Source organism: Haladaptatus sp. T7 (genome assembly GCF_026008575.1).
GTDB lineage: Archaea > Halobacteriota > Halobacteria > Halobacteriales > Haladaptataceae > Haladaptatus > Haladaptatus paucihalophilus.
The window spans coordinates 63,406-119,098 of record NZ_BROP01000007.1; the positions used below are offsets into that span (position 1 = coordinate 63,406).

The 55,693-nt window shown below is 64.3% G+C and carries 56 protein-coding genes and 1 pseudogene (2 of these 57 running past the window's edge); 31 read left to right on the forward strand and 26 right to left on the reverse strand.

The features are described from left to right. Positions 1–665, reverse strand: the start of a protein-coding gene (locus tag OPC11_RS17550) for an AMP-binding protein (RefSeq protein WP_264782779.1). It extends 979 nt beyond the left edge of the window; 665 of the gene's 1,644 nt are visible here — the first part of the coding sequence; the start codon lies at positions 663–665; its stop codon lies off the left edge, out of view. A 181-nt stretch (positions 666–846) separates the two neighbouring features. Between OPC11_RS17550 and OPC11_RS17555 the strand changes: the two genes are divergently transcribed. Further along, positions 847–1,284 carry a hypothetical protein gene (locus OPC11_RS17555; RefSeq protein WP_264782780.1) on the forward strand — a complete coding sequence of 146 codons (438 nt, stop codon included), beginning with the start codon at positions 847–849 and terminating at the stop codon, positions 1,282–1,284. On the opposite strand, the gene OPC11_RS17560 is transcribed toward OPC11_RS17555, so the two are convergent. Beyond that, complete coding sequence (locus tag OPC11_RS17560; protein ID WP_264782781.1) at positions 1,245–1,457, reverse strand: hypothetical protein; 213 nt, start codon at positions 1,455–1,457, stop codon at positions 1,245–1,247. The two genes, OPC11_RS17555 and OPC11_RS17560, sit on opposite strands and share 40 nt — an antisense overlap. 133 nt (positions 1,458–1,590) lie before the next feature. Here OPC11_RS17560 and OPC11_RS17565 point away from each other — a divergent pair, with 133 nt between their 5' ends. The 4 genes from OPC11_RS17565 to OPC11_RS17580 all read left to right on the forward strand — a co-directional run bounded on the left by OPC11_RS17565 (position 1,591) and on the right by OPC11_RS17580 (position 6,378). After that, positions 1,591–4,107, forward strand: coding sequence for a PAS domain S-box protein (locus tag OPC11_RS17565; protein ID WP_264782782.1), 2,517 nt, complete (start codon positions 1,591–1,593; stop codon positions 4,105–4,107). Positions 4,108–4,164: 57 nt separating this feature from the next. Continuing rightward, positions 4,165–4,569, forward strand: coding sequence for a hypothetical protein (locus OPC11_RS17570; RefSeq protein WP_264782783.1), 405 nt, complete (start codon positions 4,165–4,167; stop codon positions 4,567–4,569). Positions 4,570–4,797: 228 nt separating this feature from the next. Continuing rightward, positions 4,798–5,958 carry a glutathione-independent formaldehyde dehydrogenase gene (locus OPC11_RS17575; RefSeq protein WP_264782933.1) on the forward strand — a complete coding sequence of 387 codons (1,161 nt, stop codon included), beginning with the start codon at positions 4,798–4,800 and terminating at the stop codon, positions 5,956–5,958. Positions 5,959–6,120: 162 nt separating this feature from the next. Beyond that, positions 6,121–6,378: a hypothetical protein gene (locus OPC11_RS17580; RefSeq protein ID WP_264782784.1), complete on the forward strand. Its 258-nt coding sequence runs from the start codon at positions 6,121–6,123 to the stop codon at positions 6,376–6,378. Between the two features lies 1 nt (position 6,379). On the opposite strand, the gene OPC11_RS17585 is transcribed toward OPC11_RS17580, so the two are convergent. From OPC11_RS17585 to OPC11_RS17595, 3 genes are all read right to left on the reverse strand, one after another. After that, a complete protein-coding gene (locus OPC11_RS17585) occupies positions 6,380–6,658 on the reverse strand; it encodes a DUF6360 family protein (protein WP_007981977.1) in 279 nt (92 codons plus the stop codon). A gap of 80 nt (positions 6,659–6,738) precedes the next feature. After that, positions 6,739–8,517, reverse strand: a complete 1,779-nt coding sequence (locus OPC11_RS17590) for a ferredoxin--nitrite reductase (protein ID WP_264782785.1) — start codon at positions 8,515–8,517, stop codon at positions 6,739–6,741. 106 nt (positions 8,518–8,623) lie between these two features. Continuing rightward, positions 8,624–8,944 carry a hypothetical protein gene (locus OPC11_RS17595; protein WP_007981973.1) on the reverse strand — a complete coding sequence of 107 codons (321 nt, stop codon included), beginning with the start codon at positions 8,942–8,944 and terminating at the stop codon, positions 8,624–8,626. Between the two features lie 474 nt (positions 8,945–9,418). Here OPC11_RS17595 and OPC11_RS22100 point away from each other — a divergent pair. The 4 genes and pseudogenes from OPC11_RS22100 to OPC11_RS17610 all read left to right on the forward strand — a co-directional run. Then, positions 9,419–10,210: pseudogene (locus OPC11_RS22100) on the forward strand (CbiX/SirB N-terminal domain-containing protein); the annotation flags it as partial. Between the two features lie 57 nt (positions 10,211–10,267). Beyond that, positions 10,268–10,945 (forward strand): DR2241 family protein, encoded by a 678-nt coding sequence (locus OPC11_RS22105; RefSeq protein WP_232423839.1) that lies wholly within the window; start codon positions 10,268–10,270, stop codon positions 10,943–10,945. Further along, positions 10,942–11,775: a uroporphyrinogen-III C-methyltransferase gene (cobA, locus tag OPC11_RS17605; RefSeq protein WP_007981965.1), complete on the forward strand. Its 834-nt coding sequence runs from the start codon at positions 10,942–10,944 to the stop codon at positions 11,773–11,775. The genes OPC11_RS22105 and cobA overlap by 4 nt, the downstream gene beginning before the upstream one ends. Continuing rightward, positions 11,775–12,803, forward strand: coding sequence for an anthranilate phosphoribosyltransferase (locus OPC11_RS17610; protein ID WP_264782787.1), 1,029 nt, complete (start codon positions 11,775–11,777; stop codon positions 12,801–12,803). The genes cobA and OPC11_RS17610 overlap by 1 nt, the downstream gene beginning before the upstream one ends. 2 nt (positions 12,804–12,805) lie before the next feature. Here OPC11_RS17610 and OPC11_RS17615 read toward each other — a convergent pair whose 3' ends face one another. The 3 genes from OPC11_RS17615 to OPC11_RS17625 form a co-directional block, all read right to left on the reverse strand. Then, positions 12,806–13,471: a bifunctional precorrin-2 dehydrogenase/sirohydrochlorin ferrochelatase gene (locus OPC11_RS17615; RefSeq protein ID WP_264782788.1), complete on the reverse strand. Its 666-nt coding sequence runs from the start codon at positions 13,469–13,471 to the stop codon at positions 12,806–12,808. After that, entirely contained in the window at positions 13,468–14,346 is an 879-nt protein-coding gene (locus OPC11_RS17620) for a DUF3891 family protein (protein WP_264782789.1), read from the reverse strand. Before OPC11_RS17620 ends, OPC11_RS17615 begins: the two co-directional genes overlap by 4 nt. 137 nt (positions 14,347–14,483) lie before the next feature. Next, complete coding sequence (locus tag OPC11_RS17625) at positions 14,484–14,954, reverse strand: cupin domain-containing protein (protein ID WP_007981957.1); 471 nt, start codon at positions 14,952–14,954, stop codon at positions 14,484–14,486. 215 nt (positions 14,955–15,169) lie between these two features. Between OPC11_RS17625 and OPC11_RS17630 the strand changes: the two genes are divergently transcribed. After that, a complete protein-coding gene (locus tag OPC11_RS17630) occupies positions 15,170–15,436 on the forward strand; it encodes a hypothetical protein (protein WP_264782790.1) in 267 nt (88 codons plus the stop codon). Positions 15,437–15,456: 20 nt separating this feature from the next. On the opposite strand, the gene OPC11_RS17635 is transcribed toward OPC11_RS17630, so the two are convergent. After that, positions 15,457–15,762: a cupin domain-containing protein gene (locus OPC11_RS17635; protein WP_264782791.1), complete on the reverse strand. Its 306-nt coding sequence runs from the start codon at positions 15,760–15,762 to the stop codon at positions 15,457–15,459. 99 nt (positions 15,763–15,861) lie between these two features. Here OPC11_RS17635 and OPC11_RS17640 point away from each other — a divergent pair, with 99 nt between their 5' ends. Beyond that, entirely contained in the window at positions 15,862–16,245 is a 384-nt protein-coding gene (locus OPC11_RS17640) for a hypothetical protein (RefSeq protein ID WP_007981952.1), read from the forward strand. A 92-nt stretch (positions 16,246–16,337) separates the two neighbouring features. Here the strand turns inward: OPC11_RS17640 and OPC11_RS17645 are convergent, their stop codons facing one another. Further along, a complete protein-coding gene (locus OPC11_RS17645) occupies positions 16,338–18,041 on the reverse strand; it encodes a right-handed parallel beta-helix repeat-containing protein (protein ID WP_264782792.1) in 1,704 nt (567 codons plus the stop codon). A gap of 247 nt (positions 18,042–18,288) precedes the next feature. On the opposite strand from OPC11_RS17645, the gene OPC11_RS17650 reads away from it, so the two are divergent. Next, positions 18,289–19,473: a polysaccharide deacetylase family protein gene (locus OPC11_RS17650; protein ID WP_264782793.1), complete on the forward strand. Its 1,185-nt coding sequence runs from the start codon at positions 18,289–18,291 to the stop codon at positions 19,471–19,473. A 94-nt stretch (positions 19,474–19,567) separates the two neighbouring features. After that, the gene (locus OPC11_RS17655; protein WP_264782794.1) at positions 19,568–20,497 is read left to right on the forward strand and encodes a DMT family transporter; all 930 of its coding nucleotides are present in this window, start codon (positions 19,568–19,570) and stop codon (positions 20,495–20,497) included. Between the two features lie 575 nt (positions 20,498–21,072). Here the strand turns inward: OPC11_RS17655 and OPC11_RS17660 are convergent. Both OPC11_RS17660 and OPC11_RS17665 read right to left on the reverse strand, forming a co-directional pair. After that, positions 21,073–22,092, reverse strand: a complete 1,020-nt coding sequence (locus OPC11_RS17660; RefSeq protein WP_264782795.1) for a DHH family phosphoesterase — start codon at positions 22,090–22,092, stop codon at positions 21,073–21,075. 75 nt (positions 22,093–22,167) lie between these two features. Continuing rightward, on the reverse strand, positions 22,168–22,617 hold the full coding sequence (locus tag OPC11_RS17665) for an ester cyclase (RefSeq protein ID WP_007981942.1): 450 nt from the start codon (positions 22,615–22,617) through the stop codon (positions 22,168–22,170). 254 nt (positions 22,618–22,871) lie between these two features. Here OPC11_RS17665 and OPC11_RS17670 point away from each other — a divergent pair, with 254 nt between their 5' ends. From OPC11_RS17670 to OPC11_RS17710, 9 genes are all read left to right on the forward strand, one after another. Beyond that, positions 22,872–24,287: a diaminobutyrate--2-oxoglutarate transaminase gene (locus tag OPC11_RS17670; protein WP_264782796.1), complete on the forward strand. Its 1,416-nt coding sequence runs from the start codon at positions 22,872–22,874 to the stop codon at positions 24,285–24,287. Beyond that, on the forward strand, positions 24,284–25,804 hold the full coding sequence (locus tag OPC11_RS17675) for an aspartate aminotransferase family protein (protein WP_264782797.1): 1,521 nt from the start codon (positions 24,284–24,286) through the stop codon (positions 25,802–25,804). Before OPC11_RS17670 ends, OPC11_RS17675 begins: the two co-directional genes overlap by 4 nt. After that, positions 25,801–27,591 carry an IucA/IucC family protein gene (locus OPC11_RS17680; RefSeq protein WP_264782798.1) on the forward strand — a complete coding sequence of 597 codons (1,791 nt, stop codon included), beginning with the start codon at positions 25,801–25,803 and terminating at the stop codon, positions 27,589–27,591. Before OPC11_RS17675 ends, OPC11_RS17680 begins: the two co-directional genes overlap by 4 nt. Beyond that, entirely contained in the window at positions 27,588–28,181 is a 594-nt protein-coding gene (locus OPC11_RS17685; RefSeq protein WP_264782799.1) for a GNAT family N-acetyltransferase, read from the forward strand. Before OPC11_RS17680 ends, OPC11_RS17685 begins: the two co-directional genes overlap by 4 nt. After that, positions 28,178–29,560, forward strand: a complete 1,383-nt coding sequence (locus OPC11_RS17690; protein WP_264782800.1) for a lysine N(6)-hydroxylase/L-ornithine N(5)-oxygenase family protein — start codon at positions 28,178–28,180, stop codon at positions 29,558–29,560. The genes OPC11_RS17685 and OPC11_RS17690 overlap by 4 nt, the downstream gene beginning before the upstream one ends. Positions 29,561–29,562: 2 nt before the next feature. Then, entirely contained in the window at positions 29,563–31,401 is a 1,839-nt protein-coding gene (locus OPC11_RS17695; protein WP_264782801.1) for an IucA/IucC family siderophore biosynthesis protein, read from the forward strand. Positions 31,402–31,631: 230 nt separating this feature from the next. Further along, complete coding sequence (locus tag OPC11_RS17700) at positions 31,632–32,726, forward strand: extracellular solute-binding protein (RefSeq protein ID WP_264782802.1); 1,095 nt, start codon at positions 31,632–31,634, stop codon at positions 32,724–32,726. A 52-nt stretch (positions 32,727–32,778) separates the two neighbouring features. Next, positions 32,779–33,768 (forward strand): ABC transporter permease, encoded by a 990-nt coding sequence (locus OPC11_RS17705; RefSeq protein ID WP_264782803.1) that lies wholly within the window; start codon positions 32,779–32,781, stop codon positions 33,766–33,768. Beyond that, a complete protein-coding gene (locus tag OPC11_RS17710) occupies positions 33,765–34,742 on the forward strand; it encodes an ABC transporter ATP-binding protein (RefSeq protein ID WP_264782804.1) in 978 nt (325 codons plus the stop codon). Before OPC11_RS17705 ends, OPC11_RS17710 begins: the two co-directional genes overlap by 4 nt. 233 nt (positions 34,743–34,975) lie before the next feature. Here the strand turns inward: OPC11_RS17710 and OPC11_RS17715 are convergent, their stop codons facing one another. Continuing rightward, on the reverse strand, positions 34,976–35,794 hold the full coding sequence (locus OPC11_RS17715; RefSeq protein ID WP_264782805.1) for a hypothetical protein: 819 nt from the start codon (positions 35,792–35,794) through the stop codon (positions 34,976–34,978). A gap of 49 nt (positions 35,795–35,843) precedes the next feature. Next, positions 35,844–36,509, reverse strand: coding sequence for a sugar phosphate isomerase/epimerase (locus OPC11_RS17720; RefSeq protein ID WP_264782806.1), 666 nt, complete (start codon positions 36,507–36,509; stop codon positions 35,844–35,846). A 116-nt stretch (positions 36,510–36,625) separates the two neighbouring features. Here OPC11_RS17720 and OPC11_RS17725 point away from each other — a divergent pair, with 116 nt between their 5' ends. Continuing rightward, entirely contained in the window at positions 36,626–37,663 is a 1,038-nt protein-coding gene (locus OPC11_RS17725) for an asparaginase (RefSeq protein WP_264782807.1), read from the forward strand. 29 nt (positions 37,664–37,692) lie between these two features. On the opposite strand, the gene OPC11_RS17730 is transcribed toward OPC11_RS17725, so the two are convergent. Beyond that, positions 37,693–38,292 carry a DUF2269 family protein gene (locus OPC11_RS17730; RefSeq protein ID WP_007981916.1) on the reverse strand — a complete coding sequence of 200 codons (600 nt, stop codon included), beginning with the start codon at positions 38,290–38,292 and terminating at the stop codon, positions 37,693–37,695. 475 nt (positions 38,293–38,767) lie between these two features. Here OPC11_RS17730 and OPC11_RS17735 point away from each other — a divergent pair, with 475 nt between their 5' ends. From OPC11_RS17735 to OPC11_RS17745, 3 genes are read left to right on the forward strand one after another with little or no spacing between them, the layout of a single operon-like run. Beyond that, a complete protein-coding gene (locus OPC11_RS17735; protein ID WP_007981912.1) occupies positions 38,768–39,142 on the forward strand; it encodes a cytochrome c maturation protein CcmE in 375 nt (124 codons plus the stop codon). A gap of 44 nt (positions 39,143–39,186) precedes the next feature. Continuing rightward, complete coding sequence (locus tag OPC11_RS17740; RefSeq protein WP_007981910.1) at positions 39,187–39,891, forward strand: ABC transporter ATP-binding protein; 705 nt, start codon at positions 39,187–39,189, stop codon at positions 39,889–39,891. 1 nt (position 39,892) lies between these two features. Further along, positions 39,893–40,567, forward strand: coding sequence for a heme exporter protein CcmB (locus tag OPC11_RS17745; RefSeq protein WP_007981908.1), 675 nt, complete (start codon positions 39,893–39,895; stop codon positions 40,565–40,567). Positions 40,568–40,590: 23 nt separating this feature from the next. Here OPC11_RS17745 and OPC11_RS17750 read toward each other — a convergent pair whose 3' ends face one another. From OPC11_RS17750 to OPC11_RS17760, 3 genes are read right to left on the reverse strand one after another with little or no spacing between them, the layout of a single operon-like run. Next, a complete protein-coding gene (locus OPC11_RS17750) occupies positions 40,591–41,781 on the reverse strand; it encodes a hypothetical protein (RefSeq protein ID WP_264782808.1) in 1,191 nt (396 codons plus the stop codon). Positions 41,782–41,799: 18 nt separating this feature from the next. Continuing rightward, a complete protein-coding gene (gene ccsA / locus OPC11_RS17755) occupies positions 41,800–44,187 on the reverse strand; it encodes a cytochrome c biogenesis protein CcsA (RefSeq protein WP_264782809.1) in 2,388 nt (795 codons plus the stop codon). Further along, positions 44,184–44,654: a thioredoxin family protein gene (locus OPC11_RS17760; protein ID WP_264782810.1), complete on the reverse strand. Its 471-nt coding sequence runs from the start codon at positions 44,652–44,654 to the stop codon at positions 44,184–44,186. Before OPC11_RS17760 ends, ccsA (OPC11_RS17755) begins: the two co-directional genes overlap by 4 nt. A gap of 288 nt (positions 44,655–44,942) precedes the next feature. Between OPC11_RS17760 and OPC11_RS17765 the strand changes: the two genes are divergently transcribed. The 4 genes from OPC11_RS17765 to OPC11_RS17780 all read left to right on the forward strand — a co-directional run bounded on the left by OPC11_RS17765 (position 44,943) and on the right by OPC11_RS17780 (position 47,820). After that, positions 44,943–46,181, forward strand: a complete 1,239-nt coding sequence (locus tag OPC11_RS17765; RefSeq protein WP_264782811.1) for a c-type cytochrome — start codon at positions 44,943–44,945, stop codon at positions 46,179–46,181. 49 nt (positions 46,182–46,230) lie between these two features. Continuing rightward, positions 46,231–46,914 (forward strand): cytochrome c biogenesis CcdA family protein, encoded by a 684-nt coding sequence (locus OPC11_RS17770; RefSeq protein ID WP_007981899.1) that lies wholly within the window; start codon positions 46,231–46,233, stop codon positions 46,912–46,914. Between the two features lie 64 nt (positions 46,915–46,978). Further along, positions 46,979–47,701, forward strand: a complete 723-nt coding sequence (gene ccsA / locus OPC11_RS17775; RefSeq protein ID WP_232423815.1) for a cytochrome c biogenesis protein CcsA — start codon at positions 46,979–46,981, stop codon at positions 47,699–47,701. 2 nt (positions 47,702–47,703) lie between these two features. After that, the gene (locus OPC11_RS17780; protein WP_007981894.1) at positions 47,704–47,820 is read left to right on the forward strand and encodes a CcmD family protein; all 117 of its coding nucleotides are present in this window, start codon (positions 47,704–47,706) and stop codon (positions 47,818–47,820) included. Positions 47,821–47,850: 30 nt separating this feature from the next. On the opposite strand, the gene OPC11_RS17785 is transcribed toward OPC11_RS17780, so the two are convergent. Beyond that, complete coding sequence (locus tag OPC11_RS17785) at positions 47,851–48,933, reverse strand: FAD-dependent oxidoreductase (RefSeq protein WP_264782812.1); 1,083 nt, start codon at positions 48,931–48,933, stop codon at positions 47,851–47,853. A gap of 164 nt (positions 48,934–49,097) precedes the next feature. Between OPC11_RS17785 and OPC11_RS17790 the strand changes: the two genes are divergently transcribed. Continuing rightward, positions 49,098–49,334, forward strand: coding sequence for a hypothetical protein (locus tag OPC11_RS17790; protein ID WP_007981890.1), 237 nt, complete (start codon positions 49,098–49,100; stop codon positions 49,332–49,334). 39 nt (positions 49,335–49,373) lie between these two features. Here OPC11_RS17790 and OPC11_RS17795 read toward each other — a convergent pair whose 3' ends face one another. The 7 genes from OPC11_RS17795 to OPC11_RS17825 all read right to left on the reverse strand — a co-directional run. Further along, entirely contained in the window at positions 49,374–49,547 is a 174-nt protein-coding gene (locus OPC11_RS17795) for a hypothetical protein (protein ID WP_007981888.1), read from the reverse strand. A gap of 112 nt (positions 49,548–49,659) precedes the next feature. Further along, the gene (locus OPC11_RS17800) at positions 49,660–50,751 is read right to left on the reverse strand and encodes a Gfo/Idh/MocA family oxidoreductase (protein ID WP_264782813.1); all 1,092 of its coding nucleotides are present in this window, start codon (positions 50,749–50,751) and stop codon (positions 49,660–49,662) included. Positions 50,752–50,832: 81 nt separating this feature from the next. Further along, entirely contained in the window at positions 50,833–52,320 is a 1,488-nt protein-coding gene (locus OPC11_RS17805; protein ID WP_264782814.1) for a formate/nitrite transporter family protein, read from the reverse strand. 188 nt (positions 52,321–52,508) lie between these two features. Beyond that, positions 52,509–54,134, reverse strand: coding sequence for an NAD-binding protein (locus tag OPC11_RS17810; protein ID WP_264782815.1), 1,626 nt, complete (start codon positions 54,132–54,134; stop codon positions 52,509–52,511). 84 nt (positions 54,135–54,218) lie between these two features. Continuing rightward, a complete protein-coding gene (locus tag OPC11_RS17815; protein ID WP_264782816.1) occupies positions 54,219–54,740 on the reverse strand; it encodes a hypothetical protein in 522 nt (173 codons plus the stop codon). Next, positions 54,737–55,183, reverse strand: coding sequence for a hypothetical protein (locus tag OPC11_RS17820; protein ID WP_264782817.1), 447 nt, complete (start codon positions 55,181–55,183; stop codon positions 54,737–54,739). The genes OPC11_RS17815 and OPC11_RS17820 overlap by 4 nt, the downstream gene beginning before the upstream one ends. Then, positions 55,176–55,693 carry the 3' portion of a hypothetical protein gene (locus tag OPC11_RS17825; protein WP_264782818.1) on the reverse strand. Its footprint extends 145 nt past the window's final position, so 518 of the gene's 663 nt are visible here — the last part of the coding sequence; the start codon falls outside the window, past its right edge; its stop codon occupies positions 55,176–55,178. Before OPC11_RS17825 ends, OPC11_RS17820 begins: the two co-directional genes overlap by 8 nt.

Here is a 55,693-nt window from a genome sequence, read left to right on the forward strand (position 1 = left end):
ACCCAGCGGTGTTTGTGGAGGACGCCTTTCGCCAGTCCCGTCGTTCCGCTCGTGTAGTACAGCAGCGCGTTGTCCTCGCCGCCCGTCTCGGCCGTCTCGTACTCTTTTTCGGCATCCTCCATCGCGGCGCGATAGCTGACGTCGCCGCGTCGAATCCCCGTCCCGTCGTCGCTGATGACGATGACGTGTTCGACCGAAGGGGCGTCTTCGAGCGCCTTCTCGATGGTGTCCCGGTTCGACGCCGTGGTGATGACCGCTTTCGCGTCGCAGTCGTCCAGTCGGTAGGCGATGCCGTCCGGGCCGAAGCGCTCGTTGACGCCGCCCCAGACGCCGCCCGCTTTGAGCGTCCCGATGAGCGCGACGTAGTGCTCCGGGATTCGCGGCAGGTAGGAGAACACCCGGTCGCCGGAGTCGATGCAGTCGGAGAGAACGTTCGCAAAGCGGTTGGACTCCTCGGCCAGTTCCCAGAAGGTGAGCGTTTCCCGCTCGCCGTTCTTGCCCGCGTAGTACAGCGCGACTTTCCCACGGTCATCCGCGTGTCGGTCACAAACCTCGTGGGCGATGTTCAGTCGCTCGGGTGCATCCCAATCGGCTTCCGCGAAAATGTCGTCCCACTCGAACCTCTCTCGTTCACTGTCGTAATCGTGAAGATTGTGACCGTTCATCACGGGGAACGTCGTAGACTGAACGTATAATTATTATCTAACGATGCAATCACTTCCGGCTGCGGTTCGTTTCGAGGACACCAGTCGGCGAGCGGTCGCAGAACGGAGAGCCGCCCCGTCTAAAAATGGGTGAAAGCGAAACCAGAGATGGAATGACGATACTGGTGGATAGCATACGTCGATGGAGGACGACGAGCCCCTGCCGGATGTTTCGTCGGTGTCACCACCCAACGACCGTCGGAGCGACTCCCATCGCTCTCCGCTCGTCGTCGATACCGCGGAGTCCCTCGCCCGTCTCTTTTCGGTGCTCGCGGACGCGGAACCCCGACACATCATCTACGTCCTCTTTCACCACGACGAGACTACGATTGCGCTCCCGAGACTCGTGCGCTCGGTCGCCACGATTTCGGACGTAGACGACCGGACCCGACTGCGCGAACGGATGGTTCGAATGCACCTCCCGCGACTCGGGTTCGTCGGAATCGTCGATTACGACCTCACCGGTGACCCTCACGTCTGGCTCTCCACGAACACGGACATCGTGGACAAGGAGCTGCTCTACGACGTCGTAAAGCGGAGTTACCGGTACGAGCGGAGAGGTGCCGAAGCCGAATCATAGATGACGGCCGTTCGAGCATCCGAAGACGGTTCGCGGCATCGCTCCCCATTCGACCGAACGGAGCGTCGAACCCAACAGAGCGTCGAACCCGTTTCCGTCGCACCGAGCGTGTGCCCGTCGGCTTCGAGGGCGAACTCCTCGACCGGGACCGTGACTTCGACGAACGTGTTCATGGAAGGTAACGGCAACCGACGTCCCAGTGTGTTCTACCAGTATATACAAGCGGTTTAAATACTCCATCCCCTGCCCATCGTTCGGACGTCGGGCAAAAGCCTCTTACTCATCGACTGCGTGATTCTCCCAACCATGACCGAACCGCTTTCGAACGAAAATCCCTCCACGCGGTCCTCGCTCGCCGAGACGGAAACCGAAGCGGAGACCGCCTTTTTCAAGCACATCGTCCGGGATGCGCTCGATGCGGTGGTGACGATTTCCGAGAACGGAACCATCGTATTCGCGAACGAGGTGGCGGGACGACTCTTCGGTTACGACCAAGACGAGTTGCTCGACGAGTCGATACGGAGTCTCTTCCCGGAGCGATATCAAGAGGCGTATCTCCACCAGTTTCGACTGCAGGTCGAGAACGCGGACTCGACGGTCGAACACAGCGGTCTCGAACGAACCGCAATCCGTCGAAACGGAGAGGAGTTTCCGGTTTCCTTTTCGCTCCGGGAACACCGGTATCACGACCGGCGACTGTTCACCGCCACGATTCGAGACATCTCCGAACGGAAACGACGGCAACGGGAACTGGAAACCGTCACCGAAAAGTATCGAACGCTGGTCGATACCGCGCCCGATGCTATCTTTCTCGCCGACGCGGAAACGGGGACGATTCTGGAAGCGAACCGGGCGGCGTCCGAACTCCTCGACCGGCCGATAGAGGAAATCGAGGGGATGCACCAGTCCGAACTCCACCCCGAGGACGACCGCGACCGATACGAACGGCTGTTCGATCGACCGCGCGAAAGCGACGCGTCCGTTCCGGACAGCCACGGCCTTTCGGTGGTCGATTCGAACGGGAATCGCATCCCCGTGTCCATCAACTCGAACTCGACCGAACTGAACGGGCGACGAGTGATTCAAGGCATCTTCCACGACATCAGCGACAGGAAGCGGCGCGAGGAGGCCCTGAACAGGTTACACGCGACGACGCACGAGATGCTCGAAACGTCGTGCCCCGAAACCATCTGTCAGCGTGCGGTGGAAACCGCGGCCGACGTGCTCGACCTGCCCGCGACGGGCATCTACCTCCTTTCGGAGGACGACGACGTGCTCGAACCGGCCGTGATGACCGAACGGGTCGAGAACCTGTTCGACGGTGACGTTCCGACGTACACGTCCGACGATGACCTCGCGTGGGACGTGTTCGAAACGAACGAACCGAGGGCCATCTCCGACTTCAATGCGACGCCCAGCGTGGCGGACCGGGACACGCCGGTTCGAAGCGGTATCATCGTTCCGCTCGGCGAACACGGAATCTTCATCACCGCGTCCACGACCCCCCGCGATTTCGACCGCATCGACTTCGACCTGATGCGGGTGCTGGCCACCAACACCGAGACGGCCCTGACACGGGCCGAACGCGAGCGCGACATCGCCCGACAGCGCGACGAGTTGACGACGCTGAACCGCATCAACGCCATCGTTCGGGATATCAATCAAGCCCTCGTCGCCGCGCCGTCGCGCGAGGAGATCGAACGGACCGTCTGTGAACGGTTCGCGGATTCGAGCGTCTATCACGGTGCTCTCATCGCAACGCTCTCGTCGACCGAGGAGCGGTTGGTGGTTCAGACGGCCGCCGGTATCGACGACGACTATCTGGACCTGATTACGGAGTTAGGGCCCAAGTCGAAACGCGGGGGTGCCGGGACCGCCCTCCAAACGGGACAGTTCAACGTCGTCGAGGACGTGTCGTCCTTGTCGTCGTTGCCGCAGTCGTTCACATCCGCCGCCAACGAACGCGGGTACGGTTCCATCGCGTGTATTCCCATCAGTTACCGCGGAACCACCTACGGCGTGTTGGTCGTGTACGCGTCCAAACTGACGTCGGTCAGCGAACGCGAGCGGAGCGTGTTCAGCGAGTTGGGGGAAACCATCGGCCACGCCATCAACGCCGTCGAGAGCAAGAAACTCCTCTACTCCGACCGCGTTCTCGAACTCGAATTCTCGATCACGAACACGGGTTCGTTTTTCGTCGTCACGTCCGAGGAACTCGGCTGTTCGTTCGAACTCGATGGCGTCGTCCCGTCGAGGGACGACGTGTTCCTGTTTTACGTGACGTTGAGCGGGGCTCCCTCCGAGAAGGTCATCGAACGCGCGGACGAGTCACCCATGGTCGAACACGTCCGTGTCATCCAAGAGACCGGCGACGAAACCCTGTTGGAGGTGGCGCTTTGCGGAACCGAAACGTCCGCCCAAGCGCTCATCGAACGCGGTGCCTACGTCCAACGTGGTTCGATAGAAGACGGAAAGGGAAGCATCGTCGTCGAAGTCCCGGCGAACACCCGCGTTCGTCCCTTCTTGGACGCCGTCGAGGAGGTGTACGAGGAGACGAGCCTGCTCTCGAAGCAGTCCCGCGACCGGCCGTTTCACTCGACCTCCGAGTTCTACCACGAACTGGGCGAGACGCTCACCGAACGACAGGCCGAAATCCTGCAAGCGGCGTATCTCGCGGGATACTTCGACTACCCCCGCGCGAGTTCGGGGGCGGAGCTGGCCGACACGCTGGATATCTCCTCGCCCACGTTTCACCAACACCTCCAAACGGCCGAGCGAAAACTCCTCTCGCTGCTGTTTTCGGAGCGTCCACGGATAGACTGACCCCGATACCTCAGTACTGAGGCAAAGGACTGGTGCCCCCGGAACGGATTGTAGGTGATGATGAGCGACTCGGAGCAACCAAACGACACACATCTCGAAACGAGTCGACGACACCCGGAGGAGGAGAGTGACAGTTCGTTACCGCCGGGAACCGTGGAGCGAATCCTCTCGGATGCACAGCGGCGTGCTCTCTGCCAGTATCTCGTCGAATCGCCGCTTACGTCGATGGACGAACTCATCGACTTGCTCGTTCAGCACGACGATTCCTGCGGTCGTGAGACGGCGCTGATTCGCCTCCACCACATTCACCTGCCGATGTTGGAAGACTGCGGTATTCTGACGTACGAAGCACGGAGCGAAACCGTCCGGTATTGGGGACACGAGGAACTCGAACGACGACTCGAACTGTGCCGCGACTCGGAGACGAACGACGTGAACGACCATCCGAAAAGTCGGACGTGAACGTCGCCGACGAACGCGAGTAGCGATAGTGTATTTTCGGACAACCGACAAAGATTGCTGAGACGTTTCACTCATCGTCCGCTCTCCCTGTACGCCTTCAACCGTTCGACACGTTTGCCGAGGAAAGGAGCGCTGTGAAGGCTCTGTTCACTCCGAAGCTACCATATCAATTCGAATAACGACATACGTGAGAGTAGCGTGGCCTCTTTGGGGTGGATTGAAATGTCAATGGAAGCGGTCGTGTACCAAGGACCGCACGACGTAGACGTAGAAGAGGTAGATGAACCGGAGATAGAGCACCCGAACGATGTCGTCATCGACATCACCACGACGGCCATCTGCGGGTCGGACCTCCACATGTACGAGGGGCGAACCGACGCCGACCCCGGTATCGTCTTCGGGCACGAGAACATGGGAATCGTGGACGAGGTGGGCGACGGCGTGACGACGCTCGAAGAGGGCGACCGCGTCGTCCTTCCGTTCAACGTCGCCTGTGGCGTGTGTAAGAACTGTGAAAACGGCTATACCGGCTTCTGTCTGAACGTGAATCCCGGCTTCGCCGGGGGGGCGTACGGATACGTCGCCATGGGGCCGTACAAGGGCGGACAGGCCGAGAGACTCCGCGTGCCGTTCGCGGACTTCAACGCTCTTAAACTTCCGGAAGGGAGGGAACACGAGGATTCGTTCATCCTGCTCGCGGACATCTTCCCGACGGGATGGCACGGGACGGAACTGGCGAACCTTCAACCGGGCGAATCCGTCGCCATCTTCGGTGCCGGACCGGTCGGACTGATGGCCGCCTACAGCGCCAAAATCAAGGGCGCGGCGGAGATTTACGTGGTCGATAGGGTCGACAGCCGACTCGAACTCGCCGAGAAACACTGCGATGCGACGCCCATCAATTTCGAGGAGTCGGACCCGGTGGAGCAGATAAAGAACATCCACGGCGGCGGCGTGGACAAGGGCGTCGATGCGGTCGGCTATCAGGCCATCGACCCGGAGACGGACGTGAGCGACGACGCCTACGACCCGGCGCGGGAGAACCCGGCCGTGGTCCTCAACCAACTGATTCAGGTCGTCCGGGCGACCGGTCAACTCGGCGTCCCTGGACTGTACGTGCCCTCGGACCCCGGAGCGCCGGACGAGATGGCCGCACAGGGTCGCCTCGGCATCGACTTCGGGAAGTTCTTCGAGAAGGGGCTGAAGGTCGGCACCGGCCAGTGTAACGTCAAGGAGTACAACCGAGAACTCCGCGACCTGATAATTCAGGGGCGCGCCGACCCGAGTTTCGTCGTCTCACACCGCGTGGACCTCGAAGAAGCGCCCGAGATGTACGAGCGCTTCGACAACCGCGAGGAAGGCGTGACGAAAGTGCTGCTCGAACCCTGAGCCGAAGCCACGACCAACTCTTTTTTGTGTCGATACCCGTCGAACGACGACATCGGTCCGACGTGACGAGCGACTGGTATGCGAAAAAGTAATAAATACCTTTCTGAGTATGAGCACGGGTTAATGCGTGTCCGTCCCCTCCGTTTAAACGGTGGTGAGCACATGGAAATGCGGGGGAGACGGAGCGCGCGCCGGGACGAGCGTAAGCGGCAGTTGCGCCAGATAGCTCGACTACAGCGTCAGCTGAACGAACAACGCCGGAAGATAGACGAACTGGAGCATATCCGGGATACGGTCCTGCGTACCTCGTCGGGGTCGGCCACGTACGAGGGAACCTGCGCGGAGTGCAGTATCGGCGTCATCGTTCGGGAGCACGACACGCTTCGGTGTTCCTCGTGTGGCTTTCGGTGCCACCTCTGACCTACTCCGCGTCCTCGACTTTTTCCGCGTATCGCTCCAGTTCGCCCGCGAGCGTTCGCGCCTCGTCGGGCGACAGCGACACGGTTTCTGCGTGCGCGGGGAGGTTGTCGAGGGAGGTGTTGTCCAGTTCGAGTTGGAGCAACACCTCGTCGGGGTCGTTTCGCGGCGTTTTGACGTTCAGTACGGCCATCGCCTCGTCCGTCCAGCCGTGGCCCTCCGCCACGGCGTTCAGCAGGTCGAAGGTCGTGTAGGCCGTCACCGAGAGCACGCGGTCGGCCATCTCAGTCGCCCCCGGAAACAGCGCGAGACGGTCGCCTTCGGCGCTGCGACTCGCTGGCTTCCGGGACTCCTTCGCTGCACTCAGTCATCGCCGGAAATCGCGTCCACCGGACTGTTCGGGGCCGGACTCGACTCCATGTCGTCGTCCTCGGCGTACGGATACCACGTCTTCTTCGTGTTGTGCATGTACGGGTCCTCGTAGCTGGTTTCTTCCGGGCTGGCGAGGGTTTCGAGTTCGTCGGCGTGGAGCGAGTTCACGAACTCGCGGAACGTCTGGCCGTCCTCGCGTCGGGCCGCGAAGCCCTCGACGAGGTTCCGAATCGCGCCGGGAACCTCGTCAACGGCGATGCGCTCCTGTATCCACGTCGCAAAGCTCGGGTCCTTTCCGAGGCCGCCGCCGACACCGATGTCGAGCGCCTCGACGGTTTCGCCGTCCTTTCTCGTCTTCATGCCGCGGAGGCTGATGTCGGCGATTTGGGGTTGCGCACAGGACGCGGTACATCCCGAGAGGTGGATGTGGAAGTTCGACACGTCCTCCGGAAGCTCGACGTTCTCCTTGAGCCAGCGCGAGAGGCGCACTTGGCGGTTCTTCGTCTCCACGATGGAGAGCGAACAGAACTCTGTCCCGGTGCAGGCGATGGAGCCGCGCTGGAACGGGTGCGGGTCCGGGCTGTAGCGCTCCAAGACGGGTTCGTCGAGCATGGCGTCGAGCCGCTCTTCCGGCACGTCCATCAGGATGATGTTCTGGCGCTGGGTGAGCCGCGCCTCGCCGGAGCCGTACTTCTCGGCGACGTCGGCAATCTCTATCATCTCTTCCGCGCCGACGCGGCCGACGAGGACGTTCAGGCCGACGTAGTAGTTGCCGTCGGGTTGCTCGTGGACGCCAACGTGGTCCGCGTGGCCGTGGTCGTCCGGGACGCCAGCGTTGTACGAGTACTCCTCGCGGAGGTCATCGCCCGCCGTCTTGAGGTAGAAGTCCACGTACTCCTCCTGCAGCGTCTCGCGGACCTTCTCCGGCCCCCACTCGTCCACGAGGAACTTGATGCGGGCGCGGCGACGGTTGTCGCGGTTGCCGTAGTCGCGGAACAGCCCCGAGAGGCCGCCGAGAATCGGCGTAACTTCGTCGGGTTCGGCGAACACGTCGATGTCGCGGGCGAAGCGCGGTTCGCGGCCCGCCAGTCCGCCGCCGAGGCGGATGTTGAACCCGCGGACGGTTTCGCCGTCGATGTTTTTCTCCGCGGGTTCGATACCCACGTCGTTGATGTCGCCCTGTCCGCAGCCCTCGCGGCACCCCGTCACCGACACCTTCCACTTCCGCGGCAGGTTGGCGTACTCCGGGTTGCCCTTGAAGTTCTCGTTGAGGTCCTTGACGACGGGAAGCGCGTCCACGAACTCGCGTTTGTCCTTCCCGGCGACCGGACAGCCGACGATGTTCCGCCACGAGTCACCGCAGGCCTGTTTCGTGGAGAGGCCCGCCTCGTCCAAACGGTCCCAAATCTTCGGCACGTCCTCGATGTTTATCCAGTGCAGTTGGACCGCCTGCCGCGTCGTCACGTCGGCGTAGCCGTTGCCGAACTCGGGGTTCGCGGCCGGACCGGTGGCGAAGTCGCGGGCGATTTCGCCGATGACTCGCAGTTGTCCGGGTTCGAGCACGCCGCTCGGCGGCCCGATGCGCATCATGAAGTAGCTCTCTTGGCCGTCGCGCTGGTGGTACAGCCCCCACCATTTGAACCGCTCGAACCACGCGTCGTGTTCGTCCTCCGGGATGGCCTCCCAGCCCTCCTCGGCGAATCGACGCATGTGGTCCTTGATCTCTTCCCCATAGATATCATCCTTCCATTTCTCTACGTCGGTCGGCATGGGAATCGCTACAGCACACACGCCTAAACACCCCATCTCCGCGTCAATGTCCGCCGGGGGTCGGAAAAAGCGGCAAGTATCGCGGGAACATGGTAGCGACCCCTCCCTAGTCCGAGAACCGGGCGTTCGACGGTCGTTGGCCCCCTTCGTAGTCGATGGAACGGAATTCGTCTCCGTCGGCGCGTCCGATTCGAAGCCACCCGGTCGCGCCCCGTTCTCCACAGCCGATGCACTGTCCCGCCGCACGGGCTTCCACCCACGGACCGTCCACTCCGATGTCGGTGAACACCTCGACGAGGAACAACGCGGTATCACAATCACAGACGTCGTGGTCCACGAGCGGCCAGATATCGCTTACGCCGACGATTCGGGTATTGTTCACGTTGACCCACGCACCCTCGTCCAGCGTCCGAACCGCAGTTACCATGCCCTATCTCCGCGTCTCCGAACCCTCAATACATCGGCGGACGCAATCCCCGCCGAATCACTTGACGCGTCGAAACCGGTTGAACGCTCGATACCTGCACGGCCACCCTATTTCCTGCACGAATTGCCGGAATACGGCGGTCGGAGATAGCAGTGGTTCTTACCGGTATGTGGGAGCAGTGGCCGGAATTACGGGTAGAGACGCGATTTAGGGGATTCCCGACATAGGGTGTTCTGATGAATAACAGCGATGTAGCGACACGCCGGCTCGTGGACGAGTCCGTTGTCGAATCGACGAGCGGTAGTTTCACAATGGGGTGTGAGAATCAGTGACTAAGAAACACGTGGGCGAATGTCATAGAAACGAATCTCAAGACGACGACCACCTACAGGACGTCCCAGACGGTGCAGGATGTACGGAAATCTGGGAGCATCTCTCCGACCGACGGGACGAGGAGGACGAAGAACCCAAAGAATGATCGAGGACACGGCGCTCGTACTGGTTGGTCACGGTTCACACCGGAATGCCGGGTCGGCGAGACCCGTCTACGACCACGCCGACGAGATACGCGCCCGTGACCGCTTCGCGGAGGTTCGGGAAGCTTTCTGGAAGGAAGCCCCGTCGTTGCGCGAAGTCCTCAGAACGGTCGAATCGACCGACGTGGTCGTCGTCCCACTCTTCACCAGCGAGGGGTATTTCACGGAACAGGTGCTCCCCCGTGAGCTCCGACTTACCGACGTGTGGGACCTCGACGTGGACAAGCGAGTTCGCTACGCCGACCCGGTCGGGACCCACGAATCGATGGCCGACGTCATCGTCGAACGTGCCGAACACGTCACCGGCGACCCGTCCGTGGGCTCGGGCGTCGGGTTGGCAATCGTCGGCCACGGCACCGAACGAAATCCGAGAAGCGCGAAGGCGACCCGCGACCACGCGAACGCCATCGACCACCGCGAGCGCTTCGACGAGGTGCGCGCGCTGTTCATGGACCAAGCGCCGTACATCGACGACCTGACCGACCACTTCGAGAGCGACGAACTCGTCGTCGTCCCGCTGTTCGTCGCCGACGGCTACCACACCCAAGAGGATATTCCGGAGGACATCGGCCTGACCGACGACGCCGAATCGGGGTATCCCGTTCCCGCCGACGTCGATGGCAAACGGGTCTGGTACTCGGGTGCCGTCGGAACCGAACCGCTCGTCGCGGACGTCGTCATCGAGCGAGCGCGAGCGACGCTCGACGACGGGGATGAGCCGGTCGAAACCACAGAGCAGGCCGACGACGCCGAGCGTAGCGAGGCCGAGACGGCCCGCGATGCGTTTTTGGGCTGGCTGGCGGACGGGGAGAGCGACGAATCCCACGACGCGACCCGAACGTGGGGGCAACTCACCATCACGACCACGCGAACCGCCGACGGTAACCGTCGGTACGAAATCCGGCACGTCGAGGACCGCAGCGCGGAGTCGGACGAACTCGACTCCCACGCGGACCCGGAGGAGACGCGCGACGCCGTGCGGTTCTCGGACGACGGCGAGTACCGCCCGCTGGCGACGGCGGCGACGCTCCCCACCGGGTGGGTGTGTTCGGACCTCGACGCCGACGAACTCCTGCGGGCCGTCGAGTTCGTCTATCCGGCGACGATTTCGAACTGGTACCGCGAGCGGAACGGCGAACTCGACGTGAGCCACTTTCGGGAGACGGCCGAGCGCCAAACCGGCGTGTACGCCGACGTGGAGGACATCGGGCGCGAAGCGCTCGACCACGCCGTCGAAGCCTGCTGTGTGGATTCACAGTGCAGTGCGCGGCGCGAATGGGACGCGGCGGACGCCGACGAAATCGCGGTTCCGCGCGGGGACGGCGAGTTCCCCTGCCGGGAGCCGTGTTCGTTGTTCATCGCGAAGGTGCGGGAGTTTCAGAAGATGGAGGAGTGCGGGGAAGACGACGCCGAAGACGGCTACCGAGCGCGGTACCGGAGCGCACGAAGCGGAGGACGAACATGAGCATGCACACTGGAACGGTTTATTTGGTCGGTGCAGGTCCGGGCGACCCGGAACTGCTGACGGTAAAGGCGCGGAAACTGCTGGACGACGCGGACGTCGTTTGCCACGACAACTTGGCGGACGACCGAATCGTGGAGTCGTGTCCCGAGACCACGGAGCGGATGTACGTCGGCAAGCGCCCCGGTCCGGACGGCGAACGGACGACGCAGGAGGAGATAAACCGCCTGCTCGTCCGACTGGCCCGCGAGGGAAAGGACGTCGTTCGACTGAAGGGCGGTGACCCGACGGTCTTCGGCCGCGGCGGCGAGGAAGCGGAACACCTCGCGGCCGCCGGAATCGACTTCGACATCGTGCCCGGCATCACGAGCGCGGTGGCCGCGCCCGGCGTTGCCGGGATTCCGGTCACGCACCGCGACCACGCGTCTTGCGTCACCGTCGTCACGGGGCACGAGGACCCGACGAAGGCCGAAAGCGCCCTCGATTGGGACGCGCTCGCCGCGACGGTCCGGGCGGGCGGAACGCTGGTGATTCTGATGGGCGTCCGCCGACTGCCGGACAACGTGGCCGCGTTGCGTTCCGCTGGCGTCCCGGCGGACACGCCCGCCGCGATGGTCGAGCGGGCGACCCGCGAGGACGAGTTCACCGTGACGGGGACGCTCGACACCATCGTCGAACGCCGGGACGAGGTGGGCATCGAACCTCCCGCCGTCACCGTCGTCGGCGACGTCGTTTCTGTCCGCGACCGCGTGGCGGAGTATCTGGACGGCGCGCCGTCCGTCGGCGTTCCGTCGTTCGCCGACACCGCGGTCTCCGAACGGGGGGTCGAGTGATGGGACGCGATTTCCGGGAACTCGTCTCGCACGTCGGGTCCGGCCCGAAGTCGGCCGACGACATGGACTACGAGGCGGCCAAACTCGCCTTCGGGGAAATCCTCTCCGGCGACGTCTCCCCCGTCGCGCTCGGTGGGTTTTGGGTGGCGAACCGCTGGAAACGGAACACGCCCGAGGAACTCGCGGGGTTCGTGGACGCGATGCGCGAAGACTCCGTGTCGGTCGCCGCTCCCGACTGCTCCCCCGTCGATTGCGGCGCGAACTACGACGGTAAGGCCAGAACCGCCCTCCTCGGCGTGGCGTCGGGACTGGTCGCGGCGGCCGCCGGAACGCCCGTCGTCGTCCACAGCGGCGACCGCGTACCCATGAGCGAGGGATGTGCCTACCGGCACGTCCTCGACGAACTCGGCGTGGACACCGACCTCGACCCCGAGACGAGCGCCGACATGACCGACGAGGTTGGTTTCGGATTCTACGACCAAGCTCGCTTCAATCCCGGCGTGGCCGCCCTCGAAGCCGACAGGCGCGCCCTCGGCGTGCGGACCTTCGTCAACACCGTGGAGACGCTCGCCAACCCCGCTGACGCGTCGGTCCACCTCGGAAGCTTCTTCCACACGACGTTCGGCGAGCGAATCGTGAACACGTTCGCCGAGAGTCGAACGCAGGACGTGGAACGCGTCCTCATGTTTCAGGGATTGGAAGGCTACGACGACGTTCGACCCGGACGGACGACCGTCGTGGAGTGGGACGGCGCGGAGATAGAAACGGACCGCCACGGGATGGACTTCGACGGCGACGCCCTCGACGTCGCCGACGTTCCGGCAGACTCGGCGCGCATCACCGAGGAGGTCCTCTCCGGCGAACGCAACGGCGACCTCGCGGACGCCGTTGCGTTCAACGCCGCGCTCAGGTTGTACGCCCGCGACGACGTGCAATCGATAGACGACGGCGTGGAGCGAGCGCGGGACGCGCTCGCGGACGGGTCGGCGGCCGACCGACTCGTCGCGCTCCGGCAGTTCGACGGCTGAATTCAGTCGCCGAGCACTCGCTCCGCGATTTCCGTCGCTTTCTTCTTCGCCCCCTCCTCGGTTTCGGCGCGCCAGACGGCATCCGATTCGACGACCGCACGGACGGCGTCTCGGCGCGTCTCCGCCGGAAGTCCCCGCCGTTTCAGGTCTTCTCGTAGTTCAGCCGTGACGACCGCGACGGTTTCCGCGCCCGCCAGTTCCGGTTCGATTCGCTTCCGGAGTTCGCGGCTCAGCGCGGGACTCCGCCCGCCGGTCCCGACGGCGACGACCACGTTTCCGTCGCGGGCCGTGGCCGGGACGACGACGCTCCCCGCGTCGCGGCCGCCGTGCTCGTCCGTTCGATTCACCAGCACTCCTCGCTCGCTCGCCGCTCGCTCGACCGCTTCGTTCAACGCGGCGTCGTCCGTCGCCGCGACGACGAGCGTGGGCGCGGCCCTGTCGAGCCACGTTCCCACATCGGACGGGTCGATGCGGGCTTTGACGGGCGACAAGGGAGGTCGCTCGTCGCCTTCGTCCTCGAAGAGGGGTTCGAATTCGTCCGCGAACGCCGCCGCAACGACGACGACTTCCGCTTCGCGCGCGAAGCGGCGCGCCTTCCGATAGCCGACCCGCCCGCCGCCGAACACGAGCACGCGCTCCCCGCGGAAGTCGTGGAACAGCGGAATCATTCTCGGAGGGTGAACTCGACCGTCTCGTGCTCGCCGCCGTAGTACGCCCGGAGGAGGGCCGCTTCGTCGTCGTATCCGCCGTCCGGGACGATTCTCGCGGGAACCGACGCGGTGAGCGGCGCTTCGTCGAACGGGTACGGGTCGAGTCGGAACTCGTCGTCGCCGAGGGGTGTCACCGTCAACGAGACGTCCGCGGTTTCGGGCGACGTCGGCACCGAATCGATGGTCGTCTCCTCGGGCCATTCGCTGGTGCAGAGGACGAGCGACAGGAAGTCCCACACCTGCAGGAGCTCGTAGTTACACCACAGCCTGCTCTCGGTTCCCTCGGGTGGCTCACCCTCCTCGTGCAGCGCGGTGAGGAGGTCGATGTCGGCGTCCGAAAGTCGTGTGTCGGCGTTCGAACGTCGCTCGTTGCCGTGTTCGCCGTCGGCTTCTCTCCCGTGTAACTCCTCCGCGAGACGGGTCTGTCGCCGTTCCTCGCGGTCCACGAACTCCTCGAAGGCGGGCGGCGTGTCGGGCCACGACGACGACAGGCCGTAGCGGCGGCGGCGAAGCCCGGAGCCGTGCATCGATGTCACGAGTCCGGCGTAGTCGTTCAACTCGATGACGCTCTCGATGCCGCCGTCGTAGAACGCCACCCACGCGTCCGCCGGGACGCTCAGGAAGTCCACGACTTCGCCGTCTTCGAGGTGCGGCCGTCGGTCGTACTCCCACCAGCCGTCATCGTGCGCGTCCGCCGCGAGCACCATCGCGGCGAAGGGTTCGGGGCGTTCGAACGTTTCGTTCCCCCAGTGCTCGGCGAACCGTCCGGCCAACCTCGCGTGGTCGGGTTGGGTGATGAACCGATAGTGGCCCTCCCCGTCGGCGATAATCATGTTTCGGCATTGGCACGGAACCGGCATAAAAGCGCGTGCCGACCCGCCGTCGGCGGGTCAGCGGGTCGGTCGTCGCGGTTCCCCGCTCGGCCGCAGTCGGTCGGTTTTTCCTGCCGCCCCGTCGGGGTTTCCCCGTCTCACTCCGAATCGGCGTCGGGACCGATGGTGATGACGGCCGTCCCGAACGGTTCCATCGGCTTTTCGAACGTGGCGGTCAGTTCGTCGTTCGGAAAGATTCCGAGAATGTGCGCCGTCTCGTCCCCGATGTTTCGGATGCTGTGTGGTGCCTCGACCGGAACGAGTGCGATTTCGCCCGCCGACAGTTCCGTCGTCGCGCTTCCGACCGTCGCCTCCACGGTTCCGGCGGTCACGTGGAGCAACTCCTCGTTGCTGTCGCGGTGTGTCGGGAGGTAGTTTCCGGGTTCGAGTTCGATGCAGACCACCATCAGGTCCTCCCCCGAAACTCCGCTCGCTTGCGGCGTCCCCGGCGACAGCGGGAAGTAGCCGCGTAGTCGCGCGTGGTCGTCGCCTTCTTGCCACACGTCGGTACCTTCGAACTGGTAGAGTCGGACCGGTTGCAGGTCCTCGTCCCGTGATTGTACTGCCATGGTTTCCCCCTCTCTCGTCGCTCGCGGTGGGGTACGCGGAACGAACCGTCCGCGAGATTATATCCCCGTTCGACGCTAGGCGGATTCGAAGCATCACCCTTTCGTGGGGCAATTTCCCGACAGTAAGGGGGCCGGTAGGCGGTCGCTATCGTCCCGCGGCGACGGCGGTACGGACCCCATACTCTTGCGGGGACGGCTCGTGCTGTGGACGAACGATGGCTCCCGAGACGAACCACGCCGACGATTGCGTATCGGACGACTGTTCACGCTGCCGGGACGACGCCGTACTTCGCGTCGTCCGTACCGAAATCGACGCTGGTGTGAGTGCCGCCAGACCGTCGTCCGGCGACTCCGCGAGCGTCTGTCGGGACTGTTTCGCCCGCCTCCGCGCCGACCCGAACGCGTCGTTCAACAGCCTGTTCGAGGACGGGTCCGACGCCGCCCGCTCCACGAGACGGTTCATCAAAATCGAGCGACTGTAGCGTCGTCCGCCGCGTCTTCCTCAGTATTCGGGCGGCACGTAGAGGGTGAGCGTTTCGAGCGGCTCATCGCCCGTGTTCGTGATTTCGTGCGTCTCGCGCTCCTCGATGCACACGAGGTCGCCCGCCGAGAGGTGGACCGTCTCGCCCTCGACGATTGCTTCGCCCTCTCCCGACGCGACGAACAGCCACTGCTCGCTCCCCTCGTGGCGGTTGTCCGGGCCGCCGGTCGATTGTCCCGGTGACAGCACCATGGAGGCGGCTTGTGCTCGCTCGGTTTCCAGCAGTACGTCGAACCAGTCCGCCGTTTTCGTGGTCGTTCGCTTCACGGGTTCGCGTTCGTTTCCAAGCGCCAGAAGCGTTCGGGGTAGCTGTGCAGCAGCACGGCCACTCGTCGATTTATGTTCGCTCGACCCGTTTTGGTAGCCATGCCAGAGAGGGGGTACGCGGAGAACGCGGCTGGCGGGGGATTGCTGTCGCTGCTCTACCGGCTTCGTCGGGGGGACTCGGTGACGGTCGGCACCGACACCGGACCGCTCAGAAGTCCGCGGCAGTTCACCGTCGAACGAATCGCCGAGGAGCGCTCGGCGCGCGACGACGAGATATATTACCGGGTCCACCTTCGCGGGTCGCGCGACGGCCACTACGTGGTGATGCCCGAGAAACCGCAAGGGAAGGGCGCTCACGTCCCGCCAGAGCTGTTCTATCAGCACCCGAACGACAGCGACAGGTGGGGCGAACCGGCGGAGGACACCGAGGGGAGCGTCGTCTTCCTTCGAGTAACCGCCGGAACGCCGGTATCGACGGAGTAGAGTGGCGGGGAGACTGCTTCCGAGGTTCCGAGACGGTCGGACTGTTCCCGACGGTCGAACCGACTCCCGACGGTGGACCGACTTCGGGACGGTCACACCGACTCGACGAACAGGTCCAGCTTCGAATTCGGCTCGTTCACGATGAGCCGAACCGCGTCGAAGTGGCCGTCCGCCGTGGTTCGGTAGGTGACGCCGCGAATCCCGCCGCCGACGCGCCCGAACGAGAGTTTCGGACGGTGTGCGTAGGGTTTCTCGAATTTCACCGTCGCGCGGCCTGACCCATCGACGGACACGCCGCGGTGCACGTCGAACGCGGGGGTGTGGTCGCGCACCATCGATTTCGCGCTCCCGATGTGCCACGGGTTTCGAACGTCCGACCAGTTCCCGTCGTAGCAGTTGTCCGTCCCGCCGTCGCCCTCCACGATCGCCGGAGCGCCGCTCCGGTAGATTCGGTTGCGCCGGACGATGTTTCCGGTGCTACGAATCAACAGTCCGGCTTCGTGACCCTCTCCGGCGGCGAAGCCGCGGACGTGGTTGTCGCTGATCTCGTGGTTCGTCTCACCTCCCGCCGAGAGGATTCCGACGCGGTCGAGGTCTCGGAGGCGGTTCCCTTCGACCGTGACGAACCGCGCGTTTTCGAGGATGATTCCAGTTCTGCCGGTGTTGGAAATCGTGTTTCGCGCGACGAGACCGTCCTCGCTCCCGGCGATTCTGATGCCGTCGCTCGCCACGTTCCGGATGCGATTTCGGGCGACGACGAAATCCGAGATTCCGTCGGCGACGTTGATGCCGCGGCCGCCGTAGCCGTACAGGTCGTTGTCCACCGCGGTGATGTGGTCCGCGCGGTCGATGTCGAGCGAGATGCCCGAGAAGTCGTCGCGTCGCTCTTGCACGCTGACGTTCCCGTCGATTCGAACGTCCCGAACGGTTCCCCCGAACCCGAGGTGGCAGAACGATTTGTGGTGGCCGAACCCGAGGTTGTCGGCGATGACGACGTAGCCCCCGCCGTCGGTCAAATCGTCCCCGCCGATGCCGACCAGACTTCCCTCCGGGTTGTTCCCCATCACGTTGCCGACGACGGCGACGTTTTTTCCCTGTCGATGGCGACCCTTCCGCCACACGTCACAGGAGATGGAGCGGTCGAGCCCGTTCGTGAGGACGTTCCCGGAGACGACGACGCGCGTGCCCCCGACCTGAATCCCCCTGTCGCCGATGTCGTGAATTCGGTTGCCGACGATGCGGACGTTCCGGCTGGCCGGTTCCACGCTGATGCCGCTCCCGCCGGTGCCGTGTTCGTGGTACGGATGCGTCCGGGTCACGTAGTTTTTCGCTACCGTGACGGTCTCCGCGTCCTTCACCACGATGCCGTGACACAGCTTCGTGAAGACGCTCTGTTCGTCGGGATTCCCGTCGAAGCCGACGCCGCGAATCGTGACGTTCGAACAGTGGCGGTGATGACCGACGCGAAAGCCGCCCGCGTTGGCGTCCGCCGCCGGTTTTATCAGCGTCCGAACGCCGGGACCGACGACGGTCACGTCGTCCACGTCGATGTCGAGCCATCCGGTCGTCCGGTACGGCGCGTTCTTCGCCGTGATGAGAATCGTCTCGCCGGGCGAGAGGTTCTCGAACGTCGATTCGAGTTCGTCGGTCGTCGTGACGACGGAATCGGCCACCGCTCGCGTCCGTCGCTCGTCCCGCGTGTCGGTCGCACGGCCGTCGTCCGCTCCCCACCCCGTGAGCGCGAACGCCAGCCCAGCAGTTCCCCCCAGCACCCGCCGTCGTGGAATGTCGGGCATTCTCCGTGAGACCCACGACGCCGACCACCCACTGATTTGTGGCCGCAGACGTCGGTTCGCCGCAACGCCGGTCGCCCCTCGTTTAACCGTCTGTTAATCGTTCCAAGGGGCGCATTACAAATTATTAGGACACCGTTCCACTTCCTAAGATGTCCCCTGCTGAACGTTCAACCCCGAGACCACAACCGGAGAAGCGGACGCTCCGGACAGACACGCTACCGCCGAAGAACCGGTGGGGTGTCGGACGATGAGCGAACTTCCGGACGTGAGTCGTCGTCGCTTCTGTCAATCGGCGGGTGCGCTCTCCCTCCCGCTCCTCGGTTCGACGGCCGCCGCCCGGTCAACGGACGGGCGGGTCGTGTTCATCTACGACGACTCCCCGGAGGAGGACTACACTCGAATCTTTCCGGTTCATCAGGACGAGGGCGTTCCGGGGTGCGTCGCCGCGGTCTCGGACCGCATCGGCCACGCGTCGTGGCTCTCGCCGGAGCAGTTGCGGGAGATGGAACGCGAGGGCTGGGAGATGATGTCCCACTCCGTCCGCCACCGCGCGCTGGGCGAAATCGCGGTCACGCGGGACGTCGAACCGGGCGAGACGAAACTGTACGTGGAGTCGAACTTCCACAAGCGCGTCCCCGGCGACGAAATCGTGGTGGACGACGGCCGCCGGACGGAAACGTTCACCGTCGCTGACGGCGGCGAGGATTCCACCGGCGAGTACCTCGTGGCGGAAGAACCGCTCCGGACGCCCTTCCGCGCGAAGGACGGCGTGACCGAACGCTACACCGACGACTTGCTTCGGCGGTCCCTGCAGAACTCGAAGGAGACGCTGGAGGGCTTCGGCGTGAACGTCTCCAGTCTCGTCCTCCCGTTCGGGCGCACGCGCGGTCGGGTGCAGGAACTGGTCCCCGACTACTACGACGTGCTGGCGAACGAACACCACGGCGGCTTCAACGCTCGGGCCTCGCTCGACCGCTATCACCTCGGCCGCGCCGTCTTCCGCGACGGGTCGATGACCGAGGCCGAAATCGGGGCGTTCCTCGACCGCGTTCGGAACGAGGACGCCCTCGGGATATTCGTCGGGCACAGTCAGGACGGCCACCTCGCGCCCTCCCGCGTTCGGGCGACGATTCGCCTCGCCAAACGCCGGAACCTCGAAATCGTGACGTTGCGGGACGCGTTGGAGAAGTTCGACGCGCTCCCGGCGACCGCCGAACCCACGACGCCCGCTCCGTCCACCACACGGACCACCTCGTCCGCCACGTCCACCGCGTCGACGTCGGCCCGTGGGGACCCCTCGTCGGGGACGACCGGCGACCCGTCCGATACGAAATCGGCGGGTGACGACACGCCGTCGGCGAGCCAACTCGGCGCGGTGTCGCTCCTCGGCGCGCTCGGTCTGGGCGCGCTCGGCTACTTCCGTCGGCGATAGGTCGCTCGGCGGTCGCCCTTCGCGCGCTCGCCGTTCTCCGGCGAGCCTCGCCCGCGTCAGCACCGCTTTATTCCTCGATACTGTCGAGACGAACGTGTCCAGTTCTCGCTCCCGGTTCATCGCCGCGCTCTTCGCCTTCGTCGCGCTGGCGTGGGGCGGTTCCTACGTCGCAATCTCGGTCGGCCTGCACAACCTCCCGCCGGTGTTCTTCGCCGCGAGCCGCCTCGACATCGCGGCGGTCGTCCTCCTGCCGTCCGTCGTCGCGTGGTTCGACGACTGGCGACCGACGACGGCCGGCGATTGGCTCACCGTTTTCGCCGCCGGGCTGTTCGTCGCAGGGGGAACCAACGCCTTCCTGTTCGTCGGCCAGCAGACCACGCCGAGCGCCGTCGCCGCCGTGATATTCGCGCTCAATCCGATACTGGCGACGCTGTTCGCGTGGGCGCTGCTGCCGAGCGAACGGCTCTCGGTCGTCTCGGTCCTCGGCGTCGTCCTCGGGATTCTCGGCGTCGCCATCGTCGCCGACCCGACCCCCGAGATGCTCCTCTCGGCGCGGGGACTCGGCCCGTGGATACTCCTCTGTGGCGCGGGCTGTCTCGGGTTCGGCACCGTCCTCACGCGGCGGTTCGAGACGACGCTTCCGACGCTCGTGACGACCAGTTGGGGCCTCCTGTTCGGCGGCCTCTTCCTCCACGTCGTGAGCTACGGACTCGGCGAGCACGTTTCGACCGCGTGGAGTTCGACGCTTCTGGTATCGATTGCCTACCTCGGCGTCGTCGCCACCGCGGGGGCGTACTCGGCGTACTTCGAACTCATCGCGCGCATCGGCGCGGTTCGCACGGCGCTCGTCTCCTACGTCGTCCCCGTCGTCACCGCGATTGCGGGCTGGCTCCTCGTCGGCGAGACCATCACGCTCCACACCGTCGCCGGATTCGTCGTCATCGCAACGGGCTTCGCGCTGACCGAACGGCGGACGCTCGTCGCCGGACTTCGTGACGGCGGCGGGACGGAAACGGACGCGTGACCGTTCTCGGACCGCCTCGCTTCTTGAATTCGAATCCTACCAGCATTCGCATTTCCGGGTGGCGCGCGCTGGCGAGGCGGTGAGGCCAGCGGTTGGCCGAACCGTCTCGGTGAAGCGTGCGAGGGATGAGCACCGAAACGAAGTGAGGAGCGCAATCGGTTGGGGAGGGTGTGGCGTGCGAGGTTTCTTCGAAACCTCGAAATGCGAATAGCGCGGAACGACGTTCCGCGGACAGTCGAGCGGGCACGGCCCGCGAGACGACGGCAACGCCGCGAGCACGCGGTGCTGTGCGGAACCGGTTTGTGGTTGGGACTGAAAGGGGCCGCCCGCTCGCGCTTGTCGTGGGTGCTGTGTGGGCCACTATTCGTGCGGGTTGTGCGGAGAGCACGAATATCCTGCACAGCGCCCGCGAGCGTGGCGGGGGCTTTCGAGGTCCACACCTCCGTAACGTCGTCCCATTTGAACCTCCCCCGACGAAGTGAGAAGGCGGGGGTGTTCGAAGTCAACTTCAGGGTAACCCCGTCGTCATCACCGAAACCGATACGCGCTGGGTCTGTCGATGCCGTTCGAAGTGGTCAGTCCTCGTCGAGCGCGAGCGTCCTGAAGAACCGGTCGGCGACGATTTGGAAGAGGCGTTCGTTGATGACGGGCGAGTCCATGTCGGTGTCCGCGAAGATGCCGAGCGATAGCTGTCCGCCCGCCCGGTCTTGGTGGCCGCCCGCGGTGCCGAACTCGGAGAACGCGCCGTTGAGTGCCATCCCGATGTCGATTCGGGGGTCGAACGAGCGTCCGCTGAGCCAGAGGTCGCCGTTGACGACGCCCATGACGAGGACGGTCCGGATGCCTTCGAGTCGAAGGAGGTACTCCGCGGCCTGTGGGAGCGCGCCGCTGTCGGACGTCTGTCCGATGCTGGAAACGAGGACGGACCCGCGCATGGTCCGATGATGGATGGCCCGTCCGACCGCATCGAGCGTCTCCGGGGTGAGCGACGACCCGTACACCTCCTCGATGAGGTCGATGTCGGCGTAGGGAAAGAGGTCGAGCGCCGCTCGGTAGTCGAGTCTGGTCGGATAGCGAACGTCGTCGAGTCGTTCTCGGTGGATGGCAAAGAGCAACGCCGAGGCGACCAGTTCCGGCGGGTCATCGTCCCAGTTGGTCACGTACTCCGCCAGAATCGCCGCCGTCGAACCGTACTCCGGTCGCGTGTCCACGAACGAGGCGTCCGGGTCTCCGGGCGGTTCCACGTTGTCGATGACGATATCGGCGTCGACGGTCGGCGGGATTTCGACTTCCGTGCCGGAAATCGAGTGGTCCACGAACGCCACGATGTCGTAGTTTTCGAGGGAGGCGTCGTCGATATCCTGCAGGCTAATGTCGAAGATGCCGATGAACGAGCGAATCTCCTGATGGGTGATGTGACCCTGGTAGAAGATGTCCGTGTTGGTCACGCCGTTTCGCGCGGCGATCCATTGGAGCGCATATGCACTCGCCAGACAGTCCGGGTCCGGCTGGTAGTGACAGACGATTGCCAGCGAGTCGGTGTCTTCCAAAACGGTCTCCAGTTCTTCGGCTTCCCCGACGGCAACTTCCCCCATACGAGACACTACGTGTGTACGTAACAGGAAGCTGCCGGTTGGTTTCACCGTCGAGCGGAAAAATGAACGAGTCGGTCAGTCGGAGAGTTCGGTCAGTTCGTCGGGCGTCGGGACGATGCCGAGCTGTTGCATCATCCCGAGCATGTCCCAGTTGGCCCACGTCTCCGTTATTTGGCCGTCCCTGACGCGGTGCATGGCGAGGCCGGTAATTTCGAACGTCTCGCCCGTCGGCTCGTGGCCGACGAACTCGCCTTCGTGGGTGCCGGTTTCGGTGCCGCGGAACACGACCAAATCGCCCTCCCCGATCATCTCCTCGATTTTTACCTCGGCGTCGGGGAACGCCTCCCCGAACGTCCGAATCATCGCTTTGAACTCGTCCGCGTCCTGCGTCCCCGACGGCGCGTCGGGGTCGTAACGGACGTAATCCGCCGCGAGCAGTTCGTCCGCGACCGCTTCGTTCCCCTCGTTGACGAACTCGTTGATGAGCCGATTGACTACTTCCTTGTTTTCGTCTACGTCTTCCATAGGTCCCCCCGCGCACGGGTACGTCGGCGGGGTACAAAGTGTTGTCCGAGAAGAGTCTCTTCGGGAGCAGAGCCATGGCTGCTCGGGGGCGTCGAACGCGGCGAAACGGCCGCGACCACCCGGGAGTAATCCGACAATGAGGGGTAAATATTATTTCATACTATCGGAACATTACTATCGGGCAATGTTTTAGGTGGGCCTAAAAACCGATGGGTTTACGTTGGTTTAGGCGAGCCTAAAACCTGTATGCAGCGATGGAAGCCCCGAAGAGCACGGATAGCGACGGCTCTACCACGCGAACCGACGGAGTGGTCGCAATGAGTCGTTCCGAAAGCGAGCGGCTGCTCGCAAAACAAGCGCGGCGCGAGTCGAACGCGCGGACGTACCCGCGTCATCTCCCCCTCGCAATCGAGCGCGCGGAGGGGGTCACGGTGGAGGACGTGGACGGTCGGGAGTACTACGACTGTCTCGCGGGCGCGGGGACGCTCGCGCTCGGCCACAACCACCCGGTCGTCGTGCAGGCCATCGAGGACGTGTTGGACGCGAGCGGCCCGCTCCACACGCTCGATATCACGACGCCGACGAAGGACGCGTTCGTGGACCGGTTGTTCGAGAGCCTCCCCGACGAGTTCGCCGACACCGCGCGCGTGCAGTTCTGTAGCCCCGCGGGAACCGACGCCATCGAGGCGGCGCTGAAGCTCGTCAAGACCGCGACCGGAAACCGCTCCCTCCTCGCGTTTCAGGGCGGCTATCACGGGATGACCCACGGCGCGCTCGGGCTGATGGGCGACACCGACCCGAAGGCGGCCGTTCCGGGGACGATGCCCGACGTCCACCACCTGCCGTACCCATACGACTACCGCTGTCCGTTCGGCATCGGCGGCGAGGACGGCCACCGGACGTCGAGTCGGTACGTCGAACGACTGCTGGACGACCCGGAGAGCGGTATCGTCGCCCCCGCCGGAATGGTGCTCGAACTCGTGCAGGGCGAGGGCGGTGCGATTCCCGCCCCCGACGAGTGGACCCGCGAGATTCGGCGGATGACCCGCGAACGCGACATCCCGCTCGTCGTGGACGAGATTCAGACCGGACTCGGACGGACGGGCGAAACGTACGCCTTCGAACACGCGGACATCGTGCCGGACGTGGTGACGCTCTCGAAAGCGGTCGGCGGCGGCCTCCCCCTCGCGGTGGTCGCCTACGACGAATCGCTCGACGTGTGGGAACCGGGCGCGCACGCCGGGACCTTCCGCGGCGACCAGTTGGCGATGGCCGCCGGGCAGGCGACCATCGAGTACGTCCTCGAAAACGACCTCGCCGCTCACGCGGAGCGGATGGGCGAGCGCCTCCGAAGTCACCTCGACGGGACCGCGGAGACGTTCGATTTCGTCGGCGACGTTCGCGGCCGCGGGCTGATGCTCGGGGCCGAAATCGTGGACCCGACGTCCGAGCCGGACGAACTCGGCAGTTATCCCGCCGCGCCGGACCTCGCGTCGGCCGTCCGCGCCGAGTGTTTCGACCGCGGTCTCATCGTGGAACTGGGCGGTCGTCACGGCAGCACCGTCCGATTCCTCCCGCCGCTCGTCGTCACGAAGGACGACATCGACGCCATCGCGGAACGGTTCCACGACGCTGTCGCGGCGGCCGAGCGCGAGGTGGTGACGGCATGACGAAGGCCGACGCGAAGGAAATCGAGAAACGCGAGAGCGCGGACTCGCTGTTCCTCGGCAGCGACGGGGGGGACGACGCCTACCGGCGGGCGATGGCAAAAGCGACCGACGCGGTTCTCGATTCGGTCGGCGACGGCGAGCAACCCTACTCCGGTCAGTCGCCGGAATCGCTTCGAGAACTGTTCGCGGACGAATCGATGATTCCCGAGGAAGGTACGGGTGTCGAGGAAGCCATCGAGGCCGCGAAACCGATGCTCCGGAACTCCGTAAACGTCTCGAACCCGACCTGTTTCGCCCACCTCCACTGCCCACCCGCGGTGCCGGGACTTGCCGCGGAGGCGATGCTCTCCGCGACGAACCAATCGATGGACTCGTGGGACCAGAGTCCGGCGGCGACGATGCTCGAAACGCGGATGGTCGAGGACCTCTGTTCGCTCTTCGGCTACGACGCCGACGCCGGAGACGGGGTGTTCACCAGCGGCGGCACGCAGTCGAACTTCCTCGGACTCCTGCTCGCCCGCGAGCGGTTCGCCGCGGAACGCTTCGGCACCGACGTTCAGCGGTCGGGCCTTCCGCCGCGCGCGAAGGCGATGCGAATCCTCTGCTCCGAGGAGGCACACTTCACGGCCGAACAGGCCGCCGCCCACCTCGGGTTGGGGGAGAACGCGGTGACGACCGTCGAAACCGACGAGGACCGACGGCTGTGCCCGGACGCGCTCGACCGAACCCTGTCGGACCTCCACGAGCGGGAACTGGTCCCGTTCGCCCTCGTCGGCACCGCCGGGACGACGGACTTCGGGAGCATCGACCCGCTTTCCGAACTCGCCGACCGGGCGGACGAACACGACCTGTGGTTCCACGTCGATGCGGCCTACGGCGGCGCGCTGGCCGCGAGCGACCGCCACCGCGACCGGCTCTCCGGCATCGACCGCGCGGACTCCATCGCCGTCGATTTCCACAAACTGTTCTACCAGCCCATCAGCTGTGGCGCGTTCCTGCTGCGCGACGGCTCGCGGTACGAACACATCGCGCGAAACGCCTCCTACCTCAACCCCGAAGGGGACAACGCGCCGAACCTCGTCGCCAAATCCGTCCAGACGACGCGCCGCTTCGACGCGCTCAAACCGTACCTCACGTTCAAAGCCGTCGGGCGGAGCGGATTGGCCGCCCTCATCGACGGCACCGTCGACCTCGCCGCCGACGTCGCGGACCTGCTCGCGGAGGACGATTCGTTCGAACTGGTCGCCGAACCGACGCTCAACGCCGTCGTCTTCCGCTATCGGCCGCACGACGACCTCTCCGACGACCTGCTGGGATGGATAAACGAGGCGATACGCGAGTCGCTGCTCCGGGAGGGCGAGGCGGTCCTCGCCCGAACCGAAGTCGATGGCGTTTCCGCGCTGAAGTTCACCCTCCTCAACCCGCGGACGACGCTCTCGGACGTCGCCGCCGTCCTCGATACGCTCGAACGGCGCGGCGATTCGCTGTGCGCCGTCTCGCCGGAGGTGAGTCGATGATTCCCCCGAGCGCGACCGACGACCCCGACGTCGTTGCCGCCGCCGCGACGACCCACGCCTTCCTCAACTCCTATCTCCGGGAAACCGGCGACTACGAGGTCGTCGAAGATTCCTCGGCGGAGTCCGGGAACGCGATTCGGTTCGAACTGTCGGCCGTCGGCGTCGAAGTCGTCGTTCCGCTTTCGTACCGGTCGGAGACGGGTCGCCACCTGTTCGACCTCCCGGCGCGGTTCCGCGCGGGTGGCGAGTGGACGACGCTCGACTACGCGACGCTGGCGACCCTCGTCGTCGAGGACCTGTCGCAAAAACGCGCGGACGACCACGCAACGGACGAACTGCTCGGTCGGGTGCTGTCCAGCAAGCGGGCGACGGAGCGGTTCGTCGAAGCGCGCGCCGACGACCTCGATAGGTTGTACGGCACCGACTTCGAGTTCGCCGACGCCGAGCAGTCGCTCGTCTTCGGCCACCTGCTCCACCCGACGCCGAAGAGCAGGGGGGGAATCGCCGCCCGCGACGCGCCGACGTACGCCCCGGAACTGCGCGGGTCGTTCCCGCTCCACTACTTCCGGGCGTCCCCCGAACTCGTCGCGCACGATTCGGCGCGGGACGAGAGCGCGACCGAGTGGGTGAAATCCGAACTCCGCGACGACCCGGCCGTCTCCGAGTCGTTCGTCGCGGAACACGTCGAAAGCGACGACGCGTTGATTCCGGTCCATCCGTGGCAGGCCGAACACCTGCTCCGAAAACCGTTCGTGGAGTCGCTGTCGGACGACGGGTCACTCGAACACCTCGGTCCGGTGGGTCGGGACTTCTATCCCACCTCGTCGGTTCGGACGCTGTACAGCCCGGAATCGTCGTTCATGGTGAAGGGGTCGCTCGCCGTCACCATCACGAACTCCGAGCGGACGAACAAGCGGCCCGAACTGGAACGCGGCGTCGCCATCACCGAACTCATGGATACGGCCCTCGGGGACGAACTGCGGTCGCGGTTCCCCGACTTCGACGTGGTGCGCGACCCGGCCTATCTGACGGTCGAAGCGGGCGACGGAGCGGAATCCGGGTTCGAAGTCGTCCTGCGCGAGAACCCCTTCCGCGGCGAGGACGCGAGAAACGCGACGCCCATCGTGGGGCTCTGTCAGGACTCGCTGTCCGGCGGTAACTCCCGGCTCGCCAACATCGTGGAGGAAATCGCGGAGCGGGAGGGCCGGTCAACCGCCGCGGTGAGCCGGGACTGGTTCCGCGAGTACCTCTCCGTCGCCATCCGACCGGTGCTGTGGCTCTATTTGACCCGCGGCGTCGGATTGGAAGCCCACCAGCAAAACAGCGTGCTGATGCTTCGGGACGGCTATCCCGACGAATTCCGCTACCGGGACAATCAGGGCTACTACTTCGTCGAATCGACGCAGAACGAAGTCGAGGAGTTCCTCCCCGGCGTCGCCGAGCGCGCGGACACGCTCGTCTCGGACGAACTGGCCGACGAGCGAATCCGCTACTACGTGGTCCTGAACAACGCGTTCGGGGTGGTCAACGCGTTCGGCTGTGCCGGACTCGTGGACGAACGCGAGTTGCTCTCGCTCCTGCGCGAGGAACTGGAATCGCTCGCGGGGTACGAGCGCGAGGAGTCGTCGCTGGCGACGAGTTTGCTCACGGAGCGGCGGGTCGCGTGCAAGGCGAACCTGCTCACCCGGTTCCACGGCATGGACGAACTCACCGGAACGCTCGAAAATCAGTCCGTCTATTCGGACGTCCCCAACCCGCTCGTGACGGAACTGGAGGTGAAACCATGACCGGCCCGGCCGGACTCGTGGCGTCGAACTACGACTTCCAGACGCGCGACGACGATGCGGAAAAGACGATTTCGTTCCGGGAGGTGTCGATGGAGCGCGACCTCGGCCGCCTGCACCGCTGGCTGAACGAATCCCACGTCCTGCCGTACTGGCAGTTGGACGACCCGCTTCCCGAGTTCCGACGGACGCTCGCCGAAAAGCTGGCCGACGACCACCAGACGCTCTACGTCGGCCACCTCGACCACGTTCCGATGAGCTACTGGGAATCGTACTGGGCCGCGGACGACGACCTCGCGGACCACTACGATGCGAAGCCGACGGACCAAGGAATCCACCTGCTCATCGGCGTCCCGGAGTTCCTGGGCCACGGCTACGCCGAACCCCTGCTCCGGGCCATGACGGCGTTCCAGTTCCGCCACGACGAGACGGACCGAATCGTGACGGAACCCGACGTTCGCAACGACAAGGTCATCCACGTCTTCGAGAACTGCGGGTTCGAACCGCGACGGGAGCTGTCGTTGGAGGAAAAGGACGCCCTGCTGATGGTCTGTGGGCGCGAGCGATTCGAGACGGAGGTGCTGGGTCGATGACGGGCGACGAACGTTCGACGGACAGCTACGACGTCGTTGGTATCGGCCTCGGCCCGTTCAACCTCGGTTTGGCGGCGCTGCTCGAGGAGACGGAGAGCGACGCGCTGTTCCTCGAACGGAAACCGGAGTTCGAGTGGCACGGCGGCATGCTCATCGAGGACGCGACCCTCGAAGTGCCGTTCCTCGCCGACCTCGTGACGCTCGCCGACCCGACGAGCGAGTACACGTATCTGAACTACCTCCGGGAGACGGACCGTCTCTACGAGTTCTACTTCTACGAGACGTTTCAGGTGCCCCGGCGGGAGTACGACGACTACTGTCGGTGGGTCGCCGAAACCCTCGGCAACACGGCGTTCTCCCGCACCGTGACCGACGTTCGGTACGACGAGGACCGGGAGGAGTTCCACGTCACCGCCCGCGACCCGGAAAGCGGCGGGACGTGCGGGACGTTCGAGTACCGCGCGGAGAACGTGGTGGTCGGCGTCGGAAGCGTCCCGCAGATCCCCGAGGCGCTACAAGGGCACCCGAGCGAGGACGTGTTCCACACCGCCAGCTACCTCGACCGCAGGGAACGCTGTCTCGACGCCGGGGCGATTACGGTCGTCGGGTCGGGCCAGAGCGCCGCCGAGGTGTTCTTAGACCTGCTCAAGCGACAACCCGAGGCGAGCTACCGCCTCGACTGGCTCACGCGCTCGGAGGGCTTCTTCCCGATGGAGTACTCGAAACTGGGGCTTCAGCACTTCACGCCCGAGTACACCGAGTACTTCTACGACCTGCCACAGGAGCGAAAGGACGACCTCGTGCCCGAGCAAGGGTTGCTGTACAAGGGAATCGACCCGGAGACGAGCGAGGAAATCTACGACCTGTTGTACGAGCGCTCCATCGGCGACGCGGACCCGGACGTCGGCATGCTCGCCACGACCGAAGTCGAGGACATCGAGGCGACGGACGGCGGCTACCGACTGACCTGCGAGCAGTGGCAGGAAGGCGAGCGGTTCGCCCACGAAAGCGACGTGGTGGTCCTCGGAACCGGCTATCACCGCCCGAGGCCGCCGTTCCTCGCCGGAATCGAGGATCGAATCGCCCGCGACGCGAAGGGACGCCTTCGCATCGCCGAGAACTACGAAATCGAGTTCGACGGCGCGGCCCGCCTGTTCGTGCAGAACGCCGACCTGTACAGCCACGGCGTCGGGACGCCCGACCTCGGACTCGGCTGTCAGCGAAACGCGGCCATCATCGAGTCGCTGCTCGGCGAGGGACGGTATCCGACCGACGAGGACACCGTTTTTCAGGATTTCTCCGTCGAGCGGTTCTGCTCGAAATCACCCGGAAGCGAACGATTGGACGACGAACGCGCGACACCCACACAGGAGGACTGACGATGCAGACCCCAACGCAGGATTCGAACGACATCGACATCGATAGCACCGACGGCAGTATCGAGTACGAACACCTTCGGGACGCACTGGCCCCCGGAATCTGGGAGACGGTCGGTCGGCGACTGCTGGCGAAGATGCTGGCCGAGTTCGGCTACGAGGAACTCGTCGTGCCCCGGCGAACGGAGGACGGCTACTTCCACCTCGGTCTGTCCGACGGGGTTGAGTACCGGTTCGAGGCCGACGACCGGCTGTTCGACTGGCGGAGCGTTCACCCCGACTCCATCGAGCGCCGCGAGTCCGGCGACTGGGAACCGGCGACGGACCCCGTTCGCTTCCTGCTCGACGCGCAAGGGACCATCGGCGTCTCGGACATGACCGCCGGACACCTGATTCGGGAGTACCGCAACACGATGCTCGCCGACGCCCACATCGAGGCGAAATCCCGCGACGGCGAGCGGGACCTCACGGCGCTCGACTACGCCGAACTCGAAGGCGAGATGACCGGCCACCCGTGGATAACCTACAACAAGGGTCGGCTCGGCTTCGGCTACGACGACTACCTCGACTACGCGCCGGAGCGGAAACAGCCCGTGACGCTCTCGTGGCTCGCCGTCTCCCGCGAGCGGGCCACCTTCAGCGCCGTCTCGGGACTCGACCACGAGTCGCTCGTCGCCGACGAACTCGGCGACCTGTACGGGGCGTTCCGAGCGAAACTCGAAGCGAAGGGTCTCGACCCGGACGATTACTACTTCCTGCCGGTCCACGAGTGGCAGTGGGACAACAGCGTCGTCCAACTGTTCGCGGACGAAATCGCGTCGAACGCCATCGTCCCGCTCGGCGACGGTCCCGACGAGTACCTCCCACAGCAGTCGATTCGAACGTTCGTCAACGTGGACGAACTGGAGCGCCACCACGTCAAACTCCCGCTGCGCATCCTCAACACGCTCGTTTACCGCGGACTCCCGGGCGAACGGACGGAAGTCGCGCCGATAGTCACGGAGTACATCAAGGGAATCTACGAGGACGACGAGTTCCTCCGCGAGGAGTGTGATTTGATTCTCCCCGGCGAAATCGCGGGGCTGAACTACGACCACCCCGACTTCTCGCAACTGGACGGGTCGGCGTACCAGTACGACGAACTGCTCGGCTGCGTGTGGCGCGAGAGCATCTACACGTTCCTCGACGAGGACGAGAACGCCATCACGCTGTCATCGCTCATGCACGTCGAAGACGGGACGCCGTACCTCGAATCGCTCGTGGAGGAGTCCGGCCTGTCGATGGAAGCGTGGCTGGACGAACTGTTCGAGACGGTGCTCCCGCCGCTGCTCCACTACCTCTATCGCTACGGGACGGTGTTCTCGCCGCACGGTCAGAACACCATGTTGGTGCTGAAGGACGGCCGACCGCACCGCCTCGCGGTGAAGGACTTCGTGGACGACGTGAACGTCAGCGACCAACCGTTGCCCGAACTCCAGTCGCTCCCGGACGAACTTCGAGCGGTTCTCAGGACCGAACCGCCCGAGGGCCTCTGTCAGTTCATCTTCTCCGGGCTGTTCGTCTGCGTCTTCCGCTACGTCGCCGACGCGCTCGAGACGCATTCGGACTACTCCGAGGAGCGGTTCTGGCTGGGCGTTCGGGAGGCCGTCGAGGAATATCAGGCCGAGTTTCCGGAACTGGAAGACCGCTTCGAACTGTTCGACCTGCTCCGGCCCGAGTTCACGAAGCTCTGTCTCAATCGAAACCGGCTCCTCGATTACGGCTACGAGGACGCCGACGGCCGTCCGCACGCTTCGGAGTACGGCACGGTTCCCAACCCGCTGTACGAGGTGGTGGACCGCTGAGCGAGTCCGTCCGGTCGCGTGAACGGACCGGTTCACCCCGTCAGTTGAAACGGTAGAATAGTTTGCCAACACTGTTTCAAATCCGAAATATCTGGTCGCTCGCCGTTGTATTCGCGTCGGTCACCGTTCGGTCTCCTGCGGCGTTACACCACCGGAAAAGGCTATGCTTTGAGCGGTCGTTGAGGACACCACAACCGTTATATGACGAACGATACAACGATATTCTATTCATGACTGACCGACCGACCATAACGCGACGGCGGCTTCTTCAGGGAACGGCGACGACCGGCGCGCTCGCCCTCGCCGGGTGTACGTCCGGCGACGACGACGGCGACGGCGGCAGCGGCGAGACGAGTTCGACGGGAGACGACTCGACATCGACGACCGACGGAACGGACTCGTCCGGTTCGAAGGACCTCTCGGGGACGATGACCATCTTCCACGCCGGGAGCCTCTCCGCGCCGTTCGAGGACGCCGAAAAGAAGTTCGAGTCGAAATACGACGTGCAAGTCAACCGCGAGGCGAAGGGGTCGGTCGGTTCGACGAAGAAGATAACCAATCTCGGCCGCTCCGCCGACGTGCTCGCCGTGTCCGACTACCGGCTCATCCCCGACATGATGATTCCCAAGTACGCGAAGTGGTACGCCGTGTTCGCCACCAACGCGATGACCATCGCGTACACGGACAAATCCACGGGGTCGGACGAGATTTCACCGGACAACTGGTGGGAAATCCTCGGCCGGGACGACGTGACGTTCGCCCATTCGGACCCCGCCGTGGACCCGAACGGCTACCGTTCGGTGATGACGATGCAACTCGGCGCGGTCCCGTTCGACGGCGAGAAACTGTACGACGAGAGCACGTCGAAGGCGCTCATCGACAAGGCGAAAATCCCGTCGGGAACCGAGACGGACCTCGTGGGACAACTGAAATCCGGCGAACTCGATTACGCGTGGGAGTACCAGTCCGCGGGGAAGAGCCACGACCTGAAGACGGTCGACCTCCAACCGTCGGTGGACCTCTCCAAGGCGACCTCGAAGTACGCCAAACACTACGCGAAGGCGGAAGTGGAGACGAAAAACGAGACGTACACGGGCGCACCCATCGCCTACGGCATCACGGTGCCGAGCAACGCGAAAAACCCCGACGCGGGAGCGGCCTGGGTCGAGTACATGATCACGGAACCGGGTCAGAAGATGCTGAAGCAGAACGGATTCGAACCCGTGAAACCCGCCGTCGTGCCGAAAAGCGGAACGGACGCCGTTCCGAAGGGCGTCATGAACCACGCGGAAGCGAAATCGTCGCTCGGTCCGCTCGAACTATAGGGCGGTCGCACAAACGGACGGTAACGAGTCTTCGGGGAACCATTCGGAAACCATGAGCGATCCAAATTACGAAGACGGCGGGTATCGGGCGCAACCGACCGCGATGCTCGGTCGCGGGTCGGTCGTGCTGGCCGTCCTGACGGTGCAGGCCATCGCGTTCGGGACGTTGTACGTCATCGGCCAGCCGACCCTCTACGTCGGCGTCGCGCTCGGGAGCGCGGCGTTGCTGGGCTGGCGCGCGAACGACGGCTGGTTCGGCGTCGCCGCCGCCACGTTCGGCGTCGTCCTCCTGCTGGCGCTCGGGATGCCCCTCGTCATGTTCATCACGCGCCAAAACCCCTCCCTCATCGTCGAGGCGGCGCGTTCCTCTGAAGTCCACACGATGCTGTATCTCACCATCTACGGTCCGCTGCTCGCCACGGTCGCGTCGCTGGTCTTCGGCGTGCCGCTCGCCTACCTCCTCGCGCGCGGCTTTTCCGGGCAGGCAATCGTCGAGAGTCTGGTCGACTTGCCCCTCGTGGTTCCCCACTCGGTCGCCGGAATCCTCATCCTGTTCGGCTTCGGGCGGCGCGGTCTATTCCCGGGCGTGTCGGTGCTGACGACCATCACCGGGATGGTGCTGGCGCTGACGTTCGTGAGCGCGCCGTTCGCGGTCAACACGACCCGCGAGGCGTTCGAAACCATCGATTCTCGACTCGAATACGCCGCCCGGAGTCACGGCGCGACGCCGTTCGAGACCTTCCGGCGGATTCAGATCCCCCTCGCGTACCGGGGCATCCTCACGGGCGGCGTCCTCGCGTGGGCGCGCGGCGTCTCGGAGTTCGGCGCGGTCGCGGTCGTCGCCTACAGCGTGAACTTCTTCTATCCGTTCACCGGCGAGGAAACCGTCGCACAGCACGCTCCGGTGTACATCTTCAACACCTTCACTTCGGCGGGGCTGGCGGACGCGAGCGCCGTCGCGTTCATCCTGCTGGTGATGAGCGCGGGCATCTTCCTCGTCGTTCGACTGCTCACCGACACCGAATCCGGGAGCGTGCTATGAGCTTCGAGCTAGACATCGGCGCGACGTTCACCACACAAGGAACCGACCCGTTCTACCTCGACGCCGAATTCGAAGTCGAGACGGGCGAAACCCTCGTCGTGCTCGGCCCCAGCGGGAGCGGCAAGACGCTTCTGCTCGAAACGATTGCGGGGTATCACGACCACTCGGGGCGCGTCTTCTTCGACGGACGGGACGTGACGGACGACCCGCCGGAGGAGCGGGACTTCGGCTTCGTCTTTCAGGACTACGCGCTCTTCCCGCACCTGACCGTCCGGGAGAACGTCGCGTTCGGCGCGCGATACCACCCGGACGCGCTCGACGCGGAATCGGTCCTCGACGACCTCGGGGTCGCGCACCTCGCCGACCGTCGGCCGCGGACACTCTCCGGCGGGGAAGCCCAGCGCGTCGCGCTGGCGCGCTCGCTCGCCATCCGACCCGAGGCGTTGCTGTTGGACGAACCGCTCTCGGCGCTCGACGTGCCGACCCGCGAGGTGCTCCGCGACGACCTTCAAGACCTCATCGCCGACGTCACCTCGATTTACGTCACCCACAACCGGACGACCGCACGCGCGCTCGCCGACCGCATCGCCATCATGCGAGACGGCCGCATCGTCCAACTCGGCACCGTCGAAGAGGTGTTTCGACGCCCCGCGACACCGTTCGTCGCGTGGTTCACCGGGTCGAATTGCCTTCCCGCGACGGCGTTGTCGGACGAGGTGGTTCCCCAACCGTCCGCGACGCACGTCGCCATCCGACCCGAGTTCGTGGAACTCGACGGCGCGGCGACGAACGCGTCGCTTTCGGCCACCGTCGGTCGCGTCACGCCGCGGGACGGTGACAATCGGGTCACGCTCTCGCTCGGCGACGAGGTGTTGACCGCGTTCAGTTCCCGGTCGCTGTCGCCCGGCGAGACGGTCGCCGTGTCGCTCCCATCGGACCACCGCTGGGCCATCGAGGACGGGAGACCGGAGTAGTCGCCGGTCGGCAGGGAACGTCGCGCTGATGTCGCAGATGCAACCGCTCGTTTCGCGTTTGATAGTATCTTTCAGTACTTATTAGTCGCTTTCAGTAGAAAATAGTGCTCTCCAGCCGCTAATCAGTTTCACAAAATCCAAATCAGTAGTTTCAGTGTGGTTCAGTAGCTTCGTTCCGGCGGTCGAACGTCGGTGCTCGCCGTCGTGAGTTCGCGGTTCGACGCCACGGTCGCCTATCCGTGAACGGCGGCGGCACCCAGAAAGCCGACGCCCACGAATCCGAACACGAGGAGGGCGTAGGTTTTGACGACCGCGGCGTCCTCACCGCCCGGCATGACGACGACGAGGACGGCGGCGAAGCCGAGGAAGAACGCGCCGAAGGCGGCAAGCGCGTAGCGAACCGCCGGGTTGGGACGTTCGAAGTCGCTCGGTTCCGCCGCGACGGCGGCAGCGAACACCCGTTTCGCGTCCGCCGCCGCGTCGGTCGGGATGACGACGAACCGCGGCGTGGTGATGTTCGACGCGCCCGGCGCGTAGGAAAACCAGTGGAGGGTGAGACCGCCGAGACGGAGCCGACGCACGCCCGAGAGTCCGTCGAGCGGAACCTCGCGGCCGCGATAGGTCATCGTCCGCTTCTCGGCGTCGATATCGCCGGTCGATTGGAGCGCCGAGACGAGGACCGCCGGGACCGCGATGAGACCGAACAAGAGGAGGAATCCGAGGACCGTTCCGACGCCCAGCGTTAGCGAGAACGCACCGGCACCGAACAGCGACGCGACGAACAGCCAGTGCGGTTCGAGATGCGACAGTCCCCCGTCCGCTTCGAACAGCGGGCGCAGGTGCGTCAGCCAGACGAAGACGGCGAACAGGAATCCGGCGGCCAGCAGTCCGCGTATCGGGAGGGGGCCCCGCAGGAAAAGCGATGCCGCGACAGCGCCAGCGAACACCCACATCCCGCCGAGGACGCCGAACGAGCAGTAGGACAGCAGCCGAAGGAGACGCGAATCGTCGGGTTCGAACGACCACCCGATTCGGCGCGGCGGGGAAGACATACCTCCGAATTCGCGTCACGAAATCATACGTTTTCGGGTGATTCCGGCGTCAGCTCCCTCGAATCACGTCGCGCCATAGCTCCAGCGCGTCGGCCTGTTCGTCGGGCATGACCTCCAGCACGACGATGCCGTCGTAGTTTTCGTGGAGGGCCGTAATCACGCGCTCCATGTCCATCGTGCCCGTCCCGAACGCCAGTCCGTCCGTGATTTTCGTCCCGTCACAGCAGTGCACGACGGGAATCGAGATGTCGTCCGCGGCGAGGAGTGTTTCCAGTATCGAACGGTACTCCGCCTCGGCCGTGTAGAGGTGTGCGGTGTCGAGGACGAGCGGCCGACCCTCGTCGAGCAGGACGTTCGTCAGGAAATGGCGACTGTGACCCGTCGAGTTCTCGAAGCCGTGCGGGACGGTGATGTCGATGCGGTCGAGGACGTAGCCGAGGTTGCTCAACGGTATCTTCGTCGAGTGGACGACGAGCGTGGCGTCGAGTCGCTCACAGAGGTCGTTTGCGCGCTGGACGTACGCCAGTTCGTCGAGGCCCACGTGCGGCGTGTGCACCGAAACGACATCGACCGGCGCGGCGCGACACGCGGCCGTCGTCTCCTCGATGGCGTCCAAGTCGTCCGTGGTGAGGTGGAGTTCCACCGCGTCGAAGCCGCGCTCGGACGCGGCCCGCAATTCGTCGGCGGTCGGTGGGCATTTCCCGGCGACTATCATCGATACGGCGTAGCACGCGCCGGTCCAAATACGTACCGTGGGATGTGAGGGTTTGGCAAACACGAACTCCCACGCCCGCCCGTGTTTTTGGTTGCGCAGCGAGAAGTTCGCGCTATATGAACGTGTCCGTTCTCGGAACCGGCGGGACGATTGCGAGCACCGACAGCGAAACCGGCGCGGTGCCGACCGAACGGGGAACCGAACTCGTCGAGCGCGTCCCGGCGCTACGCGAGTACGGCGACATCTCGGTCGAACAGGTTGCACAGGTTCCGAGTTACGAGATGACGGCGGAAACGCTCGAACTCGTCGGCGAGCGGGTCGCCGAACTGGACGACGATTCGGGAACCGACGCCATCGTCGTCACGCACGGCACGGACACGATGGCGGAGACGGCCTACTTCCTCGACGCGACCCGTCGTCCGACCACGCCCGTCCTCCTGACCGGCGCGCAACGGCGACCGGACGAACGGAGTTCGGACGGTCCGGCCAACCTCGTCACCGCGTTCGCGGCGGCACGGGCCTTCGCGGACGGCGGACACGGCGGGACCTTCGTCGCCTTCGACGGGGCGGTCCACAGCGCACGGTACGCGACGAAAGTCCACACGTCTGCCCTCGACGCCTTTTCCTCGCCCGGCGTCGGGCCGGTGGCGACCCACGACCGCGAGGGCGTTCGAATCCTCCGTCGGCCGCGGAGCGAAACCGAGCACATTCCGGACGCCTCGCTCGACCCGACCGTCTTCGTCGTCGGGAGCGGTGCCGGAGCGGACGAACGACTGGCGGCGGCCGCGCTCGACGCGGGCGCGGACGGTCTCGTCGTGAACGGCACGGGACTCGGCAACGTCACCGCGAGCCTCGGCGAGTTCGTCGAATCGACGGTCCGAAACGGGACGCCGGTCGTCGTCGCGTCGCGGTGCGTCGCGGGGCGGACGACGCCGGTCTACGGCGGCGCTGGCGGCGGCGAGACGTTGCGGAACGCCGGTGCGATGTTCGCCGGTGACCTGCCCGCCCACAAAGCTCGCCTCAAACTCGCCCTCGCGCTCTCGACGTATTCGGGCGAAAAGGACGGATGCGAGGAGAGTGACGGACGAACAGGGAGCGACGGGGACGACGAGAGCGATGAACACGAGAAACTCCGCGCGCTGTTCGACGGGTGATACGGACCCGATTCGGCCGACTCCGGGTGCTACAGCAGGCTCCAGAAGCGGAAGCCGGGGTTGAGGACGAGAAAGATGATTCCCAGCATGACGGCCGTTTCGAACGTCCCGACGAGGAGGATACGTTTCTCGATGGATTTGAGCCGCGAGGGGTCGGGGGACGGCGCTTGCCCCTCGAAATACACCGTCAGATGCATGCGGTTGGAGACGAGGAGGCCGAACAACCACAGTAACCACCCGAGGACGAACACCCGGAGCATCCACGGGTTGTCGGCGTGCAACAACCCGAACTGCTCCGCGAGGAGACTCCCCGAGAGGACGGTGGTAAAGCTGATGACGAGCATGAACACGACGACCTTGGGAATCACTCGTTGGGTGAACGCCTTGGCTCGCTCGGGACTCGCGGTTCCCAGATACAGGATGAGGGCGGCCGGGAAGACTATCGCCATCCCGAACCAGACGGTCCCGCTCACGATGTGCGCGTACAACAGCAACAACGGGTCGTCGATGAGGACGGTCGCACCTACGACCGAAAGTGGGAGGAGGACGGCGCTCACGAGAAAAGAGAGCGACGACTCTTCGGTTATCTCCCGTATCTGATGGAGGTATGTCGGAGTACTCTGGGACATTGCGGTGCCGACGATTGGTTGAGTAATGTCCATCATTGACTTAACAGTACCGGCATCTGGTCGAAGCTGACGACGCGACGGTTGACGTCGAAGCTGACGAGCCGAGTCGAACGTCCGTTTCTACATTTCGTCCGAGATTATCCATCTATTCCGTATTCTCGGGCGATTCACCGAAATTCTCAAATGAGAATTATGCGTGTTGGCGGGAGACTTTGAGTTACTTCGACGATTCGATTCCCACATCCGAACAGGTAATAATTTGCACAATATTGCAAGATACTTCCAAAAGCATATATTCGCGGATACACTCCGTGTCGGTAATGGTGCCGGGACACTCGTTCGTCCGACCGAACGGCGAGGACGGCCGACTTCCCGTTCGAAACGGTATTTCTCGGCCGGTTTCGACCGGCCGCTCGACGGCGGCGTATCGTACGAAGACTACCTTTACAATGCAGAAGCAACACACCTTTCGGCAATGAAACAACGGAACAAACTACTCTTCGGGGGCATCGGTATCCTCGTCCTCTTTCTCGTTCTCGCGGCGACGACGATGAACGCGACGACGACGTTCGTCACGCCGACGAAGGCCCAGGGCGGGAACTACGACGGCGACTGGGTTAACTTGGAAGGACGCGTGACCGACCTTCATCGGTCGAACGAGCAGGTCGTCTTCGATGTCGTGGATAACAACACCTCGGTGCGGGTGACGTACGACAAGACCATGCCGGAGACGATGCAGAACGGGCGCGTCGTGGTCGCCAAGGGCGTGCTTCGGGATGGAAAACTCGACGCGCGCAAACTCTCCGTTCGCGCCCACGAGGGAACCGACCGCCCCGAGAAATCGAAGTAGCCGCCGGTCGTGAACGCGAATTCGACGGTCGAGAGACGACACCGATGACACGAATAGAAGTCGATGGATTGACCAAGCGATTCGGGCGCTTCACGGCGCTCGACGACGTGAGCTTCGGCGTTTCCGACGGCGAGCGCGTCGGATTGTTCGGTCCGAACGGCGCGGGAAAGACGACGCTGCTTCGCATCCTCGCAACGCTCTCGACGCCGACGGACGGACGGGTTCTGGTCGACGGCCGCGAACTCTCGTCCGACTGGGCGGGCGTCCGGCGACGAATCGGCGTCCTCTCCCACGACACGATGCTCTACGAGGGGTTGACGGCGCGCGAGAACCTCCGACTGCACGCCCGACTCCACGGCGTCGATACCGAGCGGTGCGAACGGGTGTTGGAGTTGGTCGGCCTCAGGTCGGACGGCGAGCGCGACCCGAGCACGTTCTCCCACGGGATGCGAAAGCGGCTTTCGCTGGCCCGCGCCCTGTTGCACGACCCCGACGTGTTGCTGCTCGACGAACCGTACTCCGGACTCGACCGGCGGTCGATGGCCGACTTCGACGGCATCCTCGACGCGGTTGGCGTCGGAACGGTCGTGATGGTGACACACGACCTCGACCGCGGCTTCGCCTTCTGCGACCGCGGCCTCGTTCTCGACGGCGGGAGCGTCCGCAGCGACGTTTCACTGACCGCCCTCGACTCGTCGGACGCGTTCATCGACCGGTACCGGACCGCCATCGGTTTGGAGGCGGACTGAGATGCGGGCGTTCCTGCGGGTCGCCGCCGAGGTCGTCCGGAAGGACCTGCTGGTCGAAGCGCGCTCGAAGCGCGTGCTCAACACGGCGGTCGTGTTCTCTCTCCTCGTCGTCGTCGTCTTCGCGTTCGGCTTCGCACAGACGTTCGTGAACCTCGATACCATCGGCAGCGGGGCGCTCTGGGTGTCGTTCGTCTTCGCCGGGACGTTCGGCGTCATCCAAAGCGCGGTCAGCGAGGAACAGGACGCCGCCCTCGACGGGTTGTTGCTCGCCCCCGTGGACAGGTCGGCCATCTACGTCGGCAAGGTCGTGAGTTCGACCGCCTTCGTCGCGGGCGTGGAACTCCTCACCGTGGGGTTCGTCGTGGTGTTCCTCGATTACTCGCCGCCGGTCGCGGCGGTTCCCGCCCTCGTCGGTATCGTCGTCGCGGCCTCGTTCGGCTTCTCCGCGGCGGGGGTCGTCCTGTCGCTGCTGACCGTGAAGTCACAGCTCAGGGAGCTGTTGCTCCCGATGTTGCTCGTCCCGCTCGTCATCCCGGTGTTGTTGGCCGGGGTGTCGCTCACCCGCGGCCTCACCACCGGCGAGAGTCTCCGGTCGTGGGTCGTCCTGCTGTTGGCGTACGACGGCATCCTCTTTCTCGCCGGGTTCGTGACGTTCGAATACGTGGTCGAAGGATAGGGTTCAGAAGAGGGTTCTGCCGTTCAGAGCGCGCGGTACGCGAGTATTCCGCCGATGACGATGCTCAGGAAGGACAGCACCATGACCACGGTCGGGAAGTCGGTGCCGCCGTTGCCGCCATTGTCGGACCCGCCGTTCGCCGACTGTTGGGCCGTTTTCGGCACGTGAACTCGAATCTCGTCCCCGCTCCGAAGCGCCTTATCGTTCGTCAACATCGAAATCGGGGCCGACCCCGGTCGGAGGTTCGGGGAGTGAGACACCTCCGAGAGGTTGTACCCCTGCAGTACGACCGCGAGACGGTCGGTATCGTGGTCAACCGACTTCCGTATGCTCCGGTTTTCGAGGTCGTATGCGACGCCGATTTGGGCCGTGTCGTTCGCGGCGATGGTGGCGTTGATTATCACGTCCGACCCCCGTCGTGAGAACGTGGTCTGGCGATTACGGAACATCGCACCGGTCGGCGTGGCTCCGTTCGGGAGCGCGACGCGAACCGGACCGACGAACGGCCGGTCGCCGGTGTTGCGGACCGTCAGCGTCTCGACGACGCTCAGGCCGGTGCTGTTCTGCCGTGGCGAAACCTGCATCACGTGACTGGCGGGATTGCCGCCGGAGACGGTGAGCACGCCGTCGTCGTCCGTCGGCGCGCGTTTCACGAACCGGACGTTCGTGGCGTTCGTCCCCGTCGTGACGGTCTTCTTGTAGGGAACGCCCGCCATCCGCATCCACAGCGTGTAGGTCGTGTTCGACTTCAGCGGCCCGACGCTGAACGTTCCGTTTTCGGATGCGTTGACCTGTCCGACGGGCGGGCCGGTCGGACTGGCGACGAGCAACTGGGCGTTCGAGACGGCCGAGCCGTTTTCGCTCACGACGCGTCCCGAGAGGGTCGGTCCCAAGTCGAACGAGATGCCGTCCGTTTCGTTCGTCAGCGCGTAGTGTGCCAGTCCGTCGTGGGAGAGTCGAACGTAGTACAGCGATGCGTTCGTGACGTTCGCGGCGGTGAACGTCCCGTTCGTGACCGTCGCGTTCACCGACTGCCCGGCCCGGCGGTAGTTCTGGTCGAGCGGCGTCACCGTCACCGTGTCGCCGTTTGCCGTTCCGTTCGTAACCGTCGCTGTTCCGGAAATCGATACCGTCGTGTCGCCCGCGCCGCTCGCAAACGGCACTGTCGAGACGCAAGCGAGCAAGACGAGGAGCGATAGTGCGAAGCGTTTCATTGGTGTATCAAATCGTTGTTAGTCGGATGTCGTCGGATCCGTTTTCGATGCGGTCGTCGTCGACCGAAGCGATTCTGCGGTGAGTCCGTGCGTCGGGTCGAACAGGAGTACCAACACCATCCCGCCGAGCAGGAACAGCACGCCGACCCGAATCGGCGTCATCAGCGGGATGCGCTTGACGGTCAGCGATGCCGTCCCGTCGTTGAGCGCGGCGATGACGTACGTGTCTTGGGTGAGTCCGCGGTCGATGAGCACGTCCCGGACCTGCATACCGCCCTGTTTGACGTACCGTCGCTGTCCCACGCTCCCGGCGGCGATTCGGTTACCGTTTCGATAGACGTGGAGGTCCATCGAGCGTTTCTGGACGCGAGTCAGATCGACGGACGCTGGCGGGTTCGATACCGGTCCGACGTTCTGTGCGTCGGTCACGACGACGGCATCGGCTTGCGGCACGTAGTTCCACATGACCGCACCCCGGGCGACGATATCCTCGCCGCGCGAGAGGTCGGCCGAGGTGCCGTTCTGTCCGGTCAGGCCGACCCACACCCCGGAGTTGTCGAGTTGCGCCACGGTCGCCCGCGGCCCTCGTTTGACGTCCGTAACGGTCCCGTACACGGCCTTGATGGTGCCGTTCAACGATGTCCCCTTCGAGAGCACCTGCTGGCTCGACAGCGCGGCCTGCCGCGGGTCGGGATTCTTCGGCAGCGTGGTTTCGTCGTAGCCGACCGCCTGGACGGCGTACGCCGAATCGGGAACTTGATGGACGGACCCGTCAGCGCGAGCATCCTGGATGATGACCGAGGACTGGGCCGTGAAGAGATAGGTGAACGCAAGCGAGACGACGAGTATCGCCACGCCGAGGTGGATGAGCGTGATTCCCGTCTCCTTGAGCTGGAACCGCCGCGGGTTGCCGGGGATGCGCTCTATCGCCCGTTTGACCATGGCGATACAGACGTACGCGGCCGGGGGAACGACCGAGAGCGCGCTCGCACCGCCGACGATGCGGTACACGAGCGCGTCGTTGCCGGACACCGACGCCAGTTGCCACGCCGAAGACGGCTTGACGAACGCCGCCACGACGGTCGCCACGGCGAAGACGCCGAGCGCGACGATGCTCCGGTCGCGCCCTTCGACGTCGAAGTCCATGTAGAAGCCGAGGAGGAGGAGCGCGAGGAGCACGACCGGGTAGCTCCAGAGGTTGTAGTATTTCGGATTCACCTGCACCTCGATGCCGGTCGTGAGGTCGCGGAGGAGGGGGAACGTCAGTCCCCAGATGGAGATGAACGCGAGCGTTCCCAGCACGAGGACGGCGAGGTGAAGCAGGTTCGACCGCGTGACCCACTCGCTCCCGCTCGACCCGTCGTCGTCGGCTTCGAGGAACCAGTACGCGAGCGGGACGACCACGCCGAGAAGCGCCGTGATTCCCATCAGCACGAGCAGGGAGAGGCCGATTCCCTCGGAGGCGAACGAGTGGACGCTCCGGAAGACCCCGCTCCGAACGACCGACGTCGTGTAGATGGCGAGGGCGAACACCGTCGAGGTCATCGCGGGCGCGAGCACCGTGTAGTTGCGCCCGGCGCGGTAGTTCGTGACGGCGTGCAGCGTCGCGGTGAGGAACAGCCACGGGATGAAAATCGCGGTTTCCACGGGGTCCCACGCCCAGATGCCGCCCCATCCCAGCACGGTGTACGACCAGAGCGCGCCGAGGGAGACGGCGGCCGTCAGGAACAGCCACGAGACGCGGAGCCAGCGGAGGACGCTCCCGTACCACTCCTCGAACAGGCCGCCTTGGCCGCGGAGCAACGAGACGAAGTGCGCCGCGCCGATGGCGAACGGGACCGTCAACAGCGCGTAGGCGGTGAACATGACCGGCGGGTGAATCGCCATGTACGGGTCCACGAGGAGCGGGTTGAGACCGCGGCCGGTCGCGGGAACGAACCCGGCGGCCGCGTTCGGGAACTCCTGTGCGATGGTGGTAAAGGGACTCTCGACGACCAGCATTAGGCCGAAGTAGGAGACGATTCCCATCGTGATGGTCTGGACGAGTTTTCTGTTGCGCCCGCGGACGCCGCGGAGCTTCGCCGCCCAGAAGGCGACGATGGAGGCGAGCGCCGCCCACAGCAACACGGACCCCTCGTTGCCCGCGTAGACGCCGGTGAACCGGTACAACAGCGGAAGGAAATCGGTCGTGTTGTTCCAGACGTAGGCGTTCGAGTAGTCGGTCGTGACGAACTGGTAGGTGAGATACAACAGAGCGGTCGTCAGCAGTCCGGCCGTCGTCCCCACGAGCGCCGGGACGTATCCGGCGAACCGTTCCTCGTCGCGGAGGTAGTCCCGTCCCAAGAGCAGCGTGGTGATAGAACTGACGCACAGCGCGAGCAGGAGGAGTATCTGTCCAGGCGTCACTGCTCCGCCCTCCGCTGTGCGCGTTCGAGATAGTCGATGAACGCGTCCTTTTTCGCGTAGCCGTTTATCTTCACGAGGCGGTCGCCTTGCGGCGTAATCGCGACGTGTTGTGGCGGATAGGTCGCATCGTATCGTTGTTTCAACCGCGAGGCTTGGGGGCTGTCGTTGTCGAGGTTGACGGCGACGAGAACGAAATCGTCGAGGTGGTCCCGTACCGCCGGGTCGGAGTACACGTTCTGATTGTAGTCCTCGCAGTACGTACACCACGTCGTCCAGAAGTAGACCAGGATGGGCTTGTCCTCTTCTTTTGCGACGGTTTGCGCGTCGGAGAAGTTGGTGTGCCACTTCGTCCCGCCGTGGTACGAGTAGGACTGGTCACTCAGTACCGGGGCCGCATTCATCGATTGGTAGCCGATTCCCAACAGAGCGGCTAAAAATACGAGCGTCAGTATCTTTCGTGGGGACATCCAACTACCCGCTGTTGGAAACGATTCCGGTTAAATATTGCGTGTTCTTGTAGATATCATTCTATACCTCCGGCGAGCTGCCCGAAGTGATATGTCCGTTATAATGCGAATACTGTACTCTGTTTTCCCAAATCGCCGCACGAAGAACGATAGATTGGTTCACCATTACAAACGTTTAATAGCCCGGGAGGAATACCGGAAAAACACAATACTGTAAGCTATGGACACGACTCTGCAGACAGGTGAACGGGGTACCGAACGGGCGACGACGGGACAGCAGGGAGGACGATGAACCGACGGATCGCAACCGTCTCCCTCGCGTTCGTCCTCGTCTTGGCGGGTTGTACCGCACCCATGCTGTATCAGAAGGACTCCAGCCAGGACGGTGAGCTCAAGCTCCCCGGCGACTGGAGCGGCTTCGACTGGATGGACAAGAATCTTCGAGAGGGGCAGGCCGGTGACGACATGCGGTATCGCAACGCGACCGCCGGACAGCAGGCCGCGTTCGTCCCGAAGAAGATGAACAACTCGACGCTGCCCGAGAACGAGCACCGACGCGAACTCATCAAGTACGGTCGGCAACTGTTCGCGGACACGGCCAACGAGATTCCGAACCAGACCGGCACGAGTCGGATGTCTTGTGCGAACTGTCACGGCGGCGGGTCGCTCCCGACCGCGAACGGCATGGTCGGGCAGGACATCAAGATGATTCCGCTCGTCGGGACGGCCGCGGGCTATCCCGAGTGGACGGGCCGAACGAGCAGAATGCGCGACATGCGCCAGCGCATTCAGGGGTGCTTCCTCCGGAGCATGAACACTGACCCGGAGAACATCCCGGAATACGACAGCCGCGAAATACAGGCGATGGAGTCGTACCTCGTCTGGCTGGCGAAGGGAACGCCTGTCCAGAAGGTTCCGTACTGGCGTCACATCCGCAAGCCCGAGGGAAGCGAGAAGATGCCGATACCCAACGTCAACCCCGTCCGCGGGGCGAAGCTGTACCTCGAAAACTGTGCGTCCTGTCACGGTAAGGACGGACAGGGGTCGAAAGGACAGTATCCGCCGCTGTGGGGACCGGACTCCTACAACGACGGGGCGGGCATGGGCCGAATCTACACCGCATCCGGCTTCATCCGTGAAGCGATGCCGTACGGTTCGGCACACACGGTGAGCGATTGGCGCGACGTCCAAGACATCGCCGGATTCGTCAACGGCCACGACCGTCCGCATCTCGACCGTCAGAACAAGGACTGGTCGGCGGACGGACCGCCGGACGAGGCCGTCTACTACAAGCGCGTGCAGGACCGGTTCGGGTACAACATGAACCCGATGCGCAAGAAGCTCCTCATGGCCGGAATCCCGGTCGGAACGGAGCCGCTCAACAAAGGGGACATCCCGAAGAACACGGACAAGTACCGGAACGCGTTGAACGAGACGTCGATCAACGGCACCGCGAACGCGAGCGCCAGTGGCGCTATCGTCAACGTGTTCGGCGGGTCGAACCGGGACGACCAGCGGGCGTCCTAACGCGGGAATCGTTTCAATTTTACCTCTTTCGGAGCACACGAACGGAACGATGGCAGGAACACCGAGCGTCGTCGCGGTCTTCTTCGCGGGAGTAGTGACCATTCTGACGCCGTGTTGTCTTCCGATGCTTCCCCCGATGCTCGCGGGGAGCGTCGGTCACCGCTTCCGACCGCTGTCGATCGTGTTCGGGAGCATCAGCTCGTTCACCGCCCTCGGCGTGGCGACGGGTTTCTTCGGCGGTCTCTCCCCGGACGCGCTTCGCGGCCCGTTGATGGCGGTGATGATAGCGTTCGGTGCGGTCATGGCGGACGACGACGTTCACGAGGTGTACTCGACGTACGCTTCGAAGGTCGCCGGTCGCGCGACCGAGGCGACCGCGCTCGTGGACGAGCGCGACCACCCCCTCGCCAGCGCGTTCCTGCTCGGACTTCTACTCGGCGTCGTTTGGCTGCCGTGCGTCGGGCCGATTCTCGGCGGGGTGCTGGCGTACGTCGGGACGACCGGCGACGTATCTCGGAGCGCCTCCCTCCTGTTCGTCTACGGACTCGGCTTCTCGGTGCCCCTGCTCGGGGTCGCCTACGGGAGCAAGCGCGGCGGTCGGGCGCTCGCCGACACCGTGATGCGAGGACGGCGACCAGTACAGTTCAGGAAAGTGGCGGGCTACGTTCTCGTCGTGACGGGCGTTGCGATGCTGTTCGACATCGACAAACTCGTCATGTCGTTGCTTGCGTGAGGAACGCTCGCTGAAACGAAACTGATTAGTCGCGGGGGTAAACAATAGTGCATGGTGTAGGCACATGCGCGCAATATCCTCTAAATTGGGCCTTCTCGTTCGATTTTTCGACCGGGTGATGTGGAGCAGGGCAGTCAGGTGGGGGACGTTCATCGCGGGACTCGCCTCTATCGTTCTCGTCTTCGGGTTCGCGTCGAGCACGATGTACGGTATCGAGCACGGTGCGAACCTAATCGCATACTGGCACATCGCGCTGGCGTGGACCAGTTCGGTGGCGCTCGCCACGACGTTCCTTGGGAGCGTCTTCTATCTGCGCTACGAAGGCCGGTTCTGGAACCGCCTCGCGCACAGCGCGGGCGAAATCGGCTTCCTGTTCGCCACGCTGACGCTCATCACCGGCAGCATTTGGGGCAAAGTCATCTGGAACTCGTGGTGGGAGTGGAGCGACGTCCGCCTCGTCACTTTCCTCATCGTGTGGCTCGTGTACGCGGGCTATCTCGTCGTTTACTCCTCGACCGAGAACAGCGACGACGAGCGCTACGCGTCCGTCTACGGCGTCCTCGGGTTCGTGACCGTACCCATCTCCTACGCCGCGACGCGCCTCTGGACGCCGACGTTTCACGAGGCGACCCTCGGGAACGGGAACGTCAGCGCGAACATCGACCCGCTCACCCTCGTCGTCTCGATACTCGCGGTCACGTTCCTGTACGCGTACCTGATGGGCGTCCGAATCAAACTCCACGAGCTAGAAGACAAGGTTCATTGGGGGAACGCACACAACCGATAACCATGGAACCACTACTCATCGCCGGATACGGGGCCATTTTCCTCCTGATATTCGGCTACGTCCTTCGATTGCAGCGGCGACTCGTCTCGCTCGAAAAACGGCTGAGCGACCGGCGATAACGCGACCGGCTATTTTTCGACGGCGATGAATCAGTCGAAGCGGACGGGCGACATCTCGCGGAGCATCGACGATGACTCGCCGCCGACCGCATCCGCGACCGACTGGCCGACGACGGGTGCGCGGGTGATTCCGAGGCCGCTCATCCCGACGGCGAGGTAGTAGTTTTCGGTGGTTCCCTCGCCGACGATGGGGAGTCCGTCCGGCGTGACGGTTCGATACCCGGTCCACGCCGTGTCCCGCCGAAGGTCGTCCGCGTCGAACCCGAGATGGCCCAATAGGTTCCTCGCCCGTTGCTCGAACGCGCCGCCGTCGTCGGGAGTCGCCGTTGTATCGGGATTCGCGTCCTCGTCGTCTCGATAGTCGGTGTTGTAGTGGCCGACGTACACGCCGTTCGAGTAGTCGCGGACGTAGAGGTCGTTTTCGAAGAGCGAGAAGGGAATCTCGACGTCCTCGTCGGTTTCGAAGCCGACGATGGGTCCGGCGGTTCGTCGCAACGGGAGGTCGTCTTTGCCGCCGAGTTCCGGTGCCCACGGTCCGGCGGCGTTCACGACGGCATCGACCGCTATCTCGTCGCCGTCCAGTTCGAGGCCGGTCACGCGGCCCGACTCGGTGTCGAGGTCCGTAACCGTCGTCCCGGTTCGAATCGTCGCGCCCGCAGCCCGCGCTTTCCGGGCGTACAGTTCCGCGACGGCAACGGGGTCGAAGTAGCCGTCCTCGGGCGTGTAAAGCTCCCCGACGGCGCGGTCGTCGTCGTACGGTCCGTCGCCCGACCGCACGGTCGCGTCCACCCCCGCGGCGTCGAGGTCGTCGGCGTACTCCCGATACGTCTCCAGCGTCGATTCCGACCACGCGACGTGACGAAGCCCCGTTCGCGTGTAGTCGAGGTCGCCGTCGTCGATGAACGCCGCGTACTCCTCCCACGCGCGCCGCCGAAGTCGGTGCGCGAACTCGGTCGGCGGGACCGCCTGCCACACGAAGACGGCCATCGACGCCGCCGTCGTCCCCGAGCCGATTTCGTCCCGTTCGAAAAGCGTGACCTCGTGACCGCGGTCGGAGAGGTGGTACGCGCAACTGGTGCCGATGACGCCTCCGCCGATGATGCCGACGTTCATTGCTCTGGCCTGGACGATGGACTCGTAGCTACCTGAGTTTTGTCCGTATCGGTCGGGGCCGAACCGTCGGTACCGCGAGGGACGATAGAACGGAAAACGAACGCTATTTTCGCACCGTCCGCGATGAGAAAGGATATACGTAATACGGTTGAGATTCAGACACGATGGTCCTTCCAGCGTCGGAACCCCCCGCCTCCAAACTGGCGTACTTCGCCAACGCTCCGCTGTTCGTCTTCCTCGCCGTCGTGATGGCGCTGTACGTCGCGGCGAACCTCCTCGTGCTTCACGGGGACGGTATGGAAACGCTCGGTGACGCCGCACAGCAGTTTTTCATCGGTACCGTCGGCGCGTATCTCGGCATCTGCCTCTCGAACCTCGTCTGGGACGCCGCGTTTCGGTGATTCGACGCCGCGTTTGCGCATCGAAGCGTCGTTGCGTCGCTACCCGAACGTGTCCGCGATTTCGGCGAGCGCGTAGAGGATTGCCACGACGGCGACGCCAATCGATATCGTCCCGAACAGTCGGTTCCTCGGGACGACCGTGACCTGCGAAACGAGAAGCAACGCGACCAGAATGACGAGCGCGGCGAGAAGTCGGTCGGTTCTGTCGTTCATGTTTCACAATGTCGTATCGTCGCGTTAAACTATTCGATTGTCCGACACCCCCATCGAACCCATCCCGTGCCAGTCGTGAGGTGTCCGTATCGACGGGGCCAGATAAAACCGGTTAGCGACCGACCGGCCGGTCATCGACCGAGACGCGCTCGCCCGTCTCGGCGGAGCGGTAGATAGCGTCCATGACGCGCTGGGTGGTGAGCGCCTGCTCGATGGTGTTGAACTCGGGTGCCTCGCCCGCCGCGACGGCATCGAGGAACCGCTTGTCGCTGCCGCGCCAGCCGGTGTGGTCGAGCGAGGCGTCGCTGACCGACGATTCGACGAGGTGGTCGGTACCGCGATGGCTTCCCTCCAGCATGGTCAACGTCTCGCCGCCGAGGTCGAGGCGTGCGCCCGCCTCGCTTCCGCGGACGACGAACTCCTGATTGGCCGTTTCGTTGGCCGCCCACGCGACTTCGAGCGAGAGCGTCCGGTCGTCGGCACAGCGGATCAGCGCCGTCGCCGAGTCCTCCACGTCGAACACGGCTTCCTCCGTCGCGTCGTACCAGTCGTCCGGGTCCACGTAGTCGTCGCGGTCGCCGAATCCCATGCGGGTGACGGCGAACACGTCCTCGACCGGCGGGAATCCCATCAGATACAGCGCGAGGTCGATGGCGTGGACGCCGATATCGACCACGACGCCGCCGCCCGAGAGTTCCTCGTTGGTGAACCACGACCCGACGCCGGGAATCCCCCGACTGCGGACGTAGTTTGCCCGCACGTGGCGAATCTCCCCGAAGTAGTCGTCCTTCTGATAGCCCATGAACAACTCCGCCGCGGTCGAGACGCGGTTGTGGAAGTTCACCATGCAAAAGCCGTCGGCCGCTCGTGCGGCCTCGGCCATGCGTTCTGCGCTCTCCAGCGTGTCCGCGAGCGGTTTCTCACAGAACACGTCGTAGCCGTGGTTCAGCGCGGCGACGACGGCCGCTTCGTGGTAGGTGTTGGGCGTGGAAACGGCGACCGCATCGAGGTTCTCCGCCTCGTACATCGCCTCGAACCCTTCGTAGGTGGCCGCGCCGTACGCCGATTCGAATTCGTCGCGCGTCGCGGGGTCGATGTCCGCACCCGCTACCACGTCGTGTCCGAGTTCTTCGGCGTTGGTCGCGTGGGTCTGTCCCATGAATCCCAAGCCGACGACGCCGAGACGAACTGTTGTTTCCTGCATGGCTCCAGAAATGGGCGGGCCGACAAAATAACTACTCCTAATCGGCGAATGTTAGTAGGAAACGTTCTCCGCGCGGAACGTTCAGTCCTGTCGTTCGGAAGAATGCGTCTTCGTTTGTTCGTCCCTGTCGTGGCGCTCCCGGAGGTATCGGAACAGGCGCATGCCGAGGAGCCACTGGAACCACGACAGTTCGAACCGCTGGCGGTCGTATTCCGGGAAACGTCTGTTCTCGGTCATGCTGAAGTTCACGAGCGCGACGAACACGATGCCTCCGAGGGTGTTCCCCATGACGACCGGAACGAAAAAATGCGTGAACACGGAGACGATGCCTTCAGCGCCGACGAACACTAAATAGAGTACTTCGCACGCGCCGACGACGCAGTGAAACAGGTCGGCAATCGGGATGGTTATCATGATGGCGTAGATGATGAGGACCCGCGAAATCGTCTCACGCGCGGCGTGAACCAACCAGACCATGGTGGCGACGAGGCCGCCCGCGAAGACGCCCTTGTAGAAGAGTGCCGTCCACGTCGTTCCCATCGCGTGTTCTCCGAACTGGCGTGCGGTGTCCGCCACTGTGGGGTCGAAAATCCCCGTCCGCGCGAGGAGGTACGCGGTGATTCCCGCACCGATGACGTTCGCCGCGAGGACGATACCCCACAGACGAAGCAGCTGCGGAACGCTCGCGAGTCGCGTCAGGACGAGCGTCACCGGCGTCAGCGTGTTCTCCGTGAAGAGCTGATAGCTCCCGATGACTATCATCACGAACCCGATTGGATACAGGAGGTTTCCCATCCCGACGCTGTTCGGGTACGCGGTCGTCATCGCCGCACGAGCGAGGAACGTCGCACCGACGCTCAACCCGGCGGCGAGACCGCTGAAGAATAACAGCCGGGTACTCCGCTCGATTTCCTCGTCGGCCGTCGCCGTCACTCGCTGGAAGATTTCGTCCGCGGAGAATCGGTCCCTGACGGCTTCCCCGGCGGCGGGTGCGCCTCGCCGGGACCGGTCGATGGTCTCCCGAAGCTCCCGGTTTTCGGGCTGTAACGACTGTTGCACCTCGGTGAGTTCCCCAGCATCCGCTATCGCTTGGATCAGGGGTTCGAACTCGTGTGCGCCGTCGTAGCGCTCTCCGTCGATGAAAAACGTCGGCGTTCCCCTCGCTCCGCTACGGATGCCGCTCTGAAAGTCGTCTTCGACCCGCTCTTCGTACACTCCTCGGTCGAGTTCGTCGGTAAACCGCTCTACGTCCAGTTCGAGTTCCTCGGCGTGGCGTATCAGGTCGCTTCGGGAGAGCGCGTCCTGATTTTGATAGAGGAGGTCGTACATCTCCCAAAAGCGGCCCTGTGCTCCCGCCGCCTCCGCCGCCTCCGCAGCTTTCGGTGCGCGCGGATGTTGCTCCGTCAGCGGAAAATGACGAAAGACGAAACGAACCTGTCTTCCGAGTCGATTTAGAATTCTCCTGACTATCGGATAGAAATCCCCGCAGTACGGACATTCGAAGTCGCCGTATTCGACCACCATAACCGGTGCGTCGTCCGGCCCGCGAACGTGATCACTATCGCTCACCGGTACCGTAAGCGTCCGATTTTCTATTTGGCTCATGTGAAACCCATTCCGTCAGTCGAAGCGAGACCGACTCCCCGGAAACAGTCGCTGTGACAGTGCTAGCGAAGGAACAGGATAACGCTGTCGCCGGTTCGCACGTCGACCGTCGAAATCAAACGGTTGGGTGTGGTTCACAGGACCGACGACCGCTACAGTTCCTCGAACCGCTCGATGGCCATCTCGGTTCCGAGAACGATGAACTCGTCGTCCGATCGCGGAGTGAACGTCGGGTCGATTCCGGTGATGACCTCTCCGTCGCGTTGGACGGCGATTATCGTCGCCCCCGTGGCAGTTCGTACGCGCGAGTCGGCCAGCGTTCGCCCCGCCAATCCCGGTGCGCTGGTTCGAACGACTTCGACCGGCGAGACGGATTGGCGAAACGCATCTTCGCGCAACACGTCCGACGCCACTAATTGGCCGCTGATCCTCGTCAGCGCGAGGACGGAGTCCGCTCCCGCTCGATACAACTTCCGAACGTTATCTGATTCGTTCGCGCCAGCGATGATTTCAACGTTGGGGGTGAGCTTGCGGATGACGAGCGACGTGTACAGCGCCTTCGTGTCGTCGGCGAGCGCGATGACGACGGTGTTCGCCTCCTCGATTCCGACCGACCGCAACGCGTCCGGATCTATAGGACTGCCGACGACGTCCACGTTCGGCCCGTCCGTCTTGTCGAGCGTCTTCACGGGAACGTCGGCGGCCCCGAGTCGTTCTGCGACCGTGTTAGCGACTTCGCCTGACCCGATGAGGACGATGGGTTCACGCCGCTGCTGGCGAACCGCGGATTGTGCGACATCCTCGAGTCGTTTTAGCTGTGCCGGACGACCGACGACGAGCAAGCGCGTGTGTTCGTCAAGCACGGCGTCCGCGGGCAACGGGCTGACGAACGCTCCCTGCTGCCACGCGCCGATGACGCCGACACCCGTCCGCTCGCCGAGCCGGTTGTCGGCCAGCGTCCGGCCCACGAAATCGCTATCGTGTGTGAGGGGTAGCTCGGCGATTTCGAAACTCTCGTGGAGGTCGATGATGTCTGATAGGTTCTCGGAACTCACGCTGCGCGCTCGGTTCGCCAAACTCTTCCCGAGCAGGTGTCGCGGTGACAGCACCTGATTCGCGCCAGCGTAGCGTTGGTACTCGCCCAAGTCCGCGTCGTCGACGATACTGACGACGTGCACGTCGTCGTCCGACTCCCGCGCGGCCAGCACGATGCTCGCGCCGGTTTCGTCCGGTGCATCGGTGATCACCGCGGTGGCGTCCCCTACGTTCGCGGCGTGAAACGTCTCCGGGGACTCCGGGTCGCCGTGGAGCACGGAGTAGTTCGCTTCGTAGAGTTCCGTGGCCGAATCGCGGTCGGATTCGAGGATGACGTACTCCACCTCCCGCGGGACGAACTCGGAGACCAGCGACCGACCTATCTGCGTGTCACCGCAGACGATGACGTGGTTGCTCACGCCGTCGAGCACCGTCGGCGGCGTCATCGCGAGTCGGTTTTCGATGAGCGGGATGATGAACACCGGCAGCGCGGCGAGCAACAGGATGACGCCCGAGACCTGCATGGCAAGGACGAGGATGTTCATTACCGGACTCGTCCACGGCGCGTCCTCGCCGTACCCCGTCGTGGTGAACGTCTCGAATACCATCATTATCGATTGGAGGAACGGCTGCGGTCGTTCCTCGAAGGCGCTCATCCCGAAGTTGTACGCGACGCTGAAGACGAGAACCGAGAGCAACAATCCGAGCAGGTAGTATCTCACGCGCTGTCTCTGTCGTGCCATACCAACCCATACTGCGTTCGTGCGGTTGATGTCGTCGCCGACCGGTGTATCCGGTCCGAAGAGAGCCGACTCGGCGTGAAACCGCTATCGAAGTGTAATCGTGCTGGTCGTTTCGTACCATCCTCGTTCGGTCGTCACCCGAAGGTCGAACGCCACCGCGAGGACGTGCGTTTCTCCGTCTCTGTTCTGGACGACCACGCCTCGACTCGCGGTACATGATCCGAATTGTCGATTCGGGCCGCGCGTCTTCGAGCAGTGGTCCGCCACCCACGCCTGCGCCGCCGACCGGTTGTATTCCACCTGATACACGGTACCCGATTCGACGCGGGACGAGCGGAGCCCGTTCACCGCCGATTCGAGGTCGGTTCGAACCGCGGAGACGGCCGCTTCTCGCCGCTGCCAGCGGTACGATGACGGGATTCCCGTCGCTGCGCCGTGAACTCCGCGCGACAGGACGCGCTGTGCGTTCCCGACGGGAGCGTCGTAATCGCCGCTCGCGGCTACGTCCGCGCTGTAGCCCAGTTGGAGGTAGGCGAACACCGCGGGCGCGAGCGCGACGGCGACCACGGCCGCCGCCGTGAGGACGAGTTGAGCGCGATTTTTCATACGTACCACACCCAGATTGTCACGTCCCCGTTGGTGGTCGTCACCGTCGAAACGCCGACCGGGACGCCGCCCGGTTTTCGATAGCCGACCGAACCGTACGGCGTCTCGACCCGAAACATCAGGTTGTCCGGGAGGATGCGGTCCACGCGAGTCTCCAACGCACTCTTTTCTCGGCGGAACGACTCCTTCGACTCGATTATCTCCGCCAACCGCGTCGCGCCGTGGTGTCGCGGGGCCTCGTGGACGAGCACCGCCCCGGTATCCTTCGCGTACAGGTCGAGTTGCGTTCCGCGCGTGTTCGGCGACGGAACGCCGAACGCGAACCCCATCGTGACGCCGAGGACGAGCACGACGCCGATTCCCGCCTCAACGACGGACAGCGACAGTTGAGCGCGAGACGACCGCGAGCCGTCACGCGGTGTCTCGCTACGTCCCCTACACATCGACCGTCACCGCCAGAACCGCTTTTCGGGTTTTCGCCGGGTAATAGGTGACGTTGACGCTGCCCGTCGGGAGACTACCGTCCGCTTCGAACGAGAATCGAGTCGTCTCGAACCGCGAAAGAGGAACGTGAAACCGCCCGTCGATACCCGACGCGTTCCGCAACACCACCCGACCGTTCGCTCGGACGACACTCACGGTCGTTCCGTCCGGCGGGTGAACGGCGAGCGTCGCGTTCGGCGTGCGGCGTGGGAGGGTAAACTGGGGGTCGCTCGTCGATAACGGGGGCGTCAGCGTCACCGCGCTCCGATTCTCGACGAGGACGATTCGGCGAATCGTCACGCCGCCCGTCGGTGAGCCTCGTTCGGCGACGACGGTTCCGCCGAGGCGAATGCGGACGTCTCGTTCGCCGACCACCGGAAACCACGCCGTCAGCCGACTCGCGTTGAATCCGTCGAGCGTCGTCGCGTTGACGACGTTCGACCGAACCGTCAACGGACTGTCCGCCGAGA

Excerpts from the sequence above, each read along its gene's own strand:
- OPC11_RS17555 (WP_264782780.1), top strand. The coding sequence starts at position 847 with ATGGAGGACGACGAGCCCCTGCCGGATGTTTCGTCGGTGTCACCACCC.
- OPC11_RS17560 (WP_264782781.1), bottom strand. The coding sequence starts at position 1,457 with ATGAACACGTTCGTCGAAGTCACGGTCCCGGTCGAGGAGTTCGCCCTC.
- OPC11_RS17565 (WP_264782782.1), top strand. The coding sequence starts at position 1,591 with ATGACCGAACCGCTTTCGAACGAAAATCCCTCCACGCGGTCCTCGCTC.
- OPC11_RS17570 (WP_264782783.1), top strand. The coding sequence starts at position 4,165 with ATGATGAGCGACTCGGAGCAACCAAACGACACACATCTCGAAACGAGT.
- OPC11_RS17575 (WP_264782933.1), top strand. The coding sequence starts at position 4,798 with ATGGAAGCGGTCGTGTACCAAGGACCGCACGACGTAGACGTAGAAGAG.
- OPC11_RS17580 (WP_264782784.1), top strand. The coding sequence starts at position 6,121 with ATGGAAATGCGGGGGAGACGGAGCGCGCGCCGGGACGAGCGTAAGCGG.
- OPC11_RS17585 (WP_007981977.1), bottom strand. The coding sequence starts at position 6,658 with ATGGCCGACCGCGTGCTCTCGGTGACGGCCTACACGACCTTCGACCTG.
- OPC11_RS17590 (WP_264782785.1), bottom strand. The coding sequence starts at position 8,517 with ATGCCGACCGACGTAGAGAAATGGAAGGATGATATCTATGGGGAAGAG.
- OPC11_RS17595 (WP_007981973.1), bottom strand. The coding sequence starts at position 8,944 with ATGGTAACTGCGGTTCGGACGCTGGACGAGGGTGCGTGGGTCAACGTG.
- cobA (WP_007981965.1), top strand. The coding sequence starts at position 10,942 with ATGAGCATGCACACTGGAACGGTTTATTTGGTCGGTGCAGGTCCGGGC.
- OPC11_RS17610 (WP_264782787.1), top strand. The coding sequence starts at position 11,775 with ATGGGACGCGATTTCCGGGAACTCGTCTCGCACGTCGGGTCCGGCCCG.
- OPC11_RS17615 (WP_264782788.1), bottom strand. The coding sequence starts at position 13,471 with ATGATTCCGCTGTTCCACGACTTCCGCGGGGAGCGCGTGCTCGTGTTC.
- OPC11_RS17620 (WP_264782789.1), bottom strand. The coding sequence starts at position 14,346 with ATGATTATCGCCGACGGGGAGGGCCACTATCGGTTCATCACCCAACCC.
- OPC11_RS17625 (WP_007981957.1), bottom strand. The coding sequence starts at position 14,954 with ATGGCAGTACAATCACGGGACGAGGACCTGCAACCGGTCCGACTCTAC.
- OPC11_RS17630 (WP_264782790.1), top strand. The coding sequence starts at position 15,170 with ATGGCTCCCGAGACGAACCACGCCGACGATTGCGTATCGGACGACTGT.
- OPC11_RS17640 (WP_007981952.1), top strand. The coding sequence starts at position 15,862 with ATGCCAGAGAGGGGGTACGCGGAGAACGCGGCTGGCGGGGGATTGCTG.
- OPC11_RS17645 (WP_264782792.1), bottom strand. The coding sequence starts at position 18,041 with ATGCCCGACATTCCACGACGGCGGGTGCTGGGGGGAACTGCTGGGCTG.
- OPC11_RS17650 (WP_264782793.1), top strand. The coding sequence starts at position 18,289 with ATGAGCGAACTTCCGGACGTGAGTCGTCGTCGCTTCTGTCAATCGGCG.
- OPC11_RS17660 (WP_264782795.1), bottom strand. The coding sequence starts at position 22,092 with ATGGGGGAAGTTGCCGTCGGGGAAGCCGAAGAACTGGAGACCGTTTTG.
- OPC11_RS17665 (WP_007981942.1), bottom strand. The coding sequence starts at position 22,617 with ATGGAAGACGTAGACGAAAACAAGGAAGTAGTCAATCGGCTCATCAAC.
- OPC11_RS17670 (WP_264782796.1), top strand. The coding sequence starts at position 22,872 with ATGGAAGCCCCGAAGAGCACGGATAGCGACGGCTCTACCACGCGAACC.
- OPC11_RS17675 (WP_264782797.1), top strand. The coding sequence starts at position 24,284 with ATGACGAAGGCCGACGCGAAGGAAATCGAGAAACGCGAGAGCGCGGAC.
- OPC11_RS17680 (WP_264782798.1), top strand. The coding sequence starts at position 25,801 with ATGATTCCCCCGAGCGCGACCGACGACCCCGACGTCGTTGCCGCCGCC.
- OPC11_RS17685 (WP_264782799.1), top strand. The coding sequence starts at position 27,588 with ATGACCGGCCCGGCCGGACTCGTGGCGTCGAACTACGACTTCCAGACG.
- OPC11_RS17690 (WP_264782800.1), top strand. The coding sequence starts at position 28,178 with ATGACGGGCGACGAACGTTCGACGGACAGCTACGACGTCGTTGGTATC.
- OPC11_RS17695 (WP_264782801.1), top strand. The coding sequence starts at position 29,563 with ATGCAGACCCCAACGCAGGATTCGAACGACATCGACATCGATAGCACC.
- OPC11_RS17700 (WP_264782802.1), top strand. The coding sequence starts at position 31,632 with ATGACTGACCGACCGACCATAACGCGACGGCGGCTTCTTCAGGGAACG.
- OPC11_RS17705 (WP_264782803.1), top strand. The coding sequence starts at position 32,779 with ATGAGCGATCCAAATTACGAAGACGGCGGGTATCGGGCGCAACCGACC.
- OPC11_RS17710 (WP_264782804.1), top strand. The coding sequence starts at position 33,765 with ATGAGCTTCGAGCTAGACATCGGCGCGACGTTCACCACACAAGGAACC.
- OPC11_RS17715 (WP_264782805.1), bottom strand. The coding sequence starts at position 35,794 with ATGTCTTCCCCGCCGCGCCGAATCGGGTGGTCGTTCGAACCCGACGAT.
- OPC11_RS17720 (WP_264782806.1), bottom strand. The coding sequence starts at position 36,509 with ATGATAGTCGCCGGGAAATGCCCACCGACCGCCGACGAATTGCGGGCC.
- OPC11_RS17725 (WP_264782807.1), top strand. The coding sequence starts at position 36,626 with ATGAACGTGTCCGTTCTCGGAACCGGCGGGACGATTGCGAGCACCGAC.
- OPC11_RS17730 (WP_007981916.1), bottom strand. The coding sequence starts at position 38,292 with ATGTCCCAGAGTACTCCGACATACCTCCATCAGATACGGGAGATAACC.
- OPC11_RS17735 (WP_007981912.1), top strand. The coding sequence starts at position 38,768 with ATGAAACAACGGAACAAACTACTCTTCGGGGGCATCGGTATCCTCGTC.
- OPC11_RS17740 (WP_007981910.1), top strand. The coding sequence starts at position 39,187 with ATGACACGAATAGAAGTCGATGGATTGACCAAGCGATTCGGGCGCTTC.
- OPC11_RS17745 (WP_007981908.1), top strand. The coding sequence starts at position 39,893 with ATGCGGGCGTTCCTGCGGGTCGCCGCCGAGGTCGTCCGGAAGGACCTG.
- OPC11_RS17750 (WP_264782808.1), bottom strand. The coding sequence starts at position 41,781 with ATGAAACGCTTCGCACTATCGCTCCTCGTCTTGCTCGCTTGCGTCTCG.
- OPC11_RS17760 (WP_264782810.1), bottom strand. The coding sequence starts at position 44,654 with ATGTCCCCACGAAAGATACTGACGCTCGTATTTTTAGCCGCTCTGTTG.
- OPC11_RS17765 (WP_264782811.1), top strand. The coding sequence starts at position 44,943 with ATGAACCGACGGATCGCAACCGTCTCCCTCGCGTTCGTCCTCGTCTTG.
- OPC11_RS17770 (WP_007981899.1), top strand. The coding sequence starts at position 46,231 with ATGGCAGGAACACCGAGCGTCGTCGCGGTCTTCTTCGCGGGAGTAGTG.
- ccsA (WP_232423815.1), top strand. The coding sequence starts at position 46,979 with ATGCGCGCAATATCCTCTAAATTGGGCCTTCTCGTTCGATTTTTCGAC.
- OPC11_RS17780 (WP_007981894.1), top strand. The coding sequence starts at position 47,704 with ATGGAACCACTACTCATCGCCGGATACGGGGCCATTTTCCTCCTGATA.
- OPC11_RS17785 (WP_264782812.1), bottom strand. The coding sequence starts at position 48,933 with ATGAACGTCGGCATCATCGGCGGAGGCGTCATCGGCACCAGTTGCGCG.
- OPC11_RS17790 (WP_007981890.1), top strand. The coding sequence starts at position 49,098 with ATGGTCCTTCCAGCGTCGGAACCCCCCGCCTCCAAACTGGCGTACTTC.
- OPC11_RS17795 (WP_007981888.1), bottom strand. The coding sequence starts at position 49,547 with ATGAACGACAGAACCGACCGACTTCTCGCCGCGCTCGTCATTCTGGTC.
- OPC11_RS17800 (WP_264782813.1), bottom strand. The coding sequence starts at position 50,751 with ATGCAGGAAACAACAGTTCGTCTCGGCGTCGTCGGCTTGGGATTCATG.
- OPC11_RS17810 (WP_264782815.1), bottom strand. The coding sequence starts at position 54,134 with ATGGCACGACAGAGACAGCGCGTGAGATACTACCTGCTCGGATTGTTG.
- OPC11_RS17815 (WP_264782816.1), bottom strand. The coding sequence starts at position 54,740 with ATGAAAAATCGCGCTCAACTCGTCCTCACGGCGGCGGCCGTGGTCGCC.
- OPC11_RS17820 (WP_264782817.1), bottom strand. The coding sequence starts at position 55,183 with ATGTGTAGGGGACGTAGCGAGACACCGCGTGACGGCTCGCGGTCGTCT.